56 protein-coding genes, 1 tRNA gene and 1 pseudogene (2 of these 58 cut by a window edge) are annotated in these 57,671 nt (G+C 35.0%); 18 read left to right on the top strand and 40 right to left on the bottom strand.

The genetic code is table 11. The annotated features are described in order from the left end of the window. Window positions 1–35: the 3' end of a hypothetical protein gene (locus MWU65_RS08145; protein WP_247076848.1), read on the top strand. It extends 1,630 nt beyond the left edge of the window; only the last 35 of its 1,665 coding nucleotides appear in the window; its start codon lies beyond the left edge, outside the window; the stop codon is at window positions 33–35. Between the two features lie 77 nt (window positions 36–112). Here the strand turns inward: MWU65_RS08145 and mnmE are convergent, their stop codons facing one another. Beyond that, window positions 113–1,501 (bottom strand): tRNA uridine-5-carboxymethylaminomethyl(34) synthesis GTPase MnmE, encoded by a 1,389-nt coding sequence (mnmE, locus tag MWU65_RS08140; protein WP_247076846.1) that lies wholly within the window; start codon window positions 1,499–1,501, stop codon window positions 113–115. Window positions 1,502–1,723: 222 nt separating this feature from the next. Between mnmE and MWU65_RS08135 the strand changes: the two genes are divergently transcribed. The 3 genes from MWU65_RS08135 to MWU65_RS08125 all read left to right on the top strand — a co-directional run bounded on the left by MWU65_RS08135 (window position 1,724) and on the right by MWU65_RS08125 (window position 5,352). Then, the gene (locus MWU65_RS08135) at window positions 1,724–4,255 is read left to right on the top strand and encodes a DPP IV N-terminal domain-containing protein (protein WP_247076844.1); all 2,532 of its coding nucleotides are present in this window, start codon (window positions 1,724–1,726) and stop codon (window positions 4,253–4,255) included. Between the two features lie 175 nt (window positions 4,256–4,430). Then, complete coding sequence (locus tag MWU65_RS08130; protein ID WP_247076842.1) at window positions 4,431–4,796, top strand: DUF4870 domain-containing protein; 366 nt, start codon at window positions 4,431–4,433, stop codon at window positions 4,794–4,796. Between the two features lie 121 nt (window positions 4,797–4,917). Further along, on the top strand, window positions 4,918–5,352 hold the full coding sequence (locus MWU65_RS08125) for a hypothetical protein (protein ID WP_247076840.1): 435 nt from the start codon (window positions 4,918–4,920) through the stop codon (window positions 5,350–5,352). 75 nt (window positions 5,353–5,427) lie between these two features. On the opposite strand, the gene dnaN is transcribed toward MWU65_RS08125, so the two are convergent. The 5 genes from dnaN to MWU65_RS08100 form a co-directional block, all read right to left on the bottom strand. Continuing rightward, the gene (dnaN, locus tag MWU65_RS08120; RefSeq protein WP_247076837.1) at window positions 5,428–6,549 is read right to left on the bottom strand and encodes a DNA polymerase III subunit beta; all 1,122 of its coding nucleotides are present in this window, start codon (window positions 6,547–6,549) and stop codon (window positions 5,428–5,430) included. Between the two features lie 130 nt (window positions 6,550–6,679). After that, a complete protein-coding gene (gene gldG / locus MWU65_RS08115; RefSeq protein WP_247076835.1) occupies window positions 6,680–8,347 on the bottom strand; it encodes a gliding motility-associated ABC transporter substrate-binding protein GldG in 1,668 nt (555 codons plus the stop codon). Further along, window positions 8,347–9,078, bottom strand: coding sequence for a gliding motility-associated ABC transporter permease subunit GldF (gldF, locus tag MWU65_RS08110; protein WP_247076833.1), 732 nt, complete (start codon window positions 9,076–9,078; stop codon window positions 8,347–8,349). The genes gldG and gldF overlap by 1 nt, the downstream gene beginning before the upstream one ends. A gap of 4 nt (window positions 9,079–9,082) precedes the next feature. Continuing rightward, window positions 9,083–9,379 carry an antibiotic biosynthesis monooxygenase gene (locus tag MWU65_RS08105; RefSeq protein WP_247076831.1) on the bottom strand — a complete coding sequence of 99 codons (297 nt, stop codon included), beginning with the start codon at window positions 9,377–9,379 and terminating at the stop codon, window positions 9,083–9,085. 1 nt (window position 9,380) lies between these two features. Further along, a complete protein-coding gene (locus MWU65_RS08100) occupies window positions 9,381–10,211 on the bottom strand; it encodes an SAM-dependent chlorinase/fluorinase (protein WP_247076829.1) in 831 nt (276 codons plus the stop codon). A gap of 127 nt (window positions 10,212–10,338) precedes the next feature. On the opposite strand from MWU65_RS08100, the gene MWU65_RS08095 reads away from it, so the two are divergent. After that, complete coding sequence (locus MWU65_RS08095; protein ID WP_247076827.1) at window positions 10,339–11,292, top strand: PhoH family protein; 954 nt, start codon at window positions 10,339–10,341, stop codon at window positions 11,290–11,292. 9 nt (window positions 11,293–11,301) lie between these two features. Then, window positions 11,302–12,252, top strand: coding sequence for a phosphoribosylaminoimidazolesuccinocarboxamide synthase (locus tag MWU65_RS08090; protein ID WP_247076825.1), 951 nt, complete (start codon window positions 11,302–11,304; stop codon window positions 12,250–12,252). A 48-nt stretch (window positions 12,253–12,300) separates the two neighbouring features. On the opposite strand, the gene MWU65_RS08085 is transcribed toward MWU65_RS08090, so the two are convergent. Beyond that, window positions 12,301–12,666, bottom strand: coding sequence for a DUF3768 domain-containing protein (locus MWU65_RS08085; RefSeq protein WP_247076823.1), 366 nt, complete (start codon window positions 12,664–12,666; stop codon window positions 12,301–12,303). A 176-nt stretch (window positions 12,667–12,842) separates the two neighbouring features. Here MWU65_RS08085 and MWU65_RS08080 point away from each other — a divergent pair, with 176 nt between their 5' ends. Beyond that, window positions 12,843–13,406 (top strand): hypothetical protein, encoded by a 564-nt coding sequence (locus MWU65_RS08080; RefSeq protein WP_247076821.1) that lies wholly within the window; start codon window positions 12,843–12,845, stop codon window positions 13,404–13,406. A gap of 128 nt (window positions 13,407–13,534) precedes the next feature. Here the strand turns inward: MWU65_RS08080 and MWU65_RS08075 are convergent, their stop codons facing one another. The 5 genes from MWU65_RS08075 to MWU65_RS08055 form a co-directional block, all read right to left on the bottom strand. Further along, the gene (locus MWU65_RS08075; RefSeq protein ID WP_281501021.1) at window positions 13,535–14,434 is read right to left on the bottom strand and encodes a patatin-like phospholipase family protein; all 900 of its coding nucleotides are present in this window, start codon (window positions 14,432–14,434) and stop codon (window positions 13,535–13,537) included. Window positions 14,435–14,771: 337 nt separating this feature from the next. Beyond that, window positions 14,772–15,176, bottom strand: a complete 405-nt coding sequence (locus tag MWU65_RS08070; protein WP_247076819.1) for an OsmC family protein — start codon at window positions 15,174–15,176, stop codon at window positions 14,772–14,774. Between the two features lie 309 nt (window positions 15,177–15,485). Continuing rightward, on the bottom strand, window positions 15,486–16,073 hold the full coding sequence (locus MWU65_RS08065; protein WP_247076817.1) for a superoxide dismutase family protein: 588 nt from the start codon (window positions 16,071–16,073) through the stop codon (window positions 15,486–15,488). Between the two features lie 501 nt (window positions 16,074–16,574). Next, entirely contained in the window at window positions 16,575–16,946 is a 372-nt protein-coding gene (locus tag MWU65_RS08060; RefSeq protein ID WP_247076815.1) for a RidA family protein, read from the bottom strand. Window positions 16,947–17,222: 276 nt separating this feature from the next. After that, a complete protein-coding gene (locus MWU65_RS08055) occupies window positions 17,223–18,161 on the bottom strand; it encodes a TerC/Alx family metal homeostasis membrane protein (protein WP_247076813.1) in 939 nt (312 codons plus the stop codon). A 246-nt stretch (window positions 18,162–18,407) separates the two neighbouring features. On the opposite strand from MWU65_RS08055, the gene MWU65_RS08050 reads away from it, so the two are divergent. Next, on the top strand, window positions 18,408–19,358 hold the full coding sequence (locus MWU65_RS08050) for a hypothetical protein (RefSeq protein WP_247076811.1): 951 nt from the start codon (window positions 18,408–18,410) through the stop codon (window positions 19,356–19,358). Between the two features lie 291 nt (window positions 19,359–19,649). Here the strand turns inward: MWU65_RS08050 and MWU65_RS08045 are convergent, their stop codons facing one another. From MWU65_RS08045 to MWU65_RS08030, 4 genes are all read right to left on the bottom strand, one after another. Then, window positions 19,650–20,330, bottom strand: a complete 681-nt coding sequence (locus tag MWU65_RS08045) for a hypothetical protein (RefSeq protein ID WP_247076809.1) — start codon at window positions 20,328–20,330, stop codon at window positions 19,650–19,652. A 690-nt stretch (window positions 20,331–21,020) separates the two neighbouring features. Further along, a complete protein-coding gene (locus MWU65_RS08040) occupies window positions 21,021–21,965 on the bottom strand; it encodes a diguanylate cyclase (RefSeq protein ID WP_247076807.1) in 945 nt (314 codons plus the stop codon). Between the two features lie 219 nt (window positions 21,966–22,184). Next, entirely contained in the window at window positions 22,185–23,099 is a 915-nt protein-coding gene (locus tag MWU65_RS08035) for a glutaminase (RefSeq protein WP_247076806.1), read from the bottom strand. Window positions 23,100–23,339: 240 nt separating this feature from the next. Continuing rightward, a complete protein-coding gene (locus tag MWU65_RS08030) occupies window positions 23,340–24,956 on the bottom strand; it encodes a M28 family metallopeptidase (RefSeq protein WP_247076804.1) in 1,617 nt (538 codons plus the stop codon). A 287-nt stretch (window positions 24,957–25,243) separates the two neighbouring features. On the opposite strand from MWU65_RS08030, the pseudogene MWU65_RS08025 reads away from it, so the two are divergent. Continuing rightward, window positions 25,244–25,545 (top strand): annotated as a pseudogene (locus MWU65_RS08025) (transposase); the annotation flags it as partial. Window positions 25,546–25,571: 26 nt separating this feature from the next. On the opposite strand, the gene MWU65_RS08020 reads toward MWU65_RS08025, so the two are convergent. The 10 genes from MWU65_RS08020 to MWU65_RS07975 form a co-directional block, all read right to left on the bottom strand. Next, a complete protein-coding gene (locus MWU65_RS08020) occupies window positions 25,572–26,399 on the bottom strand; it encodes a DKNYY domain-containing protein (protein WP_247076802.1) in 828 nt (275 codons plus the stop codon). Window positions 26,400–26,984: 585 nt separating this feature from the next. Continuing rightward, complete coding sequence (locus MWU65_RS08015; RefSeq protein ID WP_247076800.1) at window positions 26,985–27,551, bottom strand: NUDIX domain-containing protein; 567 nt, start codon at window positions 27,549–27,551, stop codon at window positions 26,985–26,987. Window positions 27,552–27,836: 285 nt separating this feature from the next. Further along, window positions 27,837–28,307, bottom strand: coding sequence for a hypothetical protein (locus MWU65_RS08010; RefSeq protein WP_247076798.1), 471 nt, complete (start codon window positions 28,305–28,307; stop codon window positions 27,837–27,839). 335 nt (window positions 28,308–28,642) lie between these two features. Then, window positions 28,643–29,320 (bottom strand): hypothetical protein, encoded by a 678-nt coding sequence (locus MWU65_RS08005; RefSeq protein ID WP_247076796.1) that lies wholly within the window; start codon window positions 29,318–29,320, stop codon window positions 28,643–28,645. A 149-nt stretch (window positions 29,321–29,469) separates the two neighbouring features. Beyond that, the gene (locus MWU65_RS08000; protein WP_247076794.1) at window positions 29,470–31,047 is read right to left on the bottom strand and encodes a DUF3883 domain-containing protein; all 1,578 of its coding nucleotides are present in this window, start codon (window positions 31,045–31,047) and stop codon (window positions 29,470–29,472) included. A 61-nt stretch (window positions 31,048–31,108) separates the two neighbouring features. Next, window positions 31,109–32,272 (bottom strand): hypothetical protein, encoded by a 1,164-nt coding sequence (locus tag MWU65_RS07995; protein WP_247076792.1) that lies wholly within the window; start codon window positions 32,270–32,272, stop codon window positions 31,109–31,111. A gap of 145 nt (window positions 32,273–32,417) precedes the next feature. Further along, on the bottom strand, window positions 32,418–33,083 hold the full coding sequence (locus tag MWU65_RS07990; protein ID WP_247076790.1) for a hypothetical protein: 666 nt from the start codon (window positions 33,081–33,083) through the stop codon (window positions 32,418–32,420). 114 nt (window positions 33,084–33,197) lie between these two features. Then, window positions 33,198–34,652 (bottom strand): DUF1501 domain-containing protein, encoded by a 1,455-nt coding sequence (locus MWU65_RS07985; RefSeq protein WP_247076788.1) that lies wholly within the window; start codon window positions 34,650–34,652, stop codon window positions 33,198–33,200. A gap of 8 nt (window positions 34,653–34,660) precedes the next feature. After that, window positions 34,661–37,498 carry a DUF1549 domain-containing protein gene (locus tag MWU65_RS07980; protein WP_247076786.1) on the bottom strand — a complete coding sequence of 946 codons (2,838 nt, stop codon included), beginning with the start codon at window positions 37,496–37,498 and terminating at the stop codon, window positions 34,661–34,663. A gap of 372 nt (window positions 37,499–37,870) precedes the next feature. Continuing rightward, on the bottom strand, window positions 37,871–39,739 hold the full coding sequence (locus tag MWU65_RS07975; RefSeq protein WP_247076784.1) for a hypothetical protein: 1,869 nt from the start codon (window positions 39,737–39,739) through the stop codon (window positions 37,871–37,873). A 285-nt stretch (window positions 39,740–40,024) separates the two neighbouring features. Between MWU65_RS07975 and MWU65_RS07970 the strand changes: the two genes are divergently transcribed. Beyond that, window positions 40,025–41,200, top strand: a complete 1,176-nt coding sequence (locus MWU65_RS07970; protein ID WP_247076782.1) for a helix-turn-helix domain-containing protein — start codon at window positions 40,025–40,027, stop codon at window positions 41,198–41,200. A 28-nt stretch (window positions 41,201–41,228) separates the two neighbouring features. On the opposite strand, the gene MWU65_RS07965 is transcribed toward MWU65_RS07970, so the two are convergent. Beyond that, complete coding sequence (locus MWU65_RS07965; RefSeq protein WP_247076780.1) at window positions 41,229–42,107, bottom strand: family 16 glycosylhydrolase; 879 nt, start codon at window positions 42,105–42,107, stop codon at window positions 41,229–41,231. Between the two features lie 263 nt (window positions 42,108–42,370). Here MWU65_RS07965 and MWU65_RS07960 point away from each other — a divergent pair, with 263 nt between their 5' ends. Then, window positions 42,371–42,514: a hypothetical protein gene (locus MWU65_RS07960; protein WP_247076778.1), complete on the top strand. Its 144-nt coding sequence runs from the start codon at window positions 42,371–42,373 to the stop codon at window positions 42,512–42,514. 32 nt (window positions 42,515–42,546) lie between these two features. Here MWU65_RS07960 and MWU65_RS07955 read toward each other — a convergent pair. Next, window positions 42,547–42,620: transfer RNA gene (locus MWU65_RS07955), tRNA-Met, on the bottom strand. 138 nt (window positions 42,621–42,758) lie between these two features. Between MWU65_RS07955 and MWU65_RS07950 the strand changes: the two genes are divergently transcribed. Both MWU65_RS07950 and MWU65_RS07945 read left to right on the top strand, forming a co-directional pair. After that, on the top strand, window positions 42,759–43,142 hold the full coding sequence (locus tag MWU65_RS07950; protein WP_247076776.1) for an START-like domain-containing protein: 384 nt from the start codon (window positions 42,759–42,761) through the stop codon (window positions 43,140–43,142). 53 nt (window positions 43,143–43,195) lie between these two features. Continuing rightward, entirely contained in the window at window positions 43,196–44,041 is an 846-nt protein-coding gene (locus MWU65_RS07945) for an aminotransferase class IV (RefSeq protein WP_247076773.1), read from the top strand. Here the strand turns inward: MWU65_RS07945 and MWU65_RS07940 are convergent. From MWU65_RS07940 to MWU65_RS07920, 5 genes are all read right to left on the bottom strand, one after another. Next, window positions 44,038–44,598: a YqgE/AlgH family protein gene (locus tag MWU65_RS07940; protein WP_247076771.1), complete on the bottom strand. Its 561-nt coding sequence runs from the start codon at window positions 44,596–44,598 to the stop codon at window positions 44,038–44,040. The two genes, MWU65_RS07945 and MWU65_RS07940, sit on opposite strands and share 4 nt — an antisense overlap. A 115-nt stretch (window positions 44,599–44,713) precedes the next feature. Then, complete coding sequence (locus MWU65_RS07935) at window positions 44,714–44,986, bottom strand: HU family DNA-binding protein (protein ID WP_247076769.1); 273 nt, start codon at window positions 44,984–44,986, stop codon at window positions 44,714–44,716. A gap of 177 nt (window positions 44,987–45,163) precedes the next feature. Then, window positions 45,164–46,111, bottom strand: a complete 948-nt coding sequence (gene fmt / locus MWU65_RS07930; protein WP_247076767.1) for a methionyl-tRNA formyltransferase — start codon at window positions 46,109–46,111, stop codon at window positions 45,164–45,166. After that, a complete protein-coding gene (locus tag MWU65_RS07925; protein WP_247076765.1) occupies window positions 46,104–48,011 on the bottom strand; it encodes an ATP-dependent DNA helicase RecQ in 1,908 nt (635 codons plus the stop codon). Before MWU65_RS07925 ends, fmt begins: the two co-directional genes overlap by 8 nt. Continuing rightward, the gene (locus tag MWU65_RS07920; protein ID WP_247076763.1) at window positions 48,011–48,553 is read right to left on the bottom strand and encodes an ATP-binding protein; all 543 of its coding nucleotides are present in this window, start codon (window positions 48,551–48,553) and stop codon (window positions 48,011–48,013) included. The genes MWU65_RS07925 and MWU65_RS07920 overlap by 1 nt, the downstream gene beginning before the upstream one ends. A gap of 96 nt (window positions 48,554–48,649) precedes the next feature. On the opposite strand from MWU65_RS07920, the gene MWU65_RS07915 reads away from it, so the two are divergent. The 3 genes from MWU65_RS07915 to murA all read left to right on the top strand — a co-directional run bounded on the left by MWU65_RS07915 (window position 48,650) and on the right by murA (window position 51,031). Then, window positions 48,650–48,937, top strand: a complete 288-nt coding sequence (locus MWU65_RS07915) for a DUF493 family protein (RefSeq protein ID WP_247076761.1) — start codon at window positions 48,650–48,652, stop codon at window positions 48,935–48,937. Between the two features lie 100 nt (window positions 48,938–49,037). Then, a complete protein-coding gene (locus MWU65_RS07910; RefSeq protein WP_247076759.1) occupies window positions 49,038–49,709 on the top strand; it encodes a DUF4290 domain-containing protein in 672 nt (223 codons plus the stop codon). A gap of 14 nt (window positions 49,710–49,723) precedes the next feature. After that, window positions 49,724–51,031 (top strand): UDP-N-acetylglucosamine 1-carboxyvinyltransferase, encoded by a 1,308-nt coding sequence (gene murA, locus MWU65_RS07905; RefSeq protein WP_247076757.1) that lies wholly within the window; start codon window positions 49,724–49,726, stop codon window positions 51,029–51,031. On the opposite strand, the gene MWU65_RS07900 is transcribed toward murA, so the two are convergent. From MWU65_RS07900 to MWU65_RS07870, 7 genes are all read right to left on the bottom strand, one after another. Next, window positions 51,032–51,478, bottom strand: coding sequence for a hypothetical protein (locus tag MWU65_RS07900; protein ID WP_247076755.1), 447 nt, complete (start codon window positions 51,476–51,478; stop codon window positions 51,032–51,034). It abuts the gene before it with no gap. Window positions 51,479–51,677: 199 nt separating this feature from the next. Then, window positions 51,678–52,205, bottom strand: coding sequence for an SRPBCC family protein (locus tag MWU65_RS07895; protein ID WP_247076753.1), 528 nt, complete (start codon window positions 52,203–52,205; stop codon window positions 51,678–51,680). Further along, entirely contained in the window at window positions 52,206–52,667 is a 462-nt protein-coding gene (locus MWU65_RS07890; protein ID WP_247076751.1) for a TspO/MBR family protein, read from the bottom strand. A 159-nt stretch (window positions 52,668–52,826) separates the two neighbouring features. Then, on the bottom strand, window positions 52,827–53,375 hold the full coding sequence (locus tag MWU65_RS07885) for a glutathione peroxidase (RefSeq protein WP_247076749.1): 549 nt from the start codon (window positions 53,373–53,375) through the stop codon (window positions 52,827–52,829). Window position 53,376: 1 nt separating this feature from the next. Continuing rightward, window positions 53,377–54,060 carry an SDR family oxidoreductase gene (locus tag MWU65_RS07880; protein ID WP_247076747.1) on the bottom strand — a complete coding sequence of 228 codons (684 nt, stop codon included), beginning with the start codon at window positions 54,058–54,060 and terminating at the stop codon, window positions 53,377–53,379. A 59-nt stretch (window positions 54,061–54,119) separates the two neighbouring features. Beyond that, on the bottom strand, window positions 54,120–54,341 hold the full coding sequence (locus tag MWU65_RS07875) for a hypothetical protein (protein WP_247076745.1): 222 nt from the start codon (window positions 54,339–54,341) through the stop codon (window positions 54,120–54,122). 403 nt (window positions 54,342–54,744) lie between these two features. Next, on the bottom strand, window positions 54,745–56,166 hold the full coding sequence (locus MWU65_RS07870) for an SDR family oxidoreductase (protein WP_247076743.1): 1,422 nt from the start codon (window positions 56,164–56,166) through the stop codon (window positions 54,745–54,747). A gap of 263 nt (window positions 56,167–56,429) precedes the next feature. Between MWU65_RS07870 and MWU65_RS07865 the strand changes: the two genes are divergently transcribed. Both MWU65_RS07865 and MWU65_RS07860 read left to right on the top strand, forming a co-directional pair. Beyond that, window positions 56,430–57,281, top strand: coding sequence for a T9SS C-terminal target domain-containing protein (locus tag MWU65_RS07865; RefSeq protein ID WP_247076741.1), 852 nt, complete (start codon window positions 56,430–56,432; stop codon window positions 57,279–57,281). Between the two features lie 80 nt (window positions 57,282–57,361). Beyond that, window positions 57,362–57,671: the 5' end (the start) of a DUF2911 domain-containing protein gene (locus MWU65_RS07860; protein ID WP_247076739.1), read on the top strand. 536 nt of this gene lie beyond the right edge of the window; the window shows 310 of its 846 coding nt (coding positions 1–310); it begins with the start codon at window positions 57,362–57,364; the stop codon falls past the right edge of the window.

Genomic DNA, 57,671 nt, shown 5'->3' with positions numbered 1-57,671 from the left:
TTTTTGAATACCAGAAAAACAGGCGGGAGGAGTAGCGATGTCGGGACTCTTGGTAGTATTGTAAGTTGTGCTCTGCGGTACTATGGGTTCCAAGGCTTCTTATACAAGGGGATTACTTTCCGATGCAAAAATTGGCAAATATATTCCCAAGCAACTCATCATTAGATACTTGACCGGTAATTTCACCCAAGTGGTATAAGGCTTCTTTGAGGTCTATAGCTAGTAAATCTCCAGATAGACCACCATCCATCCCTAGCTGTACACGTTCAATATCTTCTAAAGATTTTAATAAGGCGTCATAATGCCTGGTATTGGTCACAATGGTTTCGTTATTTCGCAACGCACCCGTATTTACAAACCCTAATAATTTGTCTTTTAGCGTTTCTATACCATCCCCATTTTTAGCTGATAAAAATAAGATGGAAGGAATTTCACTTTCTATACTTGCAATCTGCTCGGCAGTATACAAATCCTTTTTATTGGCGATGGTCACCAGGGTTTTTAGAGGGAATTTATTTTTTATTTTCTCAATTTCTACGGTAACCGCAGCGAGGTTTTGTGCGGTGGGCGCAAGGGGACTTAAATACAAAACTACCTGAGCCTGTTCTATTTTCTCAAAGGTCTTTTTTATTCCAATACTTTCTACAACATCTACAGTTTCTCGTATACCCGCCGTATCTATAAATCGAAAACCAATACCGCCTATAGAAATCTCATCTTCAATGGTATCTCTGGTAGTGCCCGCAATATCACTTACTATAGCCCTATCTTCATTTAATAAGGCGTTTAACAAGGTAGATTTACCCACATTAGGCTCGCCTACAATGGCAACCGGAATGCCATTTTTTAGTACGTTACCTACTGCAAATGAATTAATTAATCGCTTTAGTACTTCTTGTATTCTAGATAATAGAGCTATAAACTGCGTTCGGTCTGCAAATTCTACATCTTCTTCCGCAAAATCCAGTTCTAACTCTATTAAAGAAGCAAAATTAAGCAGCTCTTCTCGTAGTTTTTTAATTTCTGACGAAAACCCACCACGCATTTGTTGCATCGCTATCTGATGGCTTGCTTCATTATCGGAGGCAATTAGATCTGCAACGGCTTCTGCCTGACTCAAATCTAGCTTTCCGTTTAAAAACGCACGTAGTGTAAACTCGCCCGCATCTGCCATTCTACAGCCGTTACGCAAAAACAATTGTATAATTTGTTGTTGTATGTATTGCGAGCCATGACAAGAAATTTCAATTACATTTTCACCCGTATATGAATTTGGCCCTTTAAAAAGGGATACCAGTACTTCATCATACACCTTAGGCCCATCTACGATATGGCCCAAATGAATGGTATGTGTTTTTTGTTGGGTTAAATCCTTTTGGCGTACAGATTTAAACTTAGCATTGGCCAAGGTAATTGCTTCGGGTCCTGATAGCCGAATAATAGCGATGGCACCTGCGCCAGAGGGTGTTGCTAAGGCAACTATGGTATCTTGTGAAAACATAGGTGCAAAAATACAAATTAATAAAGTTGGTGCATCTTCATTTTACGCTAAATAAATACGGTTGTTATCATTAGCCTGTAAGTAGTTCCTTATTAAACAAAAAGGATGACTCATAAGAAGCTAGAATCCTCTTAATAAAACGTTAAAATCAAGTTGGTTCTAAAGTGTAATGATATTTTTGTAAGTTCCAATTCAGTTTCAACCGAAAAAAACATCAAAAAAATGATTAAAAAAACAGTCTTGTTGCTCCTGTTATTTGTATGTAGTACACTAACATTTGCACAAGAAGAAACCACCGCGGTACCAACACCAAATTATAGACTTGCCTCTAAATTTTCACCCGATAACCTAAAGAAAATTGTTCATTCTACAAGTGTACGCCCAAATTGGTTAAAAAATGGCAATCGTTTTTGGTACCAATACAAAACCACAACAGGCACTAATTACTATTTGGTTGATGCCGATAAGGGTGCCAAAAGCAAACTGTTTGATAACGCTAAAATGGCAAAATGGCTTACCTTAATAACAAAGGATCCCTACGATGCCCAGCATTTACCGCGTTTCAATTTTAAATTTGTAAAGAATGAAACTGCCATACGTTTTAGGGTAACCTCTAAAGAAAAAGTAGATGTGATAGAGGACAAAGAAGAAAAAGAGATAAAAACCGATACCATTTCTAAAGATTCTACCAAGGTTGAAAAATCAAAAAAAGCCCCAAAAAAGGAAAATAAAGTCTACTATTTAGAGTATACATTGGGGGGTAATTCGCTTACAATTGTCCACAACAAAAAAGAAGAAGAGAAAAAATGGAAGCGTTGGGCTAATATTGCACCAGATAGTTCTATTGTATTGTTTTCTAAACAAAACAATTTGTATTGGATGGATAAAGCCAATTTTTTAAAAGCTGTTAAAGACGAAAAAGATTCTACTATTGTTGAGCATCAATGGACCGAAGACGGCGTAGAAAATTACGGTTATGGGAATGGTTCTCGGGGAGAAAACAATGAAACTAAAGAAGAAAATAAGGACAAACGTAAGGGGATTTGGGGAAATTGGACCCATGACTCTAAAAAGTTTGTCTACCAACGTTCCGATGCAAGAGCATTAAAAGATTTATGGGTAATAAACTCGGTGGCTAAAAAAAGACCAACATTAGAAACCTATAAATACCATATGCCTGGTGAAAAAGAATTTTCTAAACCAGAACTATTAGTTTTTGATATGCCTTCTAAAGAAGTGCTTTCTGTACCATTAGATACAACCAAGCAGCAAAGTATTACTGTATTTAGTGCTCCCACAAAAAAAATGGATCGGACTGATGATTTTCAGCCGTCATTATTGCTTTCTAAGCAAGGTAAAATTTATTTTAGAAGTGTAAGTAGGGATCGTAAAAAAGTAGATATCTGTGTGGCAGACATTCAAACAGGGGTGATTAAAACACTGATAAAAGAAGAATTAAATACCTATGTAGAGTCCAAACAAATTGTATTGTTTAACAATGAACAAGAAATAATACATTGGTCTGAAAGAGATGGTTGGGCTCATTTTTATTTGTACGATAGTCAAGGAAATCTTAAAAATCAGATTAGCAGCGGTAGCTATCATTCCAATAGTTTTGTTGGTGTCAATGAAAAAGAACGCACGCTGTTTTTTACGGCAAACGGTGTAACTCCAGGGCAAGACCCATATTACGAACATCTTTTTAAAATTAATTTAAACGGTACCGGATTAAAAAACCTAAACAAGGGAGATTTTACAACGGCTACAAGTATGTCCGACTCCAATCGGTTTTTTGTCAGTAATTATTCTAGGGTAAATACGGTGCCAAAATCGGAGTTAAGATCTAGTAATGGTAATTTGGTTTTAAAATTAGAAGAAGCAGATTTATCTGCGCTAATGGCAACCGGGTATCAGTTTCCAGAGCCATTTAAGGTAAAGGCAGATGACGGCATTACCGATCTTTATGGTGTTATGTACAAACCTTTTGATTTTGATGAGACGCTAAGCTACCCACTTTTAGAGTATGTATACCCTGGTCCGCAGACGGAGGCTGTTAACAAATCTTTTTCGGTTTCTATGAATCGCTTAGATAGGTTAGCTCAGGTTGGATTTATCGTAGTTACTTTAGGCAACAGAGGTGGGCACCCAGACCGGTCTAAATGGTACCATAATTACGGGTACGGAAACCTAAGGGATTATGGCTTGGCCGATAAAAAGTACGTTGCAGAGCAATTGGCAGACAAACACTCCTTTATTGATATTGATAAGGTTGGTATTTTTGGCCATTCTGGAGGCGGATTTATGTCTACAGCTGCTATGTTGGTCTATCCAGACTTTTTTAAGGTAGCGGTATCCTCTGCTGGCAATCACGATAATTCCATGTACAACAGTTGGTGGAGCGAAACGCACCATGGCGTAGAAGAAGTAATAGATGAAAAAGGGGTTGTTAGTTATAAATATGATATTGATAAGAATCAGACCTTAGCGGCCAATTTAAAAGGAAAATTATTGTTGGTCACGGGCGATGTGGATAATAATGTGCACCCAGGAGCAACGATTAGAATGGCGAACGAATTAATAAAAGCCAACAAACGTTTCGATTTTATGATGATGCCTGGCCAACGACATGGCTTCGGAAGTATGACCGAGTATTTCTTTTGGTTGAAAGCAGATTATTTTAGCAAGCATTTTTTAGGGGTTGAAGCTACTAATGTTAATATGCTAGAAATGAATAGGGATGTTCCTAAGCGTTAAATTGAAAACTTTATAACAGTATTAAAATACGCCTTTACAGCCATGTAAAGGCGTTTATTTTTTAAACCAATAGGAGCAGTAATTTTAATAGGATTGCTATTTTTTTTATTTTTAATGTAACATTTTATTATTTTTTACTACTTATAGGGTATAGTAACATCAAAAATCAATCAAAATGGAAATCATCAATCAACAAAAAGTAAGAAGAACCGATAATTCTTTATTGGCAGTGACACACTTAACGCAATTATTACATTACTGTACAGGAATTGGAGGGTTTATAGTTCCTTTAATACTTTGGTTAACATCAAAGGACACTGTAGAAGGTATGAATGAACACGGAAAATCGATTATCAATTTTCAGTTGAGTTTACTCGTATATATTTTAATTAGTATTCCCGCAATACTGTTTTTTGGACTTGGCTTATTAGGTTTTGTTTTTGTTGGTGTTATCGGCTTTATAATGCCTATTGTAAATGCAGTGAAAGCAAGCAATGGCGAAGCTCCTAGTACCTTTATGACCATACCATTTATATCGTAAACCCATCCTATTAAATTTATAAAAAGTCTACTTATACCTACGTCTTATAAGTAGATTTTTTTTGAGTACGAATGAAATAAAGTTATACTTTTGGCTTACTAACATTAACGGAATTGAAATTATGAAAAAGCTTGTATTGGTAGCTGTGCTACTACTTTTTGGAACAATTGGTTTAACTGCTCAGGAAACAGAAACTGTACCTCCTGTGATAGAAACCCCTGAAGAAGTTTTAAAAAATGTGAAGGAGGCTGAGAAAGAAGCTAAAAAATTAGAAAAGGCAGAAAAAGATGCGAAAAAGGCGGAGAAAAAGGCTAAAAAATTAGAAAAAGAGGCCAAAAAAGAAGCTAAATTAAACAAAAGTATTGCCAATCAAGATAAGGCAATTGCTAAGGGAGAAAAGAATATCCTAAAATTGCAAAAGAAATTAGAAAAGGGTGAGGCTGCCGGAAAACTTTCTCCAGTAGCAATGGAAAAACTAAACGCTTCTATTTCAAAGGCAAAAGATAAGCTGATTAAAGAACAGGATAAATTACAAAAGTTGCTCCGTAAAAAGTAAGCGGGATTAAATAACGAAAACAAAAAAGAGGACAATTTGTCCTCTTTTTTATGGTTTTTATTGGTCTATTTATCGTTAGCCGTTGTTTAACATTACTGGCATTACCAGCATGGTAATCAACTCTCCCTCATCTACGCCATCTATAGGTGTTAAGATCCCAGCTCTGTTTGGTAAACTCATTTCTAAGGATACATCATCAGAACTTAGGTTGCCCAACATCTCTATTAGAAAACGAGAATTGAATCCTATTTGCATATCGTTTCCTTGGTAAGAACATGTTAAACGCTCTTCGGCTTTGTTGCTGTAGTCTATATCTTCAGCAGAGATGTTTAATTCGGCCCCTGCGACTTTTAAACGTATTTGGTGTGTAGTTTTGTTAGAGAAAATAGAAACACGCCTTACAGAGCTTAATAATTGCGTTCTGGAAATACTAAGGACATTAGGATTTTCCTTAGGTATTACAGCTTCATAATTCGGGTATTTTCCATCGATAAGCCTACAGATTAACTCTATATTTTCAAAGGTAAATTTTGCATTACTCTCATTGTATTCAATGATCACATCTGTTTCGCTTCCTCCTAAAATTCCTTTCAATAAGGTTAAGGGTTTTTTGGGCATAATAAACTCAGCAACCTCAGAAGCAGAAACATCGGTACGTTGGTATTTTACTAGTTTGTGTGCATCTGTGGCAACAAAGGTTAAACTCTCTGGAGAAAACTGAAAGAAAACACCGCTCATTACAGGTCTTAAATCATCATTACCAGCAGCAAAAATTGTTTTGTTGATTGCGGTAGCTAAAATATCGCCCAAAATGGTTGTGGTACTCGGACTCGATAATTCGACTGCATTAGGGAATTCCGCTCCGTCTACATATGCCAAGGCATACTTACCATGGTTAGAGCTAATTTCTACTGTATTATTTTCCTCTACAACAAATGTTAAGGGTTGTTCCGGAAAGGTTTTAAGGGTTTCCAATAGCAATTTTGCAGGTAAGGCAATGGTTCCTTCATTGTCTGAATCTACTTCTAAAACAGAACTCATCGTTGTTTCAAGGTCAGAAGCAGAAACGGTAAGGCTTGTTTGTTTCAATTCAAACAAAAAGTTATCTAAAATTGGCAATGTGTTGCTATTGTTAATAACGCCACCCAAAACTTGTAATTGCTTTAATAAATAAGTACTAGATACTATAAATTTCATCAGCTATATAATTTTCTATATTTTAAGATATTGGACAATATGTTGTCTATAGATTTTCTCATCTCACCTAAAAATCTGTGAAACAAAGATATTTTAAATGTCCTTTCAACGAAAACAAACTTATTAACACTTATTTACCGTATTTACGTTTTCTGTAATAATTAAATAGAATACCAATAATAAGTGTTAACGTCAATGGTAACAGTATGTTAATGAGTTGCCACTTTGTTTTTTGGGTGCTTATTTTCTCCTGATCTAGGAATGGTATCCCCACTTTTTTAGTTCGGATGTTTATAAGTCCACTATCATCGAGCAGGTAATTTATGCTGTTCACCATAAATTCTTTGTTGCCGTAAAAGTTATTTGTCCATTTGTCATAACCAAGTTCTAAAGGTCTGCCGTTTCTAATTTGATTTTTTACAACATCGCCATCTGCTATAATTAGCATTTTATTGGCTGGTCCTTTTTCTAGGTTATTTTGCAACTCCAATGGTTTTACTCTATTGGTGTACACTGAATTGAATTCACCTTCTATAAGGACAGCTAGCGCCTTATTTCCATTATTGTACGCTGCTTTGTCTGGACTTTGATTGATAATGTCTAAACTTATAATGTTTGGAGTGCCTACCACAGTAGATAGGGGAGAGCTATAGTATAAAATTTTCTTTTTGTACGCATTATTGTCTAACACATCAATGGTGTTTGCAAATTGAAAACGTAAGGCTTCCAAATTATTATTTATAGGATGGTCATTCCTAGAAAAAACCATTGGGTTGTAGGGCCATGGAACTGGATTGTATTGCGAGTCGTTGCCTTCTCCATTGGCTAGAACTATTTGTGTTGCATAAATATCTTTTAGTAATACAGGGTTTATCCGCACCCCATATTTAAAGAAAAAGTCAGTAAGATTTAAATCTCGGGGAAATGCTAAGGACTTACCTTCTTCATTAAACAAGCTATCCAATTCTATGGATACCTTATCTATAAGCCAGATCGATTTTCCTCCCTGGGTAATATATTGGTCCAAAACATATTTTTCTTCATCAGAAAATGCTTCTGTAGGCTTTGCAATAAGTGCTAAATCGTACGCCTTTAATTGGTCTAAGGTTTGTTGTGGATTTGTCACAACAGAATCTAGGGTTATAGCACCAATATTATAATAGTCTTTAATGGAAGTCAAATAGTCTGCTAGATACTGATCTTCTAGCTCGCCATTCCCTTTAATGACGGCAATGCGTTTCTTTTCTACAAGATTTAGTTTGCTAAAAGCATCTGCAAAAGAATACTCTAGTTGCTGCACAGAATTGGTAACACGCTCTTCTGTGGTAGAACCCAATTTATTTTTAAGCAAAGCTACTTTTGTAGTTTTGTTGTTGTAGTTTATCATAGCCCAAGGAAAGACAAATTCTTGGGAAATTTTACCATTCTCTTCTACCGTTACATTGGCCGGCGTAAGGCCTAATTGTTGTAATTCTGCCATAACGGCCTCCGTATTGCTGGCGTCTTTAAGTGGGTCTACAAAATTGAACTTTATATTGGTGTTTGTAGCAGCAAATTCTTCAAGGATTTGTTTTGTTTCCGACTTCAATTTTACAAATTCGGCGGGTAAGTCACCATCTAGAAGCACATCTATGATTACAGGAGATGTAAATGCATCAACCGTACTTAATGCAGAGGCAGATAGCGTATACCTTTGGTCTTCTGTTAAGTCTATTCTGGTATAGATATAATTGGATAGAAAGTTGATTCCTAATAATACAACTAAACCAATGGCTGCGGTAGTGAATGTCTTTTTCATTATTGGTTTAATCTTTTAAGTTGCACAACGGTAAGAAATAAAAAGAAGATTGTTAATCCACTAAAATAGACCAAGTCTCTGGTGTCTAAAACACCCCTGGCTATACTTTCAAAATGAGCCTTCATACCAAACGAAGCTGTGGTAACTACCAAATTTCCTTCCTCAAATAAGGTAGAAATACCCTGGAAACCATAGAAGAAGACAAAGCATAGAATTAATCCCAATAAAAAGGCTACAATTTGATTTTGAGTAAGTGTAGATGCAAAAACGCCGATAGCGGTATAGCTGGCCATTAAAAAGAATAATCCAAAATAGGAACCAATAACGACACCCATATCTATATTACCAATGGTAGTGCCTAATTGTGAAATAGCATATACATAAATAAAGGTGGGGATTATAGCAATGACAACCAAGGTAAGGGTGCCAAAGAACTTACCCAAAACGGTGTTCCAAAGTGAAATGGGTTTAATAAACAAAAGCTCTAAAGTGCCACTTTTACGTTCTTCAGAAAAGCTTTTCATAGTAATGGCAGGAACCAGAAATAAAAATACCCAAGGTGCTAAAAAGAAAAAGTTACTCAGGTCTGCAAATCCATAATCAAAAATATTATAGTCTCCTTTAAAGACCCATAAAAAAAGGCCGCTAAAAATTAAAAATAAACCAATGACCATATAGCCTATTGGTGAAGTGAAAAATGATTGTATTTCCCGTTTGTAAATGGCGTACATGTATTTAGTTTAAAGTTGCTATCTTGTTTACGGTCCAAGCTTCAGGCTTGCCAGCAAACAGCGGTTTGGTTTTTGCCCATACATTTTTAAAAAAGGCTGAATTTCGGTAGGTTTCCAGGGCATTTTCATCGGCCCAATAACTATAGGTGAAAAAGATATTGGAATTGCTTTTGTCTTGGTATAATTCTAAAAAATGACAACCTTCAAAATCTCTGATCAAATGTTTAGTGTCGTTAAATATGTTTTCAAAGCTAACAATATTTTCAGTTTTAAATTCCAATTTCACAATGCGTACAATCATTTTATAAAAAATTTATTGTAATAGTATCCCTATAATCCAGCCCCAGTAGGGTAGAAGCACCACCAACTGTAGTCAGGTTACTTTTGTAAATTGCCAATTCTAGGTACTGGGAAGAATTAAATAAAGCCAGCAGGTCTCCTGGTCCTTTTCTATAATTTTTTTCAATAGAATAGTCTATGATGTCACTGTATTTAGAAAATATTTTTTTGATGACCTTTCCACGTACTTTAACTTCATAGTTTCTTCCGTTTCTATACGCATCAAACAAACTTTTTTGAATATTACTAACCACATTGCCATAGTTGTCAATGTATACAATGTTCCCAATAATTGTATTGCCATTGTCTATTAATTGTGGTACAAAATCTTTAATACTCTTAAGGGTGTTAAAAGGTTTGCCTACAACCTCCATTTTGCCACCGCGAATTAAATGGCAAGCCGCTTTAATAAACACATCATAGGTAGGAAAAGAGCCGTCAATGGAGTCCGGGATATAAATGGATACAATTTTATCGGGCTTAATTTCAGAAGTTATTAAACACATAACGCCGTTGTTAGCACTTATAAAAAAATGTCCGTCTACAGCGACAATGATGTGCTCGTTTTCCTTTGTTAATTCAGCATCTACACCAACAATATGTACTGTTCCTTTTGGGAAAGTATGGTAAGAATTTTTAAGGATATAGGCACATTCTTGAATGTTAAAAGGATTTATACTATGAGATATGTCAACTATTTTAGCATTTTCTACTTCACTATAAATAGCTCCTTTTAAAGCACCAACAAAATGGTCTTTATATCCAAAATCAGTAGTTAATGTAATAATTGCCATTTATGAGACTGTTGATATGTTTTTGCGGATGCAAACTGATTTTTAATTAAATTTGTTACACAAAATTACACAAAAAAATAGCCAACTAAAATTAATATTTGCGTCCTAACCCTTTAATATATTTTTTTTGAACGAAATCATAATTGAACTTACAGAAATAAGCCCCAGGGAATTTTTTGGGCATCAAAATGCAAACATAGATTTATTAAAAAAATACTTCCCAAAACTTAAAATTGTTGCACGTGGCAGTAAAATAAAGGCATATGGTGATGATGAGCATTTGGTTGAATTTAATAAGCGAATAGAAATGCTTATGAACCATTTTTCTAAATACAATAAAATAGATGAGAATGTCATAGAAAGAGTCCTTACTAGCGATAGTAAAGCAGATTATGCCACCAGTGAAAGTAGTGGGGATGTTTTGGTGCATGGTGTTAATGGTAAACTTATAAAGGCACAAACCGCTAACCAACGAAAATTGGTCGAAGCTGCAAAAACACATGATATGGTTTTTGCTATTGGCCCTGCTGGTACCGGAAAAACATATACAGGTGTTGCCTTGGCAGTTAAGGCATTAAAAGAGAAGCAAGTACGTCGTATTATCTTAACTAGACCTGCAGTAGAAGCAGGGGAGAATCTCGGGTTTTTGCCGGGAGATTTAAAAGAAAAATTAGATCCTTATATGCAACCTTTGTACGATGCATTGAGAGATATGATACCGTCAGAAAGACTAGCACACTACATAGAAAATGGGACCATTCAAATAGCGCCAATGGCATTTATGCGAGGGAGAACTTTAGACAATGCATTTGTTATTTTGGATGAAGCCCAAAATACAACACATGCACAAATGAAGATGTTTTTGACGCGTATGGGTAAAAACGCAAAGTTTTTATTAACAGGAGATCCGGGACAGATCGATTTGCCACGAAGAATAATTTCTGGGCTAAAGGAAGCCATTTTAGTATTGGGCAATGTAGAAGGAATTAAGATTATCCATTTAGACGATAAGGATGTTATTCGCCATAAATTGGTAAAAAGTGTAATAGAAGCATATAGAAATATTGAGCATCAAAATTAAAAAGGCAGTATGAATACAATAACAAATACAGATTTTGAATTTCCAAACCAAATAGATGTATACAAGGGAAAAGTAAGAGAGGTATATCGCTTAGCGAATGATATTATGGTAATGGTAGCAACAGATAGGCTTTCTGCTTTTGATGTTGTAATGCCAAAAGGGATACCGTATAAGGGGCAGATCCTGAATCAGATTGCCACCAAAATGATGAATGAGACGGCAGATATTGTTCCCAACTGGCTCATGGCAACCCCAGACGCCAATGTGGCTATTGGTCACGCTTGTGAACCTTTTAAGGTTGAGATGGTGATACGTGGTTATATGTCTGGTCACGCGGCACGGGAATATAAGCTCGGAAAAAGAGTCTTGTGTGGGGTAGCAATGCCAGAAGGCCTAAAAGAGAACGATAAGTTTCCTATTCCTATAATTACCCCAGCGACAAAGGCAGAAATGGGAGATCACGATGAAGATATATCAAGAGAGGACATCATAAAACGGGGTATCGTTTCTGAGGTGGATTATAAACAATTAGAAACCTATACCCATGCATTATTCCAAAGAGGAACAGAAATAGCGGCAAAACGTGGTTTAATTTTAGTGGATACCAAATATGAATTTGGCAAAACCATAGATGGAAAAATTGTATTGATTGATGAGATTCATACCCCAGACTCTTCTCGGTATTTTTATGCAGATGGGTATGCCGAGCGCCAAGAAAGGGGAGAAGGACAAAAACAATTGTCAAAAGAGTTTGTACGGCAGTGGTTAATAAGCAATGGCTTTCAAGGGTTAGAAGGACAGGCATTACCAGAAATGACAGATGAGTATATAACAACAGTCTCTGAACGCTATATAGAATTGTATGAAAACATCACGGGAGAACAATTTGTTAAGGCCGATGTTTCTAATATTAAGACTAGAATAGAAGGGAATGTTTTAAAATGTTTAAAGACCTTATAATTGCCTTAATTTTGAAGGATATAAAATGGCTGCCAATTGGTGGCCATTTTATGTTCTAGGGGCAAGCGTAATCAATAAATGCCGAATCGTTTTTGATACATCGGAAGGATCTTCACAAGGGATTTTGTCAAAATAATCCCTGTAGTAATGTATCTCCCATACCACATCCATGGCAATAGCAGCATAATAAAAACGACCTTGTTTGTGTTCCCCATTAGGATCGTTATATTTATCAAAACCGTTAAAGGACTGGGTCCTATATATGATTTCTGCGACATGTATATCGGATAGGCTAGAAATTTCTGTACTTATGGTACATTTTCCTTTAATATCGGGGTAACTGTTCCGGGAACTACCGATATCTGCGCGATAGGCATCATTTAAAAAGGCAATGGCTTTTGTGTTTGTGGACATGGACTAAGCTTTACCTTATAAAATTAAAAAATAAATCGGAGTCTAAAGACACTTTTTTAGAAGTAAATAGGAGGTAAATCTTACTCCTTGAAAATTAGAGTAATTTTATAAGTATCTCCAAATTGTTTTTTCTATTTTAGCTCGTTCAGGGGTTTGTATTTAAAATAACAAGAAGCATGAGAAAAATTCTATTTTTAATTTTAGTTCCGTTACAATTAATGGCCCAAGAGGTCCCTAATTCAGAGTTATTCTGGAACAGCTTAAAAGAGCATTGTGGAAAAGCCTATGAAGGAGAAATAGTAGCAGGGGGCAAAGAAGGCGATGGTTTTATGGGAGAAAAACTAGTGATGCATGTTCGTTCTTGTGAAGCAAACACCATTCGTATTCCTTTTTTTGTAGGAGACGATAAATCGCGTACTTGGGTTTTTCGTAAAAGTAAGGAGCAGATACTCAGTTTAAAACACGATCATAGACATACAGATGGTTCTCCTGATGAGGTTACCCAATATGGTGGTACCAATCCAAATACAGGTTTAGCTCATATTCAGGTTTTTCCTGCAGACCAGCAAACAGCAGACTTAATCCCATATGCTTCCAATAACGTTTGGTGGGTTACAGTTGATAAAACGATCTTTACATATAATTTGCGAAGGGTTGGAACAGAGCGCTATTTTTCGGTGAAATTTGATCTTACTAAAGAAATAGAAGCTCCGGGAGCCCCTTGGGGTGAAAAAGAGTAATGCGATAATTGTTTCATTTTTACAACCACCTTAAGCAAAACTATTTTTAGTTGCTATAAATGTGCTCCAAACTTAAGGGTACGCTCAGAAGGATGTTTTTAACTTTGGTAGGCTTAGGAGCAAGTTGCTTATTCGTTTTTAGTCAATGTTGGTGTTGAATTTTCATAATTCTTTAACCGTATTGCTGTTGCTTGATGCCCTTTTTCAATCAATTCATGTGCCTTGTAAAAATCATAGATACTACAGATACTACGGGAGGTTTCAATTAAAATATCGGGGGGATTAATTTCAAGGTTTAATTTAACCAATTGATCTCTCATCATTTCAAAAGAGCTATTCATAATATCAAAATACCCCAAACTATTTTTCTTTTCCGATGGTAGTAATTTATGAAGCTTTTGGTTAAAACTTTGCAATAGACTTTGATGCATGATATGCTTTTCTGTGTTTTCTTTAGTACTAGTAATTATTTTCGCTGGGGGAATGTTGGCATTGACATTTACAGCAATTAAAATATCATTGGCAATTCGCTTTGCATGATTAATTGGAATATTATTTATAATACCACCATCAACAAGAATAGCGTTGCCATTTAATACTGGCGTAAAGATACTGGGGATTGATATAGATGCTCGTATTGCATGTAACAGATTACCTTCTGTAAAGACCATTTCTTGTTTGTTGGTGATGTCTGTGGCAATGGCCGAAAAACTAATTTTTAAATCCTCTATATTTATGTCTGGAATAAATTCTTTAAGTTCGTTAAACACTCTGTCTCCTTTAACAAAGCCTTTGTTAATTAAGGTAAAATCAATTAGTTTAAAAATTTCTACCTTATCTAGATTTAAAAGCCATTGTTTAAATCCTTTCAAATTTCCAGCGGCATAAACACCACCAACCAGGGCTCCCATAGAAGTTCCTGTTATGGAGTGAATGGTATACCCTAGTTTTTCCAATTCTTCTATCACACCTATATGCGCAATTCCCCTTGCACCACCACCTGATAAAACTAACGCTATATTTTTCATTGTATTGGTTTATACGTTTTCATACTATATTGAACTAAAGTAATGCATCCGCCTTACATTGTTTTCAAGCAACTAATGTACCAAATACAATCTTAAATCTTGGTAAAATAGGGAGTATAGAAATTTTGACTACAATGTATTTATAAAAATATGTAATGAGTACTACTCTTGAGATATGTGCTATTTTTCTAGCGTAATCCCTTAAAATCAGACTGCACTCTTTTGGCCTTTGTAGCTGCTCTTTTAAAGGCTATAGTTGCGATTTTTGCGGAAATAGCTTTGCTGCTTTTTTAAGGGTAGTTGTTGGGGCTTATTGTACACGGCGTAAGCCAGGAATTCATTCCGATATCTGTTTAATTGCACCACTGATGGTGCAGGATATCTTAACAGTGTTAAAGATTGTTCCAAATTTTTCAATATTCTTTTGGAGTAAATTAAGATTTAAGCTATTGTCCTGACTGTGTATTTTTAATTCATAATGTATTTCGTCCATCCTAGGTGGTTTTTCTAGGCGTGTTGCTTTTACGGTTATTTCAGCACTAGTGTATTCAAAATTCATTAAAACAGAAAAGCGTTCTACATTTTTAAGAATACAGGCTGCAAATGAACCTAAAAATAATTCCGCGGGGTTTGGCAAATTATCCGCGGATTCTGGAGTAGTCCCAAAATCAATTTCTGAATCTTTAATTTTTAAGGTTGCATCATTTTTTGAAGAAGAGCTTGCTTTACTGGTATACTGCATGGATAAATAATTCTTAGGTTATCGCTATCGTGTTTGGATATGGTTGCTGACGTTTGGTTTTTGACAGACAGTTGGTAAAGCAACTAATGTAACAAATAAAAACGAAACCTCCCTGAAAGTAGTTGCCTATAAAGCGATTTTAAAAGTAAAAATGGGGGGTAAAGCAAAATAGAAAATAGCCATTAACTTAAGAGCCCTTGTCTAGGGCTTTTTACTGTGCCTTTTGTGCTTAAAACTTGGGGTGTTTATGGAAAAGACAATTGTCAGAATTAGCATTGTTGCCATGTACCCCAAATTGTAAGAGATTTTTTATTTAATTTCTCCACAAGCTACTCTTCCTCCAGCAGCACCTGTTGGTTGCGTTGTAAAGTCATCTGCTTTTTCATGTACAATTATTCCTCTACCCATTATATTTTTATTTTCATCATCACCGCCAATGGCCCATAGATCGGTTTCCATAGTCATGGTTGCATTGCCGTCAGAATCTGCAGTAAGGTTACCAATATCACCGCTGTGATATCCATTTTCGTCGCCCCATTTGCCGTGTAATTTATCTTCCGGGTTCCAGTGTCCACCAGTTGATTTAGCGTCGTCAGAACTGCAATCTGCCTTTTCGTGCAAATGCATCGCGTGTTCACCCGGAGTTAAACCTTGTAAATTGGCTACCATTACTACTTTGTCATCTTTTTGTGTAAAGACCACTTCGCCAGTAACATTACTGTTGCTCTTGGCAAACAATTGAACTTTTAACACTTTTGTTTGTGGATACGTCATGGTTTTTTCTTGTTCCACTACAGCATCTTTGGTATCACTACCTTCCACTGTTTTTTTATCATTTTTACATGCAATGGCTGTAAAAAATACAAGAGCCATTAATGTTGCTATTTTAGTTTTCATTTTTTTATGATTTTAATTAGATCATAAATGTACCATAGCTGTAAATAGAACCTTAACACAAATGGAAGAATGCTTAACTCATATTCTTAGCGCTAACACTTATATCAGGAACCTATTAAAAATTAGAACCTAAGCCGTTTGTAGTGATGACGACAAATTTTGTCCAAATAGAACTAAGCAATGATGCCAGGGATGACCTTCTACAACACACCAAGTCTCAATTGAATTTATGGAGATTAGACCAAACCACAGTTAACCAATTAAAACAACCTGTTGTAATTTGAGTAGTTTAATTCTTGGCCGTATAACTGCAAGAGCCTAATAAACAGAGAATAAATATTGGTATAGCTTTAATTGTATTTAGAAGTTGTTGGCTTTAGGCTCATGTATTGGTTTTGAATGTGGTTTTTAACTTGTTTAAGCCCTTATTCTAAGGAATAAATCGCAATTAGAAAACCTTACTTTGTCTACTGGAAGTTGCGATCCTCAATACTTCAGGCTTTATTCTGATTTATGTGCTTCCAATTCAATTTCAATCAAAAATTCAGGGAGTACCAATTCTTTTACGCCAACCCAAGAACCTGTTGGAAATTGTTTGGTGTAAATTTCATTTCTGTAAGCTGCGTTTTCAATAAACAAGGCCATATCGGTTGTAAAAATATTTTCCACAACTACGTCGTCAAAAGTGCAACCAAAATGTTTTAGTATTTTTTCTAAATCTGCATAACAATTTTTCATTTGTTGCCCAAAATCGCCTATGGCAGTTGGATTTCCATCATCGTCCATACTTACAGCACCAGAAATTTTAATCGCATTCCCAATTTTGACAGCATGCGAATATCCGTAGGCCTTTTCCACTTCAGGTCGAAGCAAGAAGTATTCAGGTTTTTCAGATTTAATAACTATTTCTTTTTCAACTTCTTTACTTGTTTCTTTTCCTTTTGTTCACAACTTTACGTTGTTAAAGTCAATGTGAGCAACATTACAACGAAAGTCAATTGCCTTGTTAATCTGGTTTGGTTTTCATTTTGGTCGGTTTTTGGCTATCCCGCATTATTCCACTAAAGAATTTTATCAGCCTTTAATTTCGCAATCGTTTTAAATTTGAATTGAATTAATAATTTCAAAATCCTGTGTTGGCAACTGACTTTATTTCGATTTAATAGTAATGGTTGAGCTGTAAATTCCTGCTGAGAGTGAAATTCCAATAAATAGCAGTGAAAACCATTCGGGAATTTCAATTAAGCTAGCTGTCATCAATTTCACCGAAACAAATATTAGTATTGCGAAAACACTGTACTTCAAATAAACAAATTTCTCCAACATATTTGAAAGGAAAAAGTAAAGTGACCTTAGGCCCATAATTGCAAATATATTTGAACTATAAACAATAAAGGGGTCTGTAGTCACCGCAAAAATTGCAGGAATACTATCTAAAGCAAAAAGTAAATCAGTAAATTCTATTGTTATCAATGCTCCAAAAAGTGCTGTAAAAACTCGTTTCCCATTGACCTTGGTTATGTATTTTCCATCATGCAATTCCTTGCTGAATCGAAAAAATTTCATCACCCCTTTGGGTTCCTCAATGTCTTTGTGTTCACTCTCTTTTTTCAACATTTTAAAGGCTGTAAACAATAAAAACAAGCCAAAAACAATACTCATTCCGTGAATTTTATCTAAAAGTATCAATCCCACACTAATTAATATCGCACGAAAAATGATGGCTCCTAGAATTCCAAGAAAAAGCAATTTGTGCTGGTATTGTCTTGGAATTTTAAAGGACGTAAAGATAATGGCGATAACGAAAAGGTTGTCTACACTTAAGGAGAGCTCAATAAGATAGCCTGTTAAGTATTTAACTACAGCTTGGGCGGGTTCAAGATTATTTGCATTTGCTACAAGAGACGTATCATAAAAATAATAAATCAGGCCTGAAAATAATAAGGCATTGATGATAAAGAAAATAGTTTCAAAAATGGCTCTCTTTACTGAAGTTACACGATTTTTTTTGTGTAAAACAAAAAAGTCAATCAACAAAAGTGCAAGCAGGTAGGAGATAAGTACAATCCAAGGGGTTAGGTGTTGCATGAGTATTTAAAGTCTTTAATTTTAGTTTGTTTTGGTAATATTGAGCCGTTGCCAATGATTTTAAAAAACATTTAGTGGCGCTTTTATAAACACTTAATGCCTTGCATTTTTAGAGGATTATTGAACAAATGTAGCGCTATTGTACGTTAAGAAATTCATAAAAATTAATTTTTAAAAATCTTTCTTACATCGCATTTTTTCATATCAATTTCCCCCTACATTTACTGTGCTTTTATTTATGCACTTATGGAATTGGTTATTGGGTATATTGGTTTTATTATTTCTGCCTATTCGGTGATTGCCAACGATGTTATTCAGACGCTAGGTACGTTTATATCTTCAAATTTTAAGGTAAAATGGTGGTGGCTTTGGCTTTTTGCTATCGGTATTCTATCCATAACCCTGTGTTACGGATGGTATGTAAATGATGGTGATGTGTCTTATGGTAGATTGGCGAACATACCGTTACCAGAAACAGTAGCATGGTGGTATCTGTTAGCACCCATTGCCCTGCTAGCCATCACTCGATTTGGAATTCCTGTGAGTACCACGTTTATGATTTTAAGTATTTTTTCTTCGGGTATGATCATAGAAAAAATGATATTAAAATCGGTCTTTGGGTATGCAATTTCCTTTGTCTTTGCCATGGTGGTCTATGTTGTTATTTCAAGAAAATTTGAATCTAAATTTTCTCTCGCTAAACTCGATAAACATAAAAAGAAGCATTATTGGTTAGTGGCGCAATGGTTTTCTACCGGATTTTTATGGTCGCAATGGCTGATTCAGGATTTTGCGAATATTTATGTTTTTCTTCCAAGAAAACTCTCCCTTGAACAACTCTTAATCTCATTGGGCTGCATTCTTCTGATTATGGCTTATATTTTCAGGAAACGGGGCGGAAAGATTCAGGAAATAGTCAATCAAAAATCGAACACCAAGAATATTCGTTCTGCCACAATTATTGACTTAATCTATGGTGTTTTTCTATTTGTATTTGGCAACCTCAATTCAATTCCCATGAGCACAACTTGGGTATTTATTGGAATTTTGGCAGGAAGGGAATTAGGGATAACCTATTTATTGAATAAAAAGAAAATAAAATTCACCTACATCATCATTGCCAAAGATTTTGGCAAAGTAAATATCGGACTTGTGGTGAGTTTGGTGATTGCATATTTGATTCAGTATTTAAAATAATCGTGCTACTATTAATTCAGTTGAATTTCTGTTGTTTTATCTTTTGAAGTTTTGTTAGGGTGTTGCTCAGGTGCTCGTGTATGGTTTGTTCTGTATATTAACGACCTAATTAACTATTAAAAACCGGATACAAGCTAGAAGCTTCGCAAAAACCTCCTCTCTTTTTACATGGATTTGGTACGGTGCAATAAGTTTTTAAATACCTTATTTTTAGTGATTTAAACTGTCGAAGGTTGTGCTTTTATAGGTGTCTCTTATTATGCTGTTTTGAGCAGCTATATCTTTTTTTATTTATTCACTATCTTCTGCTAAAGGTGAAATCATAATATGCGCTCTATGTGTTCCTGGATTCATAAGCCAAGGATGGTTTTTTGCGGCTGGGATCTCTGGTAAACCAGTAGATGCCGATGTTGCCCAAGGCATATACACCACATAACGGAGTTGCGCATCTTCCACTTCTGAAGTTTTAGGGTTATACAATGTTTTTGTTCCGTAGTAGATATGCAAGGTTGCTCCCGTAGGTATATGAAGTTGGCCCGATTTCACTTCTGCTTCTCGTATCGCAAAAATTTCTGGTCCTGATTTTCCTGCTGCTTTTAAGGCTCTTCCTCGCGCCATAAAGGGTTCAAGCTCTTTGTGATAACATGCGGCATTAAATCCTTTCTGATTGGGGTTATCTGCGAGCACAATAAATTCATTATCTCCTTCTCTTAGCGTTACAAATTCGCCAGCCATATTGTATCCAATAACTTTACATCCGGTTCTGCTTGCTTTTGGAGCAGCCATTAATGCTGTTGCAATCAAGGCTTCATCAGTATCTATGGTAGTATAATTTTTTGCCACGGCTATAGAGTCACTAGAGGTTAAGATTTCCGTTTCGGCAGATTTCTCAGTTCCGTTTTTAGTTTTGTCGGCAGAATTACAAGAAATCAAAATTCCTGTAAAAATTAATGCGATGATGATACCTTTCATTTTTTACAAATTTTTCTAATGAATTTTAACATTAGCGTTTAGTTTCACTAAATATATGATTTTAAATATAAATAGGAGGGTTTTTAATGAATGAAGCAGAAGGTGTTTCCATAGTTTGTGTTAAATAACTTTATATAGAAAAAGAGGAGAACTATAAGGTGTTTTAATAAAAAAAGTCCATAATAGCTAGGTGTAGTATTAGTTGCAGGGTTAAACCCCTAATTTAGCAAAAAAAACCAAACTTTTAGGTGAGTAGGTGAGTAGCAAATTCTAGTAAATGAAAAAACTATTAATTTGCATAGAGCACTGGAATAGGGCTTTTCCTTTGTCTTGTTTTGGACTCTCTATAATCTATTGCAAAACAATAGGTCCATTGTCCCTGTTGTAGCTGTCCGCCAAAGAATATTGCTTTGCTAATTCAGAGATTTAAATCGCTCAAAATCTGAAATGGTTGCTACTTCATTATCATTATTAATATTATATGAGAATTCGAAGAAGTATTTTTTAATCAGCGATCTTTTATGAGGACTAACTATCACTTATTTCTATAGATTTTATTCTTTTCAGTATTAACGATCTCAATTATTATAGTTCACGTTTGGAACACTCAACTGCCTAAAACCACAAATGGTTGTTTAAAGAAACATAATGTTATATTATCTCGTCTGCACCAATTTCTACTAGATGGTGTTATGCCCAGTTATTTTTATTTTTACTGTGAATTTCTTTCATAAATACAGAGAGTTCTTTTGTGAAATTGTCTAAAGATTGTGCAGAATGTTTGATATAACCAACTATTTTTTTCATCTCTTCTAAAGAATAATTTGTAGACAGGTCTAGTAAATTTGAAATGCCTAAAATTTGTGAAACAGGTTGCCTTACATTATGTGAAGTTAAATACATCATTTCTTCTAATCCCTTAATATAGTTTCTAAGATATACTTCCGTTTTTTTGAGTTCGCCGCAGGCAATTCTCAGTTCTGTTGCTAACCCTCTTTTTGCTTCGTATTGGAGTGTAAGCTCTGTATTTGTACGAATTAGCTCGTCGGCCCGTTTTTGCTTTTCTTCTGCTTGATAAGCAAGCTCCTTATTTGCGATAATAAATTCATCAGCTCGTTTTTGCTTTTCATCATTTTGGTAAGCAAGCTCCTTATTTGCAATAGTTAATTCATCAGCTCGTTTTTGCTTTTCATCATTTTGATAAGCAAGCTCCTTATTTGCGATAATTAATTCATCAGCTCGTTTTTGCTTTTCTTCATTTTGAAAAACAAGCTCTTGGTTTGCAACAGTTAATTCATCAGCACGTTTTTGCTTTTCGTTATTTTGAAAAACAAGCTCTTTATTGGCAATAGTTAATTCATCAGCACGTTTTTGTTTTTCTTCTTTTTGAAATGCCAGTTCTTTGTTCGCAATTATTAATTCCTCGGCCCGTTTTTGTTTTTCATTATTCTGAAGGATAAGTTCTTGGTTTGCAATGAATAATTCATCCGTTAGCTTTTGTTTTTCAGCATTTTGTACAGAGTGTTCTTTTTTAATTAAGAGTAGTTCTGCGGATTGCGTTTCTATTTCTACTTTCTGAAAGGAAATTTCTCTTTTAATGATAATTAACTCTTCTGATTCTGACTTTTTATTCATAATTTTAAGATTGTATGTATGGATTATTTGAACATTTGTCGGTTGTTTTCAATAATTTGGCATAATGTGTCTGTATATGATTTGTCACGCGCAATCAGTTAGAACTTCCGTCGTGGCAGAAATTTAATTAATTCACGTGGTACTTGCACAGCGAACTGGTAAAGCAATTTTTGAGAAGGAATTCCTCCACAATGAATTGTATTCTGTGTCGTGCAGTTTTTAAAATATAGATAATTCAGATCTAGTTGTAAATTCTTCCAAAAATTTCATTCCCTTATGCGAATTCCCTTTCTTATTTAACTTTGGACTCCAAACAGCAATCGCATATTGATTTGGATGTATTGCTATAATACCTCCTCCAACACCGCTTTTTCCTGGAAGCCCAACCTTAAAGGCAAATTCTCCTGATTCGTCATAAAAACCACATGTTTGCATTAAAGCATTTATTCGTTTAGATTGACTTTCGCTCAATATTGACTTGTTGTTATGTACTCCAAGACCATTATTAGCTAAAAATAAGAATAATTCTGAAAGCTCTTTGCAGCTCATTTCCAAAGAGCATAAGTCAAAGTAGAAATCAAGAACATCAGAGGGCTCATTTTCAATTTTACCAAATGATTTAATGAAATTACATAAGGCTACATTTCTATAGCCTACATCTTTTTCTGACTGGGCTATTTTATTCGAATATTCCAATGCTTTATTGTTAGAGATACTTCGTACAAAGTCGATAAAATCTTCTTTAGGATTCTTTAAATTACTTAAAAGTATATCTGATACTACGATAGCTCCTGCATTTAAAAATGGGTTTCTAGGAATACCTTTATCAGCCTCTAGTTGAACAAGAGAATTGAATGCTGTACCAGAAGGTTCCACTCCAACTCTGTCCCATATTTCATCCCCAACAATGCGATAGGCCAGAATTAATGAAAGTACCTTTGTGATACTCTGAATAGAAAATTTGCCATTATAATTACCCATACCGAAGTTAACCTTTTTAATTGTCGATATGTGTACTCCAAAATTCTTTGGATTAACTTTTGACAGTTCAGGAATGTATGATGCCATCTCTCCTTTATCGTCTATATTCTTAATTTTCTGGTAAACATCTCGGATTAAGTCTTCAAAATTCATTTAACTATTTTAATTGCACAGAACGGTTAGGCTAGGCGTAGTTTGGTTTTATGGAAATTTTTCGTTTCCGCCTATGCACAAAACTAAAAGGTATTGTATTGATTTATTTTTTCTTGTTTAAAGCTAAAATTGAATATTTCGCTATTGTGTAATTTTCAGTTTAACGACTTTATAAAGATACACAAATCTTTCGGTTATGCCCGAAGCCCTTATTGTCTATAGCTTTTGTTGGCACTAGCTTTATTTTCTAGCCCCTTTGAATTCACTTCCGTTGTACCATTTTGGAAAATAATCTTCATTAGATAATTTTAATCCTACCTTAAAAAACAGTTGTAAATCTAACTGTACACCGCTTAGTTCTGTGGTTTCAGCATGGTATTCGTCTGAGGGCTGATGGTATTTGTACATGCCATAATCCTCCTTAAACTTTGTTATAGCTTCAATACTGATATCAAAGCCTTCGTAGGAACCGCTCGCATACAAGGCAGGAATTCCAATTTTCGCAAAATTAAAATGGTCTGATCTAAAGAAATATCCTTTTTCGGCTTCAGGATCTGGAATAATGTATCGGTTTTGTTTTAGTGCGGCTTCTTTGGCATATTCGTCCATTTCGGACTGACCATAACCGGTAATGGTCAGGTCTTTCATTTTTCCAGGACTAGCTAGCGCATCTATATTAATATTGGCTACCGTTTTTTTAGGGTTATAAATAGGGTTTACAGCATAATAGGCAGAACCGAGTAAACCTTGTTCTTCTCCTGTAAGCGCCATGAATACAATAGAACGTTTTGTTGGGTTACTTTTCTTAAATGCTTCTGCTATGGCCAATAGGCCTGCCGTTCCGGAGGCATTATCCACAGCACCATTATAGATAGAATCACCATCAATAGGTTTGCCCACCCCAAAATGATCCCAATGGGCAGTATACATAATATATTCATCTTTGCTGTCTGTACCCGGTAGTAAAGCAACTACATTTTTAGAAACATCTTTTTTAATTTTATTTTTAATGGCTACAGAAACGTTTACGTCTAATGGCACTGGTGTAAAGTTTTTATTACTAGCGAGGGTTTTATAATCTTGACCTTTCATTGCAGAGGCATCAAACATTTTTTGCGCACTCTCACCACTTATCCATGATTCTACATTTAAAATCGGTAAATCGCTTTCAATGATCAACTTAGCGCCACTCCAGCTAGATTCTATCACATTCCAGCCATAAGAAGCGGGTTCTGTATCATGAATAATGAGGACTCCAGCAGCACCTTGCCTTGCCGCTTCTTCATATTTGTAGGTCCAACGGCCATAGTAGGTCATTTCATTGCCTTTAAACAAGGTGGAATCTCCCGATTTAAAACCGGGATCATTAATTAAAACTACGGCTGTTTTTCCTTTCCAATCAATGCCCTCATAATCGTTCCAGCCATATTCTGGTGCAACAATGCCATAACCGGCATACACAAGTTCGGAGTTTTCAAGGCTCACATCAGGTACTACTTTATTGGTGGTGGCTACAAAATCTTGCAAGCGTGTTAATGCAATACTTTCATTTTTTCCAGCAATAATCATAGTTTCAGAAGGTGTTCCGTCAATTTCTACCATAGGAACCTCTTGAAAAAAGCTTCCATCATTTCCTGGTAAAAGCCCGAGTTTCTCAAATTCATCTTTTAAATAATTCACTGTTTTTACTTCACCTTCCGTAAAGGGCTTTCTTCCTAGAAATTCATCTGAAGCTAGGCGTTCAATGTGATGGGCAAGCGTTGTTTGGTCTACTTCTACAATAGTTGTCGTGTCTTTTTTATTGTTTTCACAGCTTATAAAAAGTACTATGACAATAATTTTTAGGCAATTTTTCATAGATGTATAGTTTAAGTGAATTCGTGATAATTCGTTTGTATATAGCGTGTTAGGTGTTTTTCACACCTAATGTAGCAAATAAAACCTAAACGTGCTGGCAGATAAGATGCGGAGCAAGTGCTGTTCAATTAAAAAAAGAACCTTTTAATTAGCTGCGGAGCAATGTACTAGGGCTTTCTATGGAATACAGTGTTGAATTACGTTTTATGATTAATAATATCCTTTGTCCTTTATACCACCTTATTCCTCCTCTTGGATTATCAGAAGCTCCCAAATAACGAGGAATCACTGCATCTCAGCTTTGTATTTACGTAGGCATAACACCTACGAAAAGGGAGTCAGGAAACAGTGTAAGAGGTCGGGCAGGAATAAGTAAGGTGGGCAATGGAAAACTTCGTAATCTTTTGTTTCTATGCTCTTTTATGCCTGTAAACACAACAAGGCTTGTAAGGCTATTTATTACCGCATAGGTTCTAAAGGGAAAAGTAAGAAACTAGCATTAATAGCAGTATGAAATAAACTAGTAAAACAAGCTTTTGCTATCGCTAAATCAGGATTAAGATATGATGGAAACTATAAAAGTACTTTGTTGGCAATAGTACGTTTTTATTCAATTTATTGTTTTTTTTTCCCTTTTTCATATCTGTATTTAGAGTCTCTTCCATATCCAATTTCATTTATCACTTCAAACCTAAAATTTTCCAAATCTTTAGTCTTTATGATCTTAATTTCAAAAGGTGCGTTTACAAAGTAGGCCCATTGGTCATCCTTAGCATAGAAATGAATATCACATTCTAAATAATATGGAGCATCTTCTCCAATGCATTCTTCTAAGAATTGAAAAGTTGCAGGATTAGCGCCTTCTACTATTTCACTTTTAAAATAGAGATGGTTTTTATCTTTAAAAAGTGTATCCACTTTTGGGTGAACTTGTTCAAAAGTATTTACATCACAAGTCATTTTTATGGTGTGACCATAATAAATGGCATTTTCTACGCTTTGGTAGCATTCATTAATGGGCGTCATTTCAGAAAGGGAATATGGTAGTTTAGATTCATACCAATAATCGAATTCCCCCGAAGTTGAGTAGCCTTTATCAATATCTATAATTTGAAAATCGCTTGAATTTACTTCTGGTAAGATTGTAAAACCACACATGTAGCTTTTTAGATAAACCGCATTTTTATCTTTAAAATAAATGGTGTTTTCAGCTTCATTTGCTTCAACTAAACTGAAGCTGGCAATATCAATCTTGTTTAGATGTTTCTCAAAACAAGTGTTGAGATAAAAATAAATCCAATCTTTATTTTTTGAATATCCGTGGCCTAAATGTACCCAGTCATAGTCGTAATCTTTCCCTCTAAAAATTTCAAACTCTTTGCCTGATTTATCTTTTACCAGTTGTCGGTCCCAAAATATATCCAATATTAATAAATCGTTCATTTTAAATTTTTATAAAAGTGGTTGTAAAGCTTAGTTGTTTAAATTCTATTCTGAAATTATAGGAAGTAAATAATAGGGTGTTTTTAGTTTTAGTATAATAAATAATCTGGAATATATAATGAGCCAATGGCCAAAAAAGCAGAAATTAAAAGTAGGATTATAATAATTTTGGCTTCTCTAACTTCAACTTTCTTCTTTATTTTTATCCCTTGTTTTATTATAGTGTAAATAAACACTATGATTCCACTAACCAAAAAGATGGTATACTTTACAAAGTCATGGTATCCTCTAAATCCAGTACTTAGTTCCGATTTTAGAATGAAAAAAAGTATAATTCCGATTGGAATATAAGCTAGAAATATTGTTTTGTAGTTTATTTTTTTCAAATTATTGTTACTGTTGATGTATACGATTAGTGGCGTGTTTAAGCACCTAATTTAGTAAATAAAACCTAAACGTGCTGGCAGATAAGATTCGGGGCAAGTGCTGTTCAATAAAAAAAAGAACCTTTTAATTTGTTGTAGCGCAAATGAAATAAAACAGTCTTGTTCTGTTGCTGTTTTTATAAATGTCTTCAAATAATCTTTAAATTTTATTTGCTAGAAACCATTGAATTCCAATGATGGTTTTAGCATCACGAAATTTATTCTCTTTCAATTGTTGCAAGACTTCTTTCGGTTTTATCTTTAGTAATTGGATATCCTCTTTTTCGTACTTCATACCTCCACCTTTAAAAAGTTTATCGGAAGAATTAACTTCTGAATAGTACAATAAAATTCTTTCCGAACTACCTCCTGGGGAAACAAAAAATGAACTTATAAATTCTATTTCGTTTACCTGATATCCTATTTCTTCTTCAACCTCTTTTTTAACTCTATTCTTAGGCGCTTCATTACCTTCTAGACTACCTGCGGTTAGTTCCAGTATCCAACCATCTTTTTCTTTAATTGTTGGATATCTAAATTGGTTTGTAAAAAGTAAAGAGTCAGTATCTTTTTCATATATAAGAATTGCAACAGAATCACCTCTCTCAAAAGAAAGTCTTTCAACTTCTATTGTAGTAGCGTCGAATAATTCGTGTTTAATTTTTGCTTTTTTTATTTTGAAAAAATTATCAAAAACTATTTCTTCTTTTACTATTTCGTATTTCATAGTTTGTCAATTGAACAGAACTTGTTGGTATAAGATTCGTTGCGTGTTTCAGCACCTAATTTAGCAAATAAAAACTAAGGGTTCTGGCAAGTCTTTTGCTATTGCAAAATCTGGAAGGTCCTATGATGAAACTTACGTTTCCATAGTGCTTAGATAAATAGAAAATGAATACAATAAAAAGGCGCAAAGAACCAGATTTTTGAATCTATGAGCCTAGAATAATAGTATCTCAAATTAACGAAGAATTTGTTTGTTTTTTACCTCAGTTCTTTGGTGTGCTTAGTTTTATTCTTTTTCTCTTTGGTCATAATATTCACGAAATATTTCAGCGCATAAATAACCTGTAGCCATTGAGAATCTCAGTCTTATTTCATAGTCAGGATTTATAAAATCTTCACTTGCGATTTGAATTACAGAATTTATATATTCCTGAATTAAATTTTCATTAACAGTTAGAGTATGCGCAATTCCGTTTCTTATTTTATTCAGCAATCTTAATGACTTTATCAATCCAGTACTTTTCTCTCCAAATTTCCCGAAATGTTCTATCATTCCGATTTTTAAACTGTGATTATATCTTTCTTTGAAAAAATTTGCTTCAGTTTTATTCGATAAATTTTCAAGATAACAGTTTATAGTAAATTCTGTTATTATATGACCTTTAAGGATTAACAATTCTAAATCAAATATGTTTTTAAATTGATTTAAAATAAGTTCCTCAAATTCGTCTAAACTATAATTTCTAATTTGTTCCATATTTTTTTTCGCAAATTAAGCACAACGTACCGTATAAACGGTCGTTTTAATGCCGTTTATACATTGTGTGTGCCCAGCATGGACATCTTTTACTTTACCGAAAGGTAGCTAATTCATTTAGAGGGTGCAAGTCCCTTATGGGCGGAGGTAACGCTTCGAACCATTAGTAAGTCGCAAGGGTGGTAACCGCGAGGTTACATCTGAAGGAAGCGAGACTACAAAACTCGGTACTGACAAACAGAAACCGTATACGAGACCTGTATGTGCGGTGGTGTGAGAGGCGCAGTCCGTTCCTACTTAGGGGCGGACCCCGTCTACTCGATTACCTGCTGGCTTTATTTATCAAAACCGAATTCAATTAATTTTGAGCCAATATCGTTAATTTTATAAATCAGTTTAGGTTGGACATCATCTCCATTTCCCCCAACTCTAATTTGTGATTGTCTTTGTCTTTTAACATCCGAAATCGATTGTTTTATAAGTCCTATTTGGTGTAAATTTGATTTAACATCATCACTTATATATGCAAGATGATAATTATTTTCCAACAATTTTAAATCCTCTATGTAAGCATTGTCAATAATGTGAGTCAGTCTATTAAAATCTTTATACTCCAATTTTCCTATGATTGTTTTTTTTAACAGCTTTCCGATAATAGTCGCTTTCTCGTCATCGTTTAATCTATTCAGAGTTATTAGTAGTTTTTCCCCTGCTTTATTCGTTTCATTTTTTGATTCCAATTCATTAATGAAATTTTCACGGTCTGATAATGGAATCTCATTTAATTCAATTAGAAATTTGAGCAACTTCTTGGTGAAAAAGGACTCCGTTATTTTTTTGTATAGACTATAACCTTTAAATCCAATTCCAAATACAGGAATATCTTTTAATAAGTCCGATTCAGTTATTAAATCAAGTCCAGTTTCTAAAAGTTCAGGTGTTAATTCAGTTAGAGCCTCTGACTTTACTGATTTAAATATATCAATTTGATTTTTTTCTTTTTTGTCGCTCATTTTTCAGCTTGCAGGTAACGTTTATGATTTCGTAGCGTGTTTTAGTACCTAATTTAGAAAATAAAAACCGAATAGAAAATCCGCGAGGATTTTCGTAAGTAGGCTTTTACCAGCAATTTTTTTTACACAGTGTTGGCATTTCGTTGTTTTTAATCAAATGTTATTTTATACGTTAATGGTTTTATTAAAAACTCCTCATTTTTTTCAAAATCCGGATTTTTAATTCTTAATATTTCTGGATTTTCAGAATTTACTTTAGTTACACAATAAACATAATAATTTGAATATGTTTTTGATTTGGATAATTCGTTTTGTGTAATTATAAAACTCTTTGAATTGTTGGTTGTAGAAATTGCTTTTACTTCAATTTGTTTTTGTTTTCCATCGGTTTCAAATGATAATACATCACAACCAAGGTGTGAATCGTTTGAAACAAGTCGTACTTTTTCAGCAAGTTTAGGAAAATTAGGTTTTAAAAAATCTATCTCACTTTTTAAAACAATTTTTTCTGCTAAATCTCCAATTTCCATTTGTTTTCGATGAATTTCAATATAGTCTATTTCTGTTTTTGAATCATCAAGTGAATCTATATCAATAATTTTTTTAGGATGATATATTTTTAATTCATCTGAAAGTTGTCTTGAGTTTTCATTAGTTTCTCCTTGACTAAAAACTACTTTTTGTTTATTTTCAAGATATATAACGTTAATAAATAATAGTTTAAATAACTCGTCAATTTCTTCTGTGTCATTTAAAGTTATTGTTGTTTCACCATCAGTTTTTGGATTAATTTGATTCTTAAATTTTTCTTCTATTTCTTTATTAATGAATTTGTCTCTATCAATTCTAAAATAAAATAACAAATGAGAATCTCCAGTTATAAATGAAAATATATTTTTTGCTTTTTTTGAAAGTTGAAATCTAGTTCTTATTTCCTCTGATTGTATTTCAAAATTAGTGCCTACTTTATCTTTATCTTTTTTGGTAGTTAATTTAAAATTAGAGTCATCAAAGTGGCTTTTAAAATACTTTTCAAGCGTTTTTCCTTTAGTTTCTTTTTTATCCTTGATTTTTTTTTCTGATTCTTCTAATTGAAGACCATAAATCCATAAAAAAGAATGCGCATCTAGTAGAGAAACTATTTGGTGTTTTGTTGTTAGTTGTTTTCTAAATGATTTTATTATTTCATTGTATTCTAAATAATTTTCCCAAGAACAGTTATGACTTGTTTTAAAATCGATATTTATAGAACTAAATATTTCGTCAAATTTCTCTTGCGAAATAGGCATATATTTTTGATGATTTTTTATAAAAAAAATATAGGCAATCAATTGATATGAAAATCCAATTTCAATGAAATTTTTAAAAGCAATTTCATCTTGAATTTTAGATTTAAAGAAGTCAAATAAAAATTTGTCATTTTCTCTATTTGCTTTTAATTTCTTAAAATCATCTTTTTTTCTCCAATCTATTAAATTATTTGATTTTACATTTATTGCATTTTTAATATTTCCTAAAATTCTCCCAGAACCAATATCATTTTCTTTCCAAGTTTTTAATAATAATTGATTTTTTGCATCTTCTAGTATTTCATATTTATAATTTTCGTGTTTTATTGCTAGAGGATGATTTTTAAAATCAGCTATTATATCATTTTTCTTTTCAGGTAATAATTTATTGAAACCTAAATTAACAATTTCAAATATATTTTTATCTATTTCAATCATAGTTTGTAGATTCCTTTTCAATGAATGCCAACGTTTATGTATATGGAAAGTTGTGGTTTTGTTATTTTAATAATACATTAAGTTTTTTGTGTATGGAATTTAAATCTGATGGAAATATTGCTATAAGCTCTAAATCTAATTCTTTTGCTAATAGAAATTTTTCTTTAGTTTTTTTGTCATATGCTTCCTCGCCTTTTAATCCGAAATATTCAATAAAATATTTACCTACTTTCCAATCTGCTCGTCTTCTTCCAGACTTATTATAAATTACATGTTTAGGATATATCGGTTCTTTTTCTGCAATTATATTATTTTCAAATAACCAGTTGTCTACAAACATTTCGTCAAGTGAATTACATTCATTGCCACTTCTTGCAATACATCTAAAACCTCTTGAAGATTCCAAAATACCGTTAGGAAGCACATTTGATTCTGCAAGCGCTTTGAACCAACTACCAAATTTCTTTTTGAAAACAGAACTGCTATGGAGCGTATCATTTCCCTGAACTCCCATTTGAAATATTATCTTACAAACCTCGTTCCATTTTTCTTTATTAATCCTTGAGCTAAAGTTAATATTGATTGGATTAAAATCTGAATTGGGTATAAAGTTGCAGGTTTTAACAAGTTTATGGATTAATTTTTTTAATTCTTGTTTTTTTTGATTTTTGCTAATTGGGCATTGAAAGCAAATTGTATCATTACCATTCGAACCATAGTAAACCCAATCAGGTAGTTTTATTGGTTGAAATTGATTGTTACAAATTGCACATGTTCTAATTTCCGATTTTTCTAGTTCAGATTTCTTTAGTTCTTGATAAATAAAATTATTCTTTAACCTAGTTAATGAAACTTTAAGGAAATCGTGTTTTATTCGACCAATTATACTGTTTCTACTTTCTTTAATTTTATAATAAAATCTGCATTTCTCAATTAGATATTCAGAATTCTCTTCATTATTAAAAAATGGATGAATTCGGTGTCTAAATTTAGCGGAAAGGAATTTTTCGAAAAACACTCCATATTCTTTGATTAATTCTAAAATTAAATCTAAATCATCAATGTTATGAAATTCACGGAATAAATTCTCTCCATAATTGCTATCAGACAAATCAATATAATGAGTTTGAATACCAACTAGATTTGTATCAATTATTGGTTCAATATGCTTAGGAAATATAAAATCTCTATTATTATAATATGTTAATTCTAGAAATTTGGTCATAATTATTGCCAACGGTTTGTATAAGAATAGTTGCGGGTTTACGTGCGAGGAATTTCCGAAGGAAATTCAGACGTTACAAACACGCAACGACCTTTGATTAAACACCAAACTCCGTATTATTTATAGCTATTGTTTCCTATAGTATTTATTGCATTGAATCATTAAATTTTTTTGTTAAAACATCTGATTCAATCCAATTTACAGTTAGTTTAATTAAAGTTTTTAAATCACTTAAATTTTTGTCATTCCACTTTTTTTCATAATGTGTATGGTCATTCCCTAACCATATTGCACGCTTTGATGTTGTTTTTAATCTTGTGTCATCTACATGTGAACTTATACAATTCATAATTGAATTTTTTATTATTAATTCCTTTTTCTCTGGGAATAGTTTTATTAAATAATCTTTAAGTAAAAACTCTAAAGACTTCCGGTATGCTACACCGCATATTTCAAATAAATTATTCTGCTCAGCGAAAAATGCTTCATTATAAATTTTCTGAAATTGAGGAGAAATTTCAATTATTTCAGATGAAAAGGTTTTAGTAATTACCGAATAGCGGACGATTTTTTCATAGTAATAATTGTTATGGTTTTCTCTTCCATATTGCGCGATAAATGGTTTGTCACATTTAGTATTTGGGCAAATGAGTGTAATATAAATTGTATACTGTTCTCCACTTAAATAATCTGATTTATATTTAGGGATTATATGTTTGTGACAGTGTGGGCATTCATTTGGATATTCATAGAGATTCGCATATATTTCTCTATTTCCATTCACTAGAACTTCAAATGCTTGTTCGTTCATTCTTATTAGTTTTTCATATTGCAAGTAGCGTAGAGCTAACTGTATGTCTACTGTTATTTCTTTTATAGGACAATATAGTACATTATTATTTTATAGGCTATTCCATTTAGGGCGTTATACCGTACTTTTTTGTAAGGGCTGCCCAAACAGGTCTAGGATGGGTTTTCCATGGCCGTCTGGCGTTGTATAAAAGGGCCGTCCCTCTATGGTATATTGGGTTTCTGGAGGGATACCCAATGCGTGGTAAATGCTTTGGTGTACTTCGTCTATTACCACCGGGTTTTCTATAGACGCACAGGGCCGTTCATCGGCGGTTTTGCCATACACCAAACCTTTTTTTATGCCACCGCCCCACATTAAAATAGAACAACCATCGGTAAAATGCCGGTGCATGCCGTAGAATTTCTCATCTTCAATAATATCGGGTTGGGCTACTTGGTCTTGTACGGGTTCGCCTGGGCGGCCTTCCATAATAGCATCCCTACTAAACTCGCTCGCCAATACAATCAAGGTTCTGTCTAAATGCCCACTTTCCTCCAAATCTTGGATTAGCTGGGCAATGGGCCGGTCTATGAGTTCCTTCATTTTTGCGGCACGGCTATGCCCGTTTTCATGGGTATCCCACCCTAAAAAGGGTTCGTATTCTGTAGAGACACTGATAAAGCGTCCGCCGTTCATCGCCAAGCGTTTGGCGAGTAGGCACCCCAAACCAAAGCGTCCCGTATTGTAGGTGTCGTACACTTCCTTGGGTTCTTGTGATAAATCGAACACCTTAGCCTCTGGCGAGTTCAGGAGTCTATAGGAAGATTCCATAGAGCGCATTAAAGATTCACGTTGGTAATCACTAGCACCTTCCATCACCTCACTTTTGTTGGCCAATTCTTTATAGAGCTTGTAACGTGCTTCAAAGCGCTTTAAGGACATTCCCTGTGGCGGTTTTACACTGTCCAAACCGGTAGAAGGATCGGGAATTAAAAAGGGACCGTATTCACTCCCCAAAAATCCGGCAGAGTGAAAGGCTTTTAATTCTTCGGCCTCCCCAACCGTAAATCGTTGCCCCATGGCAATAAATGGTGGAATAACAGGGTTTTTAGGTCCTAATTCCTTGGCAATCCATGCGCCTATATGTGGGGCTTGTACCGTTTGTGGTGGCTCGTAACAGGTATGCCAATGGTATTGGTGTCTGGTATGTAAAATATGCCCCAAATCTGCAGCTTTATAGGAACGGATAATAGCACCCTTGTCCATTTGTCCGCCAATACCTTCCAATCCCTTTGAAAAATCGAGTCCGTCTACACTAGTAGGTACCTTGGGGAAGGTACTTAAAACACGCTTGCTTTCTACGCCTTTCTCGTAGGGAACATAGGCTTTGGGATCAAAGGTTTCTGTATGTGCCATACCGCCCGCCATCCAAAGGAGAATAACGGTATCTGCCGTAGCTTTCAGTTTATCAATGGGCCTACTACAACCACTTAAAAAACTAGCCAAAGGAATGGTGGTAGCAGAGGCTGCTAAACTAGCGGCTGCCATATTCTTTATAAAATCTCTACGCGCGTTTTGTTTGTCCATAGTGGTGCCTAGTTTATAAATTGAAATTCGGGTTGGTTTAAGGTAGACCAAAACACATCTTGCAAGGCCTCTTTTGTGGGTTGTTTTCCCAATACCCCAAGCATGAGGTCCTTTTCTGTGGGTGTAGGTGCCCTGCCCATAGCGTTGTGATACAGGGCCTCTGTAATCTGTTCACTATTGTTGTGATATTCATGGAGCCAAAGGGTAGCTCCTTCATCTAGAATCTTGTTAAAAAATTCGCCATTGGTCAGTTCCAAGGCTTGTAAAAGAGTCGCTTGATCGTCCCTAGAGGTGGTTACATTTTCCCGACTTGGTCGCCCCAAGGCTTTTAAGAAGGGGTGTTGCTCTACCAGGCTGGCTCTTGCAAATTCACCATTTTGCGCTTCAAAAGTGAACGCCATTAGATTCCCCCAATTGGAAGTACCATAATTGCGAACGCCTGCCCATTTTTCATCATTATAGTCGGCTTGTATCCAATCGTTTTTTTGGGCTTCGGCGGTGCTTTTCCAACTGCCATCAGCGTGCAGTATGGTTTCACTGCCATCTGAATGATTTATTTTTAAGGCGAATAGGATGCCGGCAGGGTTGGCAATGGTGCCTTCGTTCATCCCTGCAATAGCAATGGTATTTGTTCCTGAAGTAAGTGCATTTGCTACTTGCAATTGATCCACTTTTGTCCAATCGTTTCCTTCAGATATCTTTTTTTCATTGATGTAAAGGGTGTAGCTATGATCTACTGAAATAAGCACCGTGGCACTATCGATGGCTTTTTCTGGAAGTATCACTGTTTTTCTAAAATACCGCTTTCCGGGTTCGGGCAGCACATCCCTGTCGAACTTTACCTCCCGATGCCAAATGCGATTGTAGGGTAGGGCATTGCCTTTTGGGTTATAAGCCAAAGCCGCAAAGACTGGTTTTATCACCTGACTAACCGCATCAGAAAATTGTTCCGCACTCATACGTCTTAGCATAGGACCTTTAAATACATATTCATTTTTAATGGCGGCGCTATTTTTATAGTTTGCTGCAGGCAATTGATAGGTTTTGGAGGTCATGATTTGCTTTAGCAGCTGCTTTAGATCGTAACCCGAATCTATAAAATCGGACGCCAACCAATCTAGCAGATCTGCATTCCAGGGTTCATTGTCCATTTCATCTAAGGGTTCAATAATACCGCGCCCCATAAGGCGTTCCCAAAACCGATTGGTAAGGGTTCTATACAATCTTCCATTTTCAGGTTTTACAATCACTTCCGAGAGTTTAAACAAGCGCTCTTTGATACTTTCGGCTTCTACCGCTCCCAATTCTGGGTATAGAAAATTTGCCGTGGCAAATTTTCCCAAGGGTTTGTCGCAGCGGTTTAGTTCTAAGGCTTGGGTAGCAAAAATGGAGGCAAAACCATACGACTGCTCCAGGGTGATATTGCTCACAAAGCTATTGTGACAGGATGCACATTTTACATTGACGCCCAATAAAGACTGTCCAATGTTTTGCGCCGCTTGCATCTCGGTACGCTGACTGGCATTCACCACCCCACGCCATTGGATGCCTTTGATAAAGCCTTCAGATACTTCGGTTGGGTTTACCAGTTCTTTTACCATCTGGTCATACGGCTTGTTCTCCTCCAAAGCGGTATAGAGCCAATGGGTAATTTGTTTTCTTCCGCCGGTAATAAATCCGGTGCCACTGTAATCATTGCGCAGTAGGTCATTCCAAAAGCTCAACCAGTTTTGGGTATAGTTGTGGGTATCGCTTAAAAGGGTGTCTATCAGGATATTTCGTTTGTCGGGGCGGGTATCCGCCACAAATTCCTGGATCTCGTTGGGTTTGGGAAGCAATCCTGTGATGTCCATATAGGCGCGTCGCATAAAGGTTCTATCGTCAACAACCGCTGGCCAATCCAGGCCGTTTTCATCAAAATAGGCCGCCATGAGCTTGTCTACAGGGTGCGATTGGTTGCTTGCATTTGGTAATTCGGGTTTTACCAAGGCCAAGGCCGCTTCCGGAAATACTTTTAAGGCCTGATCGCTCCAATGAGCGCCATTTTTAATCCAGAGGTTTATAAGTGCTATTTCATTTTGCTTGAGTACTTTTCCCTTTTTTGGCATCACATCATCATCATTGGGAGACAGGGTAATGCGCTTATAAAGTTCACTTTCTTCGGGCTTTCCTGGGCGTAGTACAGGACCCGATTCGCCACCAGCAAAAACGCCTTCTTTACTGTCCAGTATCAATTCCCCTTTCTGCTTATTCTCACTGTGACATTGGTAGCAATTGTGGGCAAAAATAGCTCGGACTTCCAAGTTTAGTTTGTCTTGCTGTGGTAGGCTTAAGGAATCTAATTGTTTTAATTCTGCTAATAGGGCTACTGATTTGGTAGCATCATAGGCAGCTGCTTTTCCGGGTAAAACACTTGTTAGATAATCCTCACCATGGGTAAGGCTGGCACCCAAATGCCCGGCAATGGTTAAGGTGAGTACTGTTGCAGTCAATAGGAAACGGTACAAGCGGTAATCGGCCAATTTTTTGGAGACCAAATTGCGCAGTACAAGCACCGTAATTACAGATAAAACAGCAGTGGCTATACCTGTATATTGATGGTAGGTAACCAGGTCACCGGTATACTCATCATAGGTGCTTAGCAGCCAGCCCATAAGTGCCGTAAGAACTGCGGTTGCAGCTCCTATATGCAGCATCCAATAAATTCCATCGCGTAAACCTTGTCGCTTGCCACCCAAGGTGAGTAACTCAAAAACTAAGGCAATGACCAGTAAGGCGATGGGGAAATGAACGAGTAGGGGGTGCAACCGCCCAAGAAGCTGTAGCATCCAATTAAAATCTTCCATGTGGTGATCTACTTCTTTTTAGCAATAGGTTGTATGCTGTTGGTTCTAGTTAGCTGTCTAATATAGTAAAACTTTTTTTTGGAGTAAAATACTAGAGGCTGCATTTGTGTCTGTAGGTACAGCTACAACAATTGGGTTTGCGTAGGGGTATTTTTGGTTTTGTGCGATAGCCTGCTGTTTCGTCCTTTTGTTTTGTGTGCTTAGAACAACAGTTTCTAAGGAAAATTAAACCAAATTAGGAGCTAGTCAGTATCCTAAAAGCGAGTTTTTGATTACGGTGTTAGCACCAAGAATCTCAAAAGTCGCTTCTCCTAGGTAAGCGGAGGTTTTGGTCCAATCATGAGCCTATTTCTGGAATTAAAATTCGGATTACTATTTGGCCATTTTTAGAGCCTCTTCAAAACTCATATCCTTATAAAGAACAATTTTATCAATTTGAAGTAATTCTGAACGACCCGAAAGTTGTAAGGTATAAAAACCTGACTTTTCAAAGGTAACCTTCATCCATGGCTGTTCACCGTGCAGGTCTAATTGACCATTCATTGCAAAATCGACTTTACCGCGACCAACAAACTTATGAAAACCTTTGATAGGTTCACGGCCAATTTGAATGGCATCCGGGAAGTTAATCCACGCATCATTTGATTTGTCTCCTTCGGCATCCTCAGGTTGCCGCATAAGCCATTTTACGGTATAGGTGCCTGGTTCTGTAACCTCAAAATTTGATTCGCATATGTTTTTTTCCACCACAGCCTCGTAACTATTGGCTCCGGTATATTGGATATATTTTCCTCCGCTAGCGATATCATCATTCTTAAAAGTCCATTCGCCATGTAAGTCAAAGTGCTCTCCTTCAATAGCGATAAAGTTATTGGCTGTTTTTTTTTCAGGAGCTTTTTCAATACAATGAAAGGTAAGCGCTGTCCATATTCCTCTAGAAAACGCAAACGCATCATCCTCTGGAATTTTCCCGTTAGAATGTGAATTGAATTCCACCTGGATATCATTCATCGCATCTAGTTTAACATTTTTGAAGGTGTAAGTTTGCTTTTGATAATCTTTGTCGGTTGTAGCATTTTGTATTTCACCAATCACTTCACCATTTACCTTTAATCTATACGTAGATTCTCCATCAATTTCGCAGAGTGACGTTAATGTAATATCGTATAACCCTTTGGGTGCTGTTAATTTAACCTTGCTAGCCGCATAAACTCCTTTGTAGTGAACGGCATCAATAGCCATTGCTTTACGCGCGTTATCTTTATAGGGAATCGCAAAACCTGGAATTGTAATTACGGGAAAATCTTGTATTGCATTTAAGGTAAAACTAGCGTTCGCATCCAAGGTTTTTTTAATTGCAAGTCCTTGCGCTGCGTTAGGAATACCCGTTCCAATAAATTTTTTAAACTTTAGAGGATTTCCATTTTCATCACCTGTAAGTAGCCAATAAAGCAATCCGCAATCTGATATATCTGCTTTACCTGTTTCATGGGCCTGTACACGAGTATATAACCAGTTAATGCTTTCATCTGTATGGTATCGCATCCAATACCAAGGTGAAAAATCTTTACCCGAACACCATAAAACATCACGTTGATCACAAGCGTTCTGATCTTTTATTTTATGATATTGAATTCTATTTCCACAAAGTTTTTGAATATCTTCCCAGGTATGGTGCCATTCTCTACGTTTGTGATTTTCATTAAAACCACTATGGGAAACCAGTTTAACATGTTTTAAATTTTCTAATCCGCCCAATTCAATTGCTTTTTCTACGGCCTGATAAACGAATTCAGAAAGTCCAGCGTGTAAGAAATACAAGGGGTCTTCAGCGGTTGACTTTACCATTTCTCTTGCCAAACTATTTTTAGCTTCTTCCAATTGCGTGGTTACATCATAAAATTTATCAGCATCAAAATGCCACCGAATTATGCCGCCATCACAACTTAATTTATTCTGGTTTTTTTCATCGGGACCTGCAGGAGCATCAATAAAGTTATTGTAAGAAAAATGAACCAATTTATCCTGCATTTCCATTTTAGCTAAAATAGCAAGAATTGCAGCGTTTGCGCCCCAATCGTCAGGATCACCAGTGGCCCATTTGTGTTCGTAATCTGGTGCGCTATTGCCATCAGCACTTACCGCAATACGGTTATTGTTGTAATCCCATGCTTGAGAAAAACTTTTGATAAACGTTAAATGAATAGCAATGGTAAGTATTAATACTATTTTTGATTTCATAATTTCTATTATTTAATGGAGACTAGGAATTATACTTGTTTTAAAAACAGATTGGCAGTTCTGAAAACTATTTTTATGTTAGGCCGCTATAAAACAATATTACATTATATTATTTCTTGATAAGAAAAAACAAGGTCATTTATTGTTGTAAAACGGTGATTGCAACGGTGATTTCTTCTATTTATAAAACCACATAAGACACTGGCAATTATAAGGTTGTAATCTTAAAGTGTAGTTTTGTAATAAAAATATTTTAATTAAAAAATCCTAGTATTTTTGTGCTATATGAAAAATGAACACGAAACAAAAGTTATCGAAGCGGCATTAAATCGTATTTGTGCGCACAAACTATTTGTGAATTCGGACATTCATAGCAACTTGTTAAAATACCTCGTTGAAAAAGCACTAAAAGAGGAAGAATTAAATGAGGTAACCATAGGTAGTGACCTCTATGGTATTGATTATTCAGAAAATAAGAACAATAGTACAGTAAGGTCCTATATCTATAAGCTTCGAAAAAAATTAACCGCATACTATAGTGATGCTGCTGCGCATGAAACTATAATATTCCAAATAATCAAAGGGCAATACAACCTAAGTTTTTTAGATGTCAATGCGTATTATAAGGACCAAACTAGTACCAATAAATCGGTTACAATTCCAGCTAAATACCTAAAGTTACTAGGAGGATTTATGCTTATTGCAGTTCTTACAGTTGTTATTGCAAGAACCATTAGCGCAAAACCGAGTTTTGTTTGGGAAAATTATTTTGAAAAGAATGCGCAAAACCTCTTAGTAATTTCGGACCAGTTTATAATTTATGAAAAATTATCAGATGGTAAATTTTATGGAATTACATATCCTGAAATCAATAACCACAATGACTTAATTGAATACTCTCAAAAAAATCCTGATAAGATAGTAAAGCCTACAGATTATACCCTAATGTCTAAAATGGGTCCTTATACGGTTAAATCGCTAACGCAGTGGTTTATGTCTAATGCTAGCGACTTTCAACTTGCCTTGGAAAGCAAACTCAAGTATGAAGATATGCAGAACCATAATATACTATTTGTGGGGCAGTTTAAAACCATGAACTTATCAAAATCCTTGTTTTTAAAAGATAGTAAAGTATTTACAACTTTTAAAGATGGTTTCAAATACCAAAAAGAGGGTACTAAAAAAGAATATGTTACCCAATATGGCAATCATCAAAATGTAGAATACGCCATGGTTTCTTATACTGCTATACGTCCCGAAAAAAGTATTTTATATTTTGTATCCAATAATGATATTGGTGTGCTTGCAACGGTACGAAAGTTTACTGATCCGGATTTATTGGAAGAATTTAAAGCAGAATTACCAGATGGAGCAACACATTTTAATGCTTTGTTTGAGGTAAAAGGACTGCAACGAAATGATATTAGTTGTAAGCTAGTAGCCTTAGAAGTACTAAAATAACACCGCAACAGCGCATGGGTGTGGTCTATTACTTAGAATTCCCTAATTTCCAAGACCTAACCCAATTGTAGGTCGTGGTTCTATCTGCTTCAGAGCCTGTCATTCCACCATCTTCTGGAACCGGATTCCAATCATAGGTTTCTATCACCATTCTCAAATACATTTCAATATCAAAATCAGCTGGGGGGTTCACTTTTGAAACAAATTTACCATCCAAAAAGAATAGAATTTCATCTTTTGATTTCCACCATACGCCATACACATGAAAATCGTCATATACTTTTTTTCCAATAACTCCTCCGCCTTTATGAGATCCTGATTCATACGTACATCCTTCAGGAATATTTCTACTGTGCGTATTGGCGTTCATCTTTTCGTCAAAATTTTTCATCCATTCTGCTTTATTTTCAATTTGGCCTACACATTCTTGGATATCTAATTCAGTTGTTCTTTTATCACAACCTTGTCTTCCCTTTCCCTCGTTTATTAACCAAAAAGTAGAAGACATAAAGGTTTTATTGGCTTTCATTTCGCATTCGTAATACCCATACGTCATTCCTTTTCTTGAACCCACATAACCACCCCCATGTGTAAATTCTTTCCCATTTTTAACCACTTTTTGCGGTAATAATTGGGTTGTAATCTGCAAACTACCATCTGCAACTTTAATATTTTCAGCCATGAACAATCCTGGGGCTCTACCAATCCATCCTTGACCCGAAATTTGCCATTTTTCTTCATCTACTTTGTTTCCATTAAATTCATCCGACATTTCTTTGACCAATTGCCATTTTACTCCAGTTTCTTTCGGATCTTCTCCCTGGATAAAAAAAGGTGCTTCTTGAGCAACAATTAAATTTCCTCCAGCGAGCAAAAGAAGCAGTATAGTTTTTGATATGGTTTTCATAAGTTGTTTTTAGGAATAAGTTGTCGGCGATTGGTTCTCGTTCGTTGTCTAAAATAGTAAAACTTTTGTTTGGAGAAAAGACCTAGCGGCTGCATTTGTGTCTGTTCCCAGATATTCATCAATTAGTGGGGCGTAGATGTATTTCTTGCTGTGTGAGCTAGTTGCCTGACTAACCTTTCTGCTTTTGGGAATAAGTCTAATTGATTTGGATGAGGATTTCTCCAAAATCAAGGTTGTAAAACAAATTAAAGCACTGCTTTTTTATGAAAAAAAAAGAAATTTTGGTTTTTAGAATAGTGAGGAAGGCTATTTCTTTTGGAGTAATACAATTTGCGTTGTCTAAAAAAATAGGGACAAAAGAACAGTATATCCTAAAAAATGGACATAAAAAAAACGGTTTAGTGTGAACTAAACCGTTTGTTTCTTGCATTTTATGTTGTAGCGAGAACGGGATTTGAACCCGTGGCCTCCGGGTTATGAATCCGACGCTCTAACCAACTGAGCTACCTCGCCAAGGTTTTTTAAACGGCTGCAAATATAGAGTTATTTTTTCTCTATATCAAAAAAAAAATGAATGAAAATATTATATATCTTTTAGTTTTTTTATCATAGAGAAATATATATATTGCCCATTCTAAATAATTACGAGTAATGAGTGAAAAAATTAACTACGAGCTAGAGTTTGTGATCCAATCATCACCACAAATGCTTTATCAATATATTTCAACGCCTTCTGGATTATCAGAATGGTTTGCAGATAATGTGAATTCCAGAGGTGAAAAATTTACGTTTATCTGGGATGGTTCTGAAGAAGTTGCCAATTTGTTGAAAAAGAAAAATGACGAATTTATTCGTTTTTCTTGGGAAGAGGAAGATGATGATAGTTATTTTGAGTTGCGAATTAAAGTCGATGATATTACGTCTGACGTTTCCTTGTTTATTTCCGATTTTGCGGAGGAAGACGAGGTAGAAGAGGGTAAACTGTTATGGACCAATCAAATTTCTAGTTTAAAACAAGTCTTAGGATCGGCATAAAAATCCTGAAATAAATAATATCTTTGGCCTTGAATTTTTTCAAGGCTTTTTTTATGGTAAATTTTAATGGCAGTTTTTTAGAAAACAACACTCAATTTTTAGATCAAGATAATAGAGGCCTAAGGTACGGAGACTCCCTATTTGAAAGTATCCGTGTTGTACATGATAAGATTTACTTCTGGGAGGACCATTACCTGCGATTAATGGCATCCATGCGGATTTTGCGTATGGAGATTCCTATGAATTTTACGATGGAATATTTAGAAGCTCAGATTTTGGAGACTATTGCAGCCAACAATTTACAGAACAATCCGGTACGGATCCGCCTAACTGTTTTTAGGAATTCAGGGGGACTGTATTTGCCAGCGACCAATGATATTAGTTTTATCATAGAAACAAAGGTGCTTGAAGCGCCCTTCTATACCCATGCTGATACTGCTTATGAAGTAGAATTGTTTAAAGACCATTACGTTAATGAAGGTATGTTGTCTACCTTAAAGTCCAACAATAAAGTTATACATGTATTGGGAAGTATATACGCCAGTGAAAACGGGTATCAAAATTGCTTGTTATTAAACAACTCCAAACAGGTAATAGAGGCTTTAAACGGGAATTTATTTCTTGTAAAGGGGACCGTTATTAAAACACCGCATTTAAAAAATGGGTGTCTAAATGGTATTATCCGTAAAAAATTGATTGCTATTTTAGAAAAATTAGAGAATTATACCTTAGAAATAGGGCCTATTTCTCCATTTGAACTTCAAAAAGCCGATGAATTATTCATAACAAATGCAATCACAGGCATACAGAGTATTAGCAAGTATCGAAAAAAAGAATTCAGTAACGAAGTAGCAAAAGACCTTTTGGGGAAATTAAATGCTGCAGCGAGACTGTCTTAATTTAAAGCTGGATTTTCAGGAGCGTTGGACCACAAGAGATAATCGCCTCCCAATTCATTCATTTTTTCTTTCCACAAGGCAGTGGTAGATTTTAGCAAGATATCACTTTCGTATATATTGTGAGATACAATCCAAGATTTTGACGATAATTCATCATCCAATTGAAAGGAATCCCAGCCCGAATACCCTAAGAAAAATCGAATATCTTCTTTGGTAATCATTTCGTTATTGATGAGGTCTACGATTTTTTCAAAATTTCCGCCCCAAAATATTCCATTGGATATTTCTACACTGTCTTCAATTAAATGAGGTACTTTATGAATAAAGTAGAGGTTATCCTGTTCTACAGGGCCACCATTGTAGACCTTAAAAGAAGCCTTGATATCATCTACAAGGTCGTTTATGGTATATTGTAAGGGTTTGTTCAAGATAAAGCCTACAGAGCCATCTGTGTTGTGTTCTGCAAGTAAAACAATGGATCTGTTGAAGGATACATCACCAGTGAGGGATGGTTCTGCTATAAGGAGGTTTCCTTTTTTGGGGTGGCTAGTTGGCATATAATTTTATTAATATGCTTTTAAAGTAACTATTTTTTTTTAAAATAAAAAATATGCCAATAAAAAAGCACCTCTAATGAAAGAAGTGCTTTTTTTATTTTGAAAACTATACAGTTTAGTTTACAGAGCTGCTTAACTCAGTACCTGCTTTAAATTTAACAACATTTTTAGCTGCTATTTTTATAGTTTTACCAGTTTGAGGGTTTCTACCGTCTCTAGCTTCTCTTCTAGATACAGACCATGATCCAAATCCTACTAAAGAAACTCTACCACCTTTTTTAAGTGATCCTTCAACGTTTCCTAAAAAAGACTCTAATGCTTTCTTTGCTGCTGCTTTAGTGATGCCAGCGTCAGCTGCCATTGCATCGATTAATTCTGTTTTGTTCATAATTAAATAAAATTAATTGTTGTTTTTAATAACTTATATTCTTCTAACAAATTTATATGGATTTAGCGTTAACGCAAGTAAAATTAGGTGAAATGCACCATTTTGTTAATAACTAGGACGGTTTGTTAATAAAGTAGGGCATTTTTTACACTTTTTTGAGGCTAAAATGAAGCGAACTTAGCTGAAATAGGCTGTTTCTTTCAGTTGTAAGCCGTTTAAAACATCAATAGTTTTCATTCTACGCTTGCCAGATAGCTGTAATTCTAACACATTTAAATAGCCATTAGGTACCGCTACTTTTATGGTTTTTTTATCAAATACCAAACTCCCAATTTTTAAATTGTGTGTGCTTTTTTCAATTGCTGTGGTGTAAATTTTTACGGTTGTGCCGGCATCTTCATTATATAAGGTTGTCCAAGCAGCAGGATAAGGACTTAGCCCTCGTATTAAATTATAGGTAGTAGGGAGGTCTTGATTCCAATCTATTTTACAAGTGTCCTTATGAATCTTATACGCAAGTTTTAGAGTCTTAGTATCGTCCTGTTTTTTGGTCTTTACTTTGTTTTCTTCAATGAGTTGTACTGTTTGTACAACTAACTCTGCTCCAAGATGCATTAGTTTGTCGTGTAAAACCCCTGCGTTTTCTTCCTTAGTAATTGCAATTTTCTCATTTAAGATAATTTCACCGGTATCAATCTTGTCATCAATAAAGAAGGTGGTGACACCCGTTTCGGTTTCTCCATTTATAATGGCCCAATTAATAGGAGCAGCCCCTCGGTATTGCGGTAGTAAAGATGCGTGTAGGTTAAAAGTACCGTATTTGGGCATCTGCCATACTACTTTAGGGAGCATTCTAAAAGCCACAATGATCTGTAAGTTGGCTTGCAAGCTTTCTAATTCGGTTAAAAACTCAGGACTTTTAAGGTTTGTAGGTTGTAAAATAGTTAGATTCTTTGCTTCTGCATATTGTTTTACAGCAGAGGTATGCATTTTTCTACCCCGGCCAGCCGGTTTGTCTGCCGCAGTTATTACACCAACAATAGTGTAGTTATGCTGCAGTAAACTGTCTAAAATAGTTACGGCAAATTCTGGTGTTCCCATAAAAACAATGCGTAAATCAGTCATCTATGTGTTGTGTTTGATATTGGTTCTGTTCGTTTATTTCTATTTTTTGGTCCTCTAATAAATTTTGTAAGGCTTCCAAAACAATAGTCTCTTTGTAAGGTAGTGTTTGTATTAGTTTTCTGGAGCTCATAGTCCCATACTTTAAGATAATCAAAATTTCACTCTCAGCTATAGCGATCACAGAACTGTCTAATTGTACGTGTTTTAAGCATACATCACATTGACCACATCGCTTCTTTTTTTCTCCAAAATACGCCAGCAATTGTATGTTTCTACAAACAGTATCATTCTTGATATACTGAATCATCTGATCTATATTGTCTATTTTAACCTGCTGCAATTCTTTTGCTTTTCTAGAAAAGCTATGTATGGTCTGGTCGTCTTCTCGCGGCACTAAAAATGTAAGCTCTAAATCACTGTGCTGGGCCGTATATTCAATGATTTCATCCTTTTGTAACTGGGTTAAGGTTTTGGTTATAAGTGCCTCATCAGTTGTTGTTTTTTTAGCAATTAAAAGGGTGTTTATTTTGATGTCATATTCAAAAATTCCCCCATAAGTTCGCAAAAGGGCTTGTACTACGGTCACCAAATGTTTGTGCGTACTTAAATAGTGGTTAAGGTCTTGTTTGGAAGCGATAAACTTTACCGTTGCCTGTTTGGCATAGTTTTCTGATAGCGACAAAACAGAATGCTGGTCTAGTATTTTGAGTCCGTTATAAGTCAACAAACTATTTAATTTATACGTAGAACAAAAGGTGTTAAAATTTAATAGGTACTTTTCCTGAGATCCCTCGCCATAGGGTATTTGCAAGTAGTTATTTAGTTTGTTGTACAATAGTTTTAAAAAAGCCACATCGGGTAGAACGCTTAAAAATTGCCTTTTTACCTGTAATTCATCTTCTTTATTAAGTAACAAGATTGCTGCAGCCGGGGCCCCGTTTCTCCCTGCTCTCCCTGCTTCCTGGTAGTAATTTTCTATACTATCTGGAATTTGGAAGTGTACAACCAAACCTACATCTGCTTTGTCTATACCCATACCAAAGGCATTGGTAGCCACCATTATTTTTACTTTGTTCGTGAGCCATTGGTTAAGTTTGCTTTCTTTGTCCTTTTTTGATATGCCACCATGGAAAAAAGTAGAGGTAAATCCTGCCGTGCTTAAAAAGGAGGATATTTGTTCAGACATTCGTCTAGAGCGGACGTAGACAATACAGCTTTTGTCTGTTTGCGAACACAGTTGTTTTAATTGGTAGTGCTTGTCTTCATTCCATACGACCTTAAAAGTAATATTATCCCTTGAAAAAGAATCTTTGATAATTAGTTTCGTCCTAAAGTGAAGGTTCTCTACAATGTCTTCCGCTACTTTTTTAGTTGCCGTGGCGGTAAGGGCTAAAACAGGAATGGCAGGAAACATTTCTCGCAATACAGAACAATCTCTATAAGCGGGTCTAAAATCATTGCCCCATTGAGAAATACAATGGGCCTCATCTATGGCAATAAGGTTCACGTTCATTTGTAAAATACGCTCCTTTACCACATCTTGTTGCAGGCGCTCAGGGGAGAGGTATAAAAATTTATATCCGCCAAACACACAATTGTCTAAGAGATTGGAGACTTCGTCAAAAGATATACCACCCGTAAGTGCAATTGCTTTAATGCCTTTTTCTCTTAAACTATTTACCTGGTCTTGTATTAATGCAATTAATGGAGATACTACAATGCAGATGCCATCCATGGCAAGAGCGGGTATTTGGTAGCAAATAGATTTACCACCCCCTGTAGGCAATAGGGCCAATACGTCTTTTTGATCTAGAATATTAGCAATAATTTTCTCTTGAGAACCCCTAAATTCGGCGTGCCCCCAATAGTGTTGCAAAATATCTTTTGGATTTTTTTGCACTAGCTAATATTTAGAGATTTTAGTATAAAATTAGTGCGCTCAAGAACAGTTCCTTGAGGTACTATAAGGGGCGTATAACCAAACTTTTTATACGTTTTGTCTAAGAGTTGGTGAATGCGTTTGGCCTCGTCAAAATCTTCATACCGCTCATTATCGTTGGCGTGTATTTCTTTCCAAGGCGGAAAAATAAAAACAACATCATAGCAATTATCGGTACAAGCTTTGGTGTAATTTTCACCATATGCAATATCGGTTCCTTGCAGATAGGCAACAATATCTGGAATACCACGATCTAAAAAAACCTGCTCCCTTTCGATGCCTTCAGCAGTTTTAAATTGCTCAATTCTTCCAGCGAGTAAGCGATCACTAAACAACAAAGGCTGTGTTAGAAAAAGCTGAGAAATGCCTTCATTTCTAGCTTCTAAGGTGACATCTCTCGATATTTCGTGCAAACAAGAAAAGCCCATGGCTTTAATTTGCTCAATGACTGTAGTTTTTCCGGTACTGGGGCCGCCAGTAAGAACTATTTTTTTTGGTTTCAATAGCGTAGATTAATACAGCAAAGATACTAAAATTGCAACTATACAAAAAGTAGCATGGGTAAACCCATTGCACTATATTTGTAGAAAAAATAGAGTATGAACACTGATAACCCAGAGGATTTTTACGCACGCTTAAAAGAGCAACTGGAAGTAAACAACAGTTGGCCAGCAGATTACCTCTACAAATTTATAGTGCCAACAAATACGGATAAGGCTTTACAAATACAGAATATATTTGATAATACAGGGGCTGTAATAGAATCAAAAAAGTCTAAAAATGGAAAATATACGAGTGTTTCCATAACTGTAAATATGAAAAACCCGACTGCTGTTATCGCTAAATATAAAGAAGTAGGCGAAATAAAAGGGGTGATATCGTTATAAAATGGTATAGAATTGGTATTTGTTTGATTTATTTAGTAATTTGCAGAATATTAGCGTAGAACTTCACGTTTATAAATAAATAAGCAAAAATCTTATTAGTTTGAATTTAGTAGAAAACTTAGAATATAATACTGAGCGCAGTCAGCTCATTATTCCTGAATACGGTCGTCATTTTCAAAAAATGGTAGACTATGCTGTATCTATAGAAGATACAGAAGAACGTAATAAAATAGCCAAATCTATTATTAGTGTGATGGGCAATTTACAACCTCACCTAAGAGATGTGCCAGATTTCCAACATAAATTATGGGACCAGTTATTCATCATGTCCGATTTTAAATTGGATGTAGAATCACCATTCCCCATAACTACAAAGGAAATGTTGCAAGAGCGACCAGAGCCGTTAGAGTATCCTCAGAATTTTCCAAAATACAGGTTTTATGGGAATAACATAAAACGTATGATAGATGTTGCAGTAGAGTGGGAAGAAGGTGATATGAGAGATGGCTTAGAATACGCTATTGCAAATCACATGAAAAAATGCTACTTAAATTGGAATAAAGATGTGGTTGATGACAGTGCCATCTTTAAACATTTATATGAGTTAAGTGATGGAAGAATAGATTTTGCTAAAAAGGAAGAAACCTTAACAGATAGCGGACAATTCTTAAAAAATAAGGTTGCGAAATCTAATTCTAGGTATACCAATGGAAAGAGCAATCAAAGATCAAATAATAATAATACAAACAACCGCGGTAAAAAACGGTATTAATATTCTTATCTTAAATGGGAACATTTAAAATTGAAGGCGGTCATCGTCTGCAAGGAGAAATAACTCCACAAGGTGCAAAAAACGAAGCTTTACAAATACTTTGCGCTGTATTACTTACTCCAGAAGAGGTTCATATTAATAATATACCCGATATCGTAGATGTGAACAAGCTAATTGCTTTGCTAGAAGATTTGGGTGTTAAAATTCAGAAACGAGGCAAAGGATCGTATACGTTTAAAGCGGATGATGTTAATTTAGAATACTTACAATCCGATCAGTTTAAAGAAGACGGGCGTGGACTAAGAGGTTCAATAATGCTTGTAGGCCCCTTGTTATCTCGCTTTGGTAAAGGATATATTCCAAAACCAGGTGGGGATAAAATTGGAAGAAGACGATTGGATACCCATTTTGAAGGTTTTATTAAACTTGGAGCTAAATTTAGATACAATAAAGAGGAATATTTTTACGGAGTTGAAGCTAAAAAATTAAAAGGCACTTACATGCTTTTAGATGAAGCTTCGGTTACCGGAACCGCAAATATTGTTATGGCTGCTGTATTGGCAGAAGGAACAACGACCATCTATAATGCAGCTTGCGAGCCCTATTTACAACAGCTCTGTAAGATGTTAAATAGGATGGGCGCAAAAATTTCGGGAGTAGGTTCTAATCTATTAACTATAGAAGGTGTAGACGCTTTGGGCGGTACAGAACACAGAATGCTCCCCGATATGATTGAAATTGGGAGTTGGATTGGTTTGGCTGCAATGACAAAAAGTGAACTTACTATTAAAAATGTAAGTTGGGATGATCTAGGACAAATACCTACGGTTTTTCAAAAACTTGGAATTCAGTTAGAGCGAAGAGGTGATGATATTTATATTCCTGAACATAAAGATGGGTATGAAATCCAAAACTATATTGACGGCTCTATCTTAACCATTGCCGATGCGCCATGGCCTGGATTAACTCCAGATCTATTAAGTATCATTCTAGTGGTGGCTACCCAAGCTCGTGGTGAAGTTTTAATTCATCAAAAAATGTTTGAAAGTCGTCTGTTCTTTGTCGATAAATTATTAGATATGGGTGCAAAAGTTATTCTTTGTGATCCACATAGAGCAACGGTCATTGGGCACGATTTTAAATCTACCTTAAAAGCAACTACAATGGTATCTCCAGATATTAGAGCTGGTGTTTCGTTACTAATTGCAGCCTTATCTGCAAAAGGAACTTCTACCATTCACAATATAGAGCAAATAGATCGCGGGTATGAAAATATTGATGAGCGTTTGCAAGCTATTGGTGCAAAAATTACAAGAGTGTAACTAATTCCTAGAACTGCTTAACCACAGATCGGTTTCTAGTATCGTATTATATATAGACCAACCTAGTAAGAATACTAATACCAGTATTCGTGCTAGGTTGTTTTTTGTGATACTATTCAATATCTGATCCGTAGAACCTATGCCCGCTATTATTTTACGATGTTTTGGTTCTACAATCATAAAATGATGCAGCCATAAAAGGAAAATAACCCCAATGCTTGTCATTGTATAAGCATCTTGTCTGTTTAAAAGTTGAAAAACGGACACTATTAAATGCCCAGGAGCTAAAATAACGGCAAATAAAAAGATACGATCTCTTTCCAAGTGGTACCACTTTATTAATTCATCTTTAGAATAGAATTTTAAGGAAGGGTAGATAATAAATTGTAACATACAAAATACAATTACAGAACCAAATTCAAACAGTAATCTTAAGATATCAATCATACTACATTTGGTTTTAAAAAGTAATTAATAATTTGCTTCCATAATTTAATAATTTTTAGGAATCAAAGTAAGAAATGAATTGGAATTGGGGGAGTGGTACTGTTACTAATATCTACAAGAGAACACTATAAGATAAGGAAAAAATCCGAAGAATTGTTATTTCGTGAAATAAAATGACACTAATTTAATGTCGGGAAGTTTATTTTTCCTTGTATTCTGGTCGTACTTCTGCATTGTTAGCAAAGCATAAGTTACCCTCTTGCTGTTCATAGGTGCCAAATAACTGGACTAACTTCGTTTTTCTATAGCTAAAAATCTCATCTAACTTTGGTTGTACAAGAAATGGCTGCACAAGTTCACCTATTATCCCTAAAGGCAGCTTATAGTCAATAATATCTTCCATTTCTACACCACCATTTATTTCTTTTATAAAGTGTTTGTGGTGCCAAAATGCATAGGGGCCAAAGCGCTGTTCATCTACAAAATATTGGTTTGGCACCATATGGGTGATTTCTGTCACCCATTTTGTTTTTATCCCTAACACAGGAGTTACGCTATACTGTATGACCTGCCCCTGGTACATGGGTCTGTCTGCTCCGGAAAGTGTTTTAAACCCCATATAGTCTGGAGTAATAATTTTTAAATTTTCAGGATTCGATAAAAATTCCCAAGCTGTATCTATGCCTATTGGCAAATTTTGTTTTTTATGTAAGCGGTAAATTTTCATTTAGTTATAGATTAAAATATAGGCATTTAAAGAAGTTGCTATAATTAACCAAACACAATAAGGAAGCAATAAGAGCCATTTATTTCCAGTTTCTTTCCGGTAGCGTAAAGGGATGTAAATAACAACTAGTGTTAGCGCAACAATTACAAGTAATCCTATGCCAACATAATGTTGGTTAAAAAAGGCATAATTCCACCCAACATTTAAAAGCCACTGTAGGGCAAAGGGAATAATATACTTAAAGTTGTTGCTGTTTTTTGCTACATACGCCATATAAAAGGCAAAGCAAATCATTATGGTGGTCCAAGCAAAACCAAAAACCCAACCTGGAGGCGTCCAAGGAGCCTTATTCAGTTGCATGTACCAAGTGGTTTGCGGGCCATTGTTCATAAGCCACATACCCAGTGCTAAGGCGCCGAAATTTAAAACAAGGAAAAGTGTGGTAAATTTAGCTAGTTTCATAAGTGCGTTTTTTATATCTACATTGTATCTCCTGCTTTACAAACTAGAAAATGTACTTAAAGTAGTTTATTGTAGCAAGCCTATCTTTCTTGGTGTATGGTGTATACTTTGATGTAGTTGATCTAAGACCTAACTGTTTCTAAATATACAAGCTATGTCTTAGCCCGTTATATGTTTTGTTATTTTTTTACTTAACGGATTTGTAGTAGAATAGAAGTAGTCTATTAACCTACCTTTTTCATCTACCAAATATTTTTGAAAATTCCATTTTACGGTTGTATTGGTTTTACCATTGCGCTCTTTTTGTGTTAACCAGGCGTACAATGGATGTTGCTTGTCTCCTTTGACACTTATTTTTTCGGTCATTAAAAAAGTTACACCGTAATTTAATTGACAAAAGGTTTCAATTTCTTCGTTAGAACCTGCTTCTTGGCTTCCAAATTGGTTACAAGGTAAACCAATAATCATTAGCTTGTCTTGGTAGGTGTTGTAGAGTTGCTGTAACTCTTTATACTGACCCGTAAATCCACATTTAGAAGCTACGTTTACAAAAAGTATTTTTTTACCTTTAAAATCAGCCAAATCAATAGGAGATCCTGTTATTTCATTAATTGCGATGTCATAAATGCTAAGCTTAGGTTCTGATATTGTTTTTGAACCGCATGAAAAAAAGATAGGAAAGAATAAAATCATAAGCAATCTTTTCATTTTACAGTTTTAAGTTTACGATACCGCAATCGATCTCTAAAACTTGCCCAGATATATTTAGAGCCTTTTCACTTAATAAAAAATGAGCCATATGAGCAACATCTGAAGGATCTAAAAGGCGTTTTAGAGGGTGCCTTTCTTTTATGTTTTCAATCATTTTATCGTTGCGCAATAGCTTAGCTGCCAAGCTTGTATCTGTAACTGTTGGGGCAATAGCATTAACACGTATGCTTGGTGCTAGTTCTGCTGCTAAAGACTTCACAAGGCCTTCTACACCGCCCTTAGCCGCTGCTATGCTAGCATGGTAAGGCATTCCTAGTTTAGTGGCTACAGTACTAAACAATAAAATAGAAGGGTTAGAACCCTTTTTAAGCGTATTTAAATAGTGTTTAATGGTCTTGACTGCTCCAATGACATTAATTTCAAAGTCTTCTCTAAAGTCTTCTATACCTAGCCGAGTAATAGGTTTTAAATTAATACTCCCAGGACAATAAACAAGACTGTCTATGTGGTCTATCATTGGCAACTCATCGGTAAGGACATTACATGGGTAATGCGTTAAGTTTTGATGTTCTAGATCTGCTACTGACCTACTTACCTCTACAACCTTATGTGTTTCAATATGTGCTTTAGCGATGGCTAAGCCAATGCCCTTACTACCTCCAATAATAACAATCGTTTTCATTCGTGTTTTTTAGATGACTGCAGCAAGTTTCATAACAAACACCTTAATGTTAAATATACCTAGGTTAATGGCTTCATATTAAGCCTTTTTTCAACCTTGCGCTTTATAGCGGTTAGTCGTTTCATAAGCTCCATTATTTTGGTGCTTTTATCTTCCTTATATATTTCGTTTAATTCAAGAATAAGGGCCTTAGCTTCACGAGAAATCTCAACTCTTTCGCTATTGGATAGCGATTTCATTTTTCTTTTTTCAAACTCTAATGCTTTATCTATTACATCCATAATATTAATGATTTATATCGTTTGTTTTTCTGATATTCTTGCTAAATTATAAAACTCTTCTCGAAAGATATAACTTGAGCACAAACATCCATTTTAGAATTTTTTAAAGCTACCAAAAGCGGTTTATGGCTTTACTTTACACGCTGTAAAATGGTTTGGTAGTCTTGTTTGTTCTAATCTATTTATAATTTTAGCAATTAAGTACTTATTATTGTAATAAAATCAATTTTTTAATATCTTTTACTTATAGTATTATTGATAATATATTGTTGTTGCTCTTTTTTTTATATCTCCTAGGCTTTTCAATTGAGTTCAGCACCCTAAACTCCGTACTTTAGCAATTAAAGATATAGGTTGTGTAACAAAAAAACAACACTATTTACCAGTGTATTTAATTTATACTTTATGCGGCTAACTTTTTAATCATTCCATTGAATATAAATATATGAAAAGGAAGTACACTATACCAATATAATCTTCCGCCCAAACCTTTTGGTCTAAATGTTGCCGTTTGCTTTAGTATATCGTCTTCAATTTTAAACTCTAACCAAGCCTCTCCGGGTAATTTCATCTCTGCATATAAAAGTAATTTCTGTTGTTCTTTATTGGCATAAATAACCCGCCAAAAGTCCAAAGCATCGCCTACACTTAAATCGGTAGGACTGGTTCTTCCTCTTCGCAATCCAATACCTCCAAAAAGTTTGTCTAAATAACCTCTGTATTTCCATAAAATAGTGCCGTAATACCAACCCGTTGGTCCACCAATTGACCAAACCTTATCTAAAGTCTTTTTTTTATCAATAACCTTACGTTCTTTATAATCGATAAAACAGCCAAATTTAGGAACATTTATATAGTTGTGAATGCTTCCTTTTAACCGGCCACTACTCACTACGGCATCTTTCCAACTAGATAGAATACTGTTCTGTTCAATTTTCTCAAAAGCCAATTCCACAGCTTCTTTGTAACTAATTGGCTCAATGTCTAAAATAGCATTTATCTCACTGGGTTTTCCAATAATTTCTACCCCCATACTATCCACAAGGGTAGCTGCGAGTTTATAGGAGGTAGAGGTAACAAAATACAACCAATACGAGGATAATTTTGGGGTCATTACCGGTACGGTAATTATATGCCTTTTTAAACCTCTTACCTGAGCAAATTGTAACAACATTTGTTTGTATGTAAGTACGTTTGGACCAACAATGTCAATGCCTTTATTGTATAATTCTTCCTTGGTAATAGCCTTCGATAAAAAGAGCAATACATCTCTGACTGCTAAAGGTTGTGTTTTTGTGTTTAACCATTTAGGCGCTATCATTACCGGTAATTTCTCTACAAGATCTCTAATGATTTCAAATGAAGAGCTTCCAGAGCCCACAATAATTCCGGCTCTAAAAGTAGTTAAAGCGTATTTTTTAGAGGCTAAGGTTTCTTCTACTAATTTTCTAGACGATAAATGTTTAGATAACTTAGGGTCATTGGTAATTCCACTTAAATAAATAAGCTGTTTCATAGCAGTAGTCTCCATATAGCCTTTAAAATTGATGGCACACTGTTCTTCTAGGGATTTAAAATTACTAGATGAATTGGACATCGAATGGATTAGGTAATACGCTACATCTATGTCTTTAGGAATACTTCCTAAGGAAGTAGCATCGAGAAAATCTGCCTCTACAACTGTAATTAATGGTTCATTTTTATACCATTCCTCTGCACGTAATTCATCTCTAACAACACAAACAACAGTATGACCCTCTTGTATTAAAAGAGGCACCAATCTTTTGCCTATATAGCCTGTTGTACCTGTTACTAGAATTTTCATTTTAAATGATTAATAGGTAAGTTTTATAAGTGTTTGCCTTATGAATTACAGTGCCAATGCCTTTATTTATGGCAAATGGACCTACAAATATACAAAATTGTCTAACTTTTAACTATAAAAAATAGACAAAATTATATTATGAGGAATTCCCATCATCCAGTAATTGTTTATTTGTTAGGGTTTACCTAAAATTTAGACATAATTAATAGATTAGAAGTACTATTGTATATCTTTAAAAAAATACCGTAAAATAATAGTTAAAAATGCAACTGAAATACCTTTTCCTTTTCGCCTATATGGGTGCAATAAATATCATTTTTTCACAGTACAACGTAAAATTGGCTGGGAATTTACCGGAGCAATTAACGGAATCTTCAGGTTTAATATTTTACAACAATAAGGTTGTAATGCATAATGATTCTGGTCATACCTCTCAGTTATTTGAACTAGACCCCGTTACAATGAAAATTGTCAGAACCGTAACTATTTCCAATGCAGAAAATGTGGATTGGGAAGATATGACTCAAGATGCACAATTTATCTATATTGGGGATTTTGGTAACCATCGCGGAATTAGAAAAGACCTATGTGTTTACAAAGTATCCAAGGCAGCATTTGATGCTTCCACAACGGTTGAGGCCGATAAAATTTATTTTTCTTACCCAGACCAACCCAATACTAGAACTGCAAAGAGTGATTTTGATGCAGAAGCACTGATTAGTTCAGAGGATTATCTTATGGTTTTTACCAAACAGTGGAACAGCCAAGGCACCGCAGCTTATAAGATTCCAAAGGATGCCGGGTCGCATATCGCTACAAAAATGGGGAAATACCATAGTAATGGAATGATAACGGGTGCTACCTACAACCAAAAAGAAAAGAAGGTGGTTTTATTAGGGTACAATCTCTTAATGTTGCCCTTTATTATTGAAGTAAGTGATTGGTCTGATGAAAACTTTTTCTCAGGTACCATAAAACGAACAAATTTAGAAATTGGTTTTATTCAGGCAGAGGGAATAACGGTCCTAGATGCTAAAAATTATTTTATTTCTTCAGAATCTTTTCCCATGATGGGGACAAAAGCAAGTTTATTTTCACTTTCTATCGATAACTAAATTGGGTAAATTTTAAGAAATACTTAACAGTTGTGTTTTTCTATCTGTGTATTTTTAAACCAACTTAAAAACGAGATAAAATGAAAAAAATAGTAATAGTATTAATCGCAATGTTTGGTCTATCTGGAGTGCAAGCTCAGTTAGAAACGCCTCAACCGAGTCCGTTTACCAAAATAGAACAAAAAGTAGGTTTAACAGATGTTACTTTAGAATATTCTAGACCCTCAATGCGGGGTAGAGAAATTTTTGGAAACTTAGTGCCGTTTGATAAATTATGGAGAACAGGAGCTAATAAAAATACAACCATTACGTTTAGCGACCCCGTTACTATAGGAGGGAAGGAATTGAAAGCGGGCACTTATGCTGTTTTTACGAAACCAGCTGCTTCAG

The organism is Cellulophaga sp. F20128, from assembly GCF_023015805.1.
GTDB lineage: Bacteria > Bacteroidota > Bacteroidia > Flavobacteriales > Flavobacteriaceae > Cellulophaga.
Note: the sequence above shows the minus strand (reverse complement) of the source record. Positions and strands in the feature narration are given on the sequence as shown.

Excerpts from the sequence above, each read along its gene's own strand:
- MWU65_RS08135 (WP_247076844.1), top strand. The coding sequence starts at position 1,724 with ATGATTAAAAAAACAGTCTTGTTGCTCCTGTTATTTGTATGTAGTACA.
- MWU65_RS07960 (WP_247076778.1), top strand. The coding sequence starts at position 42,371 with ATGAAAAAAAAAGAAATTTTGGTTTTTAGAATAGTGAGGAAGGCTATT.
- MWU65_RS08020 (WP_247076802.1), bottom strand. The coding sequence starts at position 26,399 with ATGAACGATTTATTAATATTGGATATATTTTGGGACCGACAACTGGTA.
- MWU65_RS07865 (WP_247076741.1), top strand. The coding sequence starts at position 56,430 with ATGCAACTGAAATACCTTTTCCTTTTCGCCTATATGGGTGCAATAAAT.
- MWU65_RS07985 (WP_247076788.1), bottom strand. The coding sequence starts at position 34,652 with ATGGACAAACAAAACGCGCGTAGAGATTTTATAAAGAATATGGCAGCC.
- MWU65_RS07880 (WP_247076747.1), bottom strand. The coding sequence starts at position 54,060 with ATGAAAACGATTGTTATTATTGGAGGTAGTAAGGGCATTGGCTTAGCC.
- MWU65_RS07980 (WP_247076786.1), bottom strand. The coding sequence starts at position 37,498 with ATGGAAGATTTTAATTGGATGCTACAGCTTCTTGGGCGGTTGCACCCC.
- MWU65_RS08015 (WP_247076800.1), bottom strand. The coding sequence starts at position 27,551 with ATGAAATACGAAATAGTAAAAGAAGAAATAGTTTTTGATAATTTTTTC.
- MWU65_RS08040 (WP_247076807.1), bottom strand. The coding sequence starts at position 21,965 with ATGAATAAAAAGTCAGAATCAGAAGAGTTAATTATCATTAAAAGAGAA.
- MWU65_RS07950 (WP_247076776.1), top strand. The coding sequence starts at position 42,759 with ATGAGTGAAAAAATTAACTACGAGCTAGAGTTTGTGATCCAATCATCA.
- gldG (WP_247076835.1), bottom strand. The coding sequence starts at position 8,347 with ATGAAAAAGACATTCACTACCGCAGCCATTGGTTTAGTTGTATTATTA.
- MWU65_RS08075 (WP_281501021.1), bottom strand. The coding sequence starts at position 14,434 with ATGAAAAATATAGCGTTAGTTTTATCAGGTGGTGGTGCAAGGGGAATT.
- MWU65_RS08045 (WP_247076809.1), bottom strand. The coding sequence starts at position 20,330 with ATGAAAGGTATCATCATCGCATTAATTTTTACAGGAATTTTGATTTCT.
- MWU65_RS08125 (WP_247076840.1), top strand. The coding sequence starts at position 4,918 with ATGAAAAAGCTTGTATTGGTAGCTGTGCTACTACTTTTTGGAACAATT.
- MWU65_RS08005 (WP_247076796.1), bottom strand. The coding sequence starts at position 29,320 with ATGAGCGACAAAAAAGAAAAAAATCAAATTGATATATTTAAATCAGTA.
- MWU65_RS08085 (WP_247076823.1), bottom strand. The coding sequence starts at position 12,666 with ATGTCCACAAACACAAAAGCCATTGCCTTTTTAAATGATGCCTATCGC.
- MWU65_RS07975 (WP_247076784.1), bottom strand. The coding sequence starts at position 39,739 with ATGAAATCAAAAATAGTATTAATACTTACCATTGCTATTCATTTAACG.
- gldF (WP_247076833.1), bottom strand. The coding sequence starts at position 9,078 with ATGTACGCCATTTACAAACGGGAAATACAATCATTTTTCACTTCACCA.
- MWU65_RS07885 (WP_247076749.1), bottom strand. The coding sequence starts at position 53,375 with ATGAAAAGATTGCTTATGATTTTATTCTTTCCTATCTTTTTTTCATGC.
- MWU65_RS07990 (WP_247076790.1), bottom strand. The coding sequence starts at position 33,083 with ATGAACGAACAAGCATTTGAAGTTCTAGTGAATGGAAATAGAGAAATA.
- MWU65_RS07895 (WP_247076753.1), bottom strand. The coding sequence starts at position 52,205 with ATGAAAATTTACCGCTTACATAAAAAACAAAATTTGCCAATAGGCATA.
- MWU65_RS08055 (WP_247076813.1), bottom strand. The coding sequence starts at position 18,161 with ATGCAACACCTAACCCCTTGGATTGTACTTATCTCCTACCTGCTTGCA.
- MWU65_RS07935 (WP_247076769.1), bottom strand. The coding sequence starts at position 44,986 with ATGAACAAAACAGAATTAATCGATGCAATGGCAGCTGACGCTGGCATC.
- MWU65_RS07945 (WP_247076773.1), top strand. The coding sequence starts at position 43,196 with ATGGTAAATTTTAATGGCAGTTTTTTAGAAAACAACACTCAATTTTTA.
- MWU65_RS08130 (WP_247076842.1), top strand. The coding sequence starts at position 4,431 with ATGGAAATCATCAATCAACAAAAAGTAAGAAGAACCGATAATTCTTTA.
- MWU65_RS07965 (WP_247076780.1), bottom strand. The coding sequence starts at position 42,107 with ATGAAAACCATATCAAAAACTATACTGCTTCTTTTGCTCGCTGGAGGA.
- MWU65_RS08050 (WP_247076811.1), top strand. The coding sequence starts at position 18,408 with ATGGAATTGGTTATTGGGTATATTGGTTTTATTATTTCTGCCTATTCG.
- MWU65_RS07900 (WP_247076755.1), bottom strand. The coding sequence starts at position 51,478 with ATGATTGATATCTTAAGATTACTGTTTGAATTTGGTTCTGTAATTGTA.
- MWU65_RS07875 (WP_247076745.1), bottom strand. The coding sequence starts at position 54,341 with ATGGATGTAATAGATAAAGCATTAGAGTTTGAAAAAAGAAAAATGAAA.
- MWU65_RS07870 (WP_247076743.1), bottom strand. The coding sequence starts at position 56,166 with ATGAAAATTCTAGTAACAGGTACAACAGGCTATATAGGCAAAAGATTG.
- MWU65_RS07940 (WP_247076771.1), bottom strand. The coding sequence starts at position 44,598 with ATGCCAACTAGCCACCCCAAAAAAGGAAACCTCCTTATAGCAGAACCA.
- mnmE (WP_247076846.1), bottom strand. The coding sequence starts at position 1,501 with ATGTTTTCACAAGATACCATAGTTGCCTTAGCAACACCCTCTGGCGCA.
- MWU65_RS08010 (WP_247076798.1), bottom strand. The coding sequence starts at position 28,307 with ATGGAACAAATTAGAAATTATAGTTTAGACGAATTTGAGGAACTTATT.
- murA (WP_247076757.1), top strand. The coding sequence starts at position 49,724 with ATGGGAACATTTAAAATTGAAGGCGGTCATCGTCTGCAAGGAGAAATA.
- MWU65_RS08065 (WP_247076817.1), bottom strand. The coding sequence starts at position 16,073 with ATGAAAACTAAAATAGCAACATTAATGGCTCTTGTATTTTTTACAGCC.
- MWU65_RS08030 (WP_247076804.1), bottom strand. The coding sequence starts at position 24,956 with ATGAAAAATTGCCTAAAAATTATTGTCATAGTACTTTTTATAAGCTGT.
- MWU65_RS08000 (WP_247076794.1), bottom strand. The coding sequence starts at position 31,047 with ATGATTGAAATAGATAAAAATATATTTGAAATTGTTAATTTAGGTTTC.
- MWU65_RS07915 (WP_247076761.1), top strand. The coding sequence starts at position 48,650 with ATGAACACTGATAACCCAGAGGATTTTTACGCACGCTTAAAAGAGCAA.
- fmt (WP_247076767.1), bottom strand. The coding sequence starts at position 46,111 with ATGACTGATTTACGCATTGTTTTTATGGGAACACCAGAATTTGCCGTA.
- MWU65_RS08070 (WP_247076819.1), bottom strand. The coding sequence starts at position 15,176 with ATGCAGTATACCAGTAAAGCAAGCTCTTCTTCAAAAAATGATGCAACC.
- MWU65_RS08105 (WP_247076831.1), bottom strand. The coding sequence starts at position 9,379 with ATGATTGTACGCATTGTGAAATTGGAATTTAAAACTGAAAATATTGTT.
- MWU65_RS07890 (WP_247076751.1), bottom strand. The coding sequence starts at position 52,667 with ATGAAACTAGCTAAATTTACCACACTTTTCCTTGTTTTAAATTTCGGC.
- MWU65_RS08100 (WP_247076829.1), bottom strand. The coding sequence starts at position 10,211 with ATGGCAATTATTACATTAACTACTGATTTTGGATATAAAGACCATTTT.
- MWU65_RS07995 (WP_247076792.1), bottom strand. The coding sequence starts at position 32,272 with ATGACCAAATTTCTAGAATTAACATATTATAATAATAGAGATTTTATA.
- MWU65_RS08090 (WP_247076825.1), top strand. The coding sequence starts at position 11,302 with ATGAATACAATAACAAATACAGATTTTGAATTTCCAAACCAAATAGAT.
- MWU65_RS08035 (WP_247076806.1), bottom strand. The coding sequence starts at position 23,099 with ATGAATTTTGAAGACTTAATCCGAGATGTTTACCAGAAAATTAAGAAT.
- MWU65_RS08080 (WP_247076821.1), top strand. The coding sequence starts at position 12,843 with ATGAGAAAAATTCTATTTTTAATTTTAGTTCCGTTACAATTAATGGCC.
- MWU65_RS07970 (WP_247076782.1), top strand. The coding sequence starts at position 40,025 with ATGAAAAATGAACACGAAACAAAAGTTATCGAAGCGGCATTAAATCGT.
- dnaN (WP_247076837.1), bottom strand. The coding sequence starts at position 6,549 with ATGAAATTTATAGTATCTAGTACTTATTTATTAAAGCAATTACAAGTT.